We start from the raw sequence: 57,226 nt of genomic DNA, 5'->3' as shown, positions 1-57,226 counted from the left end.
CGAGGATCTGATGACGGACATCCTCGCCCTGGGCGTCCCGCGCGAAGTGCTCGTGCGGTCGCGGAAGTCGCTGGCCACGGCGGCCTGCCTCGACACCACCATGGAGCTGATCTCCTCGGCGGGCGATTCGAAGCACGCCGACGTCGAACTGCTGACCATCCTGCGGTTCTGGGGCGAGGTGCTGGTCTCGGTCGAGTACGGCGAACTCTGGCGCCGGATCGGCCCGGTGCTCGGCGACAGATCCGTCTTCTACTACCCGCACCACGTGCACGACGCGAAGTCGCGCCCGCTCGCCGCCGCGTCCCCGCTCTCGCTGACGCATTCCGACCAGCTCGGGCTGCGGCTCGTGCAGCTGATCGACTCCAGCGAGGCGCGTGAGCGGTTCAGGGAGACGGAGGAAGCGGTCGTCGCGGTCAAGACGGCTTTCTACGACCAGTTCCTGCCCGCCTCGTGAGTGGTAAGGACGGCTCCGAAGTACGTGAAGGCCTCCTTCCCTACCTTCAGGGTAGGCAAGGAGGCCTTCACGGACTTCAGTCGAGCAAGGTCACGAGTCACTCGGCAACGAGGCCGGCGAACCGGCCCAGCGTCTCCTCGCGCCCCAGCGCCTGGGTGATCGAGTGCAGGTCCGGGCTCCGGGTCGAGCCCGTGATCGCGATCCGGATGATCTGCGAAGCCTCGCGGATGGAGCCAGGGAAGCCTTCGGGGTTCTTCTTGAACTCCTTGGCGTTCTTCGCGAAGCCGTGCTTCGCGGCCACGTCGCGGATCTGCTGGAACCACTCCTGGCCGTCGTCGAGCTGCTGGTAGTTCTCGACGAAGTCCCGCGCCACGGCCTGGACGACCGCGCGGTCGACGCCGAGCGCGGTGATCCGCTCGTCGTCGGGGCTCGCGACGGCGGCGTGCAGCTGCGGGAAGAAGAAGCCGTAGACGGCGCGGAACTCGCTCCACTTCTTCAGGTCCTTGCGCGGGTTCTCGGCGCCGTCACGTTCGACGGCGAGCGCCCGGAGCGCGAGGTCCGGCTCGGCGTCCAGGACGGTCCGCAGCTCGGGGTCGAACCGCTCCGCCCAGCCCCGGACCTCCTCGAGGATCTCGGCGCCGGTCAGCGTGGCGATGTGGTCGGCCGAGATGTCGTCGAGTTTGACCAGGTCGACCAGCGGGCCGGCGACCCCGCATTCGTCGAGGTTGATCGGCTCGGCCAGCGCCTGGTCGAGCGGCAGCTCGGCGAGACGGCCGTTGGCGAGGCCGCGCAGGTAGTACAGGACGGCCTTGGTCGGGTAGCCGGACTCGATGTAGAAGTCGACGCTCGCTTCCGGGTCCTTGCGCTTCGACAGCTTGCGCTTGCTGCCGCCCTCCTGCTTCATCAGCGGCGCGATGTGCGCGTACGTGATCGGCTCGAAGCCGAGCGCGTCGAACAGCTGCTGGTGCACCGGAACCGACGAGATCCACTCGTCGCCGCGGATGACCAGGTTGACCCGCATGAGGTGATCGTCGACGGCGTGCGCGAAGTGGTAGGTCGGCAGCCGCGGGCTCTGGTCGGAGCTCTTGAGGATGACGACGTCGTTGCGGTTGGCCTCGGCCTCCAGCGGGCCGCGGATGGCGTCGGTGAACCGGGCGCGGGCGCCGGTGTCGTCCGGCGCGCGGAACCGCACGACGTACGGGTCGCCGGCGTCGAGCTTGGCCTGCACGTCGGCGGGGTCGGCGTCGCGCCAGATGGCCCACGAGCCGTAGTAGCCGGTCGGCAGCTTCGTCGCCTGCTGCCGGGCGGTGATCGCGGCGAGCTCGTCCTTCGTCGCGAAGTCGAGGTACGCGCGGCCGGAGCGGAGCAGGTGACGGACGTAGGTCAGGTAGATCTGCTCGCGCTCGGACTGCTGGTACGGGCCGTAGTCACCGCCGCGGTGGATGTCCTCGTCGGCGGCGAGGTCGAAGTAGGCGAAACCGCGCTCGAACTGCTCGATGGCGCCTTCGACCTCGCGGGAGCGGTCGGTGTCCTCGACCCGGACGAGGTAGCGGCCGCCGCTGCGGCGGGCGACGTCCTGGTCGATGGTGGCGACGTAGACCCCGCCGATGTGGACGAACCCGGTCGGCGAAGGGCCGAACCGGGTGACCAGGGCGCCCTCGGGCAGCTCGCGGGCGGGGTAACGCTGTTCCCAGTGCTCGGGCTCGGGCAGGTCGGCGGGGAAGAGGGCGTCGATGACTGCTCGGTCCAGCATGGCGGTTCAGATCTCCCGGCGTCGTGGTGCATGGCGGTTTTCGCCACCGAAGAGCCTAACCGTCCGGCCTCCGGGCCTGGTGAGGGTGGTCCCGAAGCCGGATCGAGACGTGCTTTTCCGTCGGTGCTCCCCGGTAAAATGGGCTTGCCGGACATTCGGGGAGGAAATCGGTGACCACCGATAGCTCGCTTCGTGAAGAACCCCAGCTCACCATCCGACCGAAACCCTCGGCGTTCTTTCTGCGCCGTCGCTTTCTCCGCACTTTCGGGCCCGCGCTGGCCCTGGCCGTGACCGGCCTGATCGCCCTGCTCATGAGCGGGACGATCGTGGTGCCGTTCCAGCAGACGCTCGTCCTGCGCGGCAAGATGGGCTCCAAATCGGATCTCTTCGAGGACGCGAAGATCCAGGAAATCCTGATGCGCCACCACATCCGCGTCCACGTGACCAGGGCGGGCTCGCGGGACGTCGCCACCCACGACCTCAGCCAGTACGACTTCGTGTTCATGTCGGGCGAGCCCGCCGCGAGTCTCGTCCGGCGGTCGAGGGCCGACCAATGGACGGGCAGCGCGCGGCAGCCGTTCACCAGCCCGATCGTCCTCGCCACGTATCGCCGCTACGCGGAAACGCTGGCGAGCAACAAGATCGCCACGAAACCGGAGGGCGAACAGGAACCGCTGTACTACAGGCTGGACACCGAGAAGTTCATCGAGACCCTGCGAAAAGGGCAGACCTGGGACTCGCTCGGCATCAGGCGCTTCGGCGCGGAGAACGGCAACAGGGTGCTCGCCCAGACCTCGAACATCTGCGACTCCAACTCGGGCGCGACGTACCTGATCCTGCTGGCGTTCCTGGAGAACGGCCGCCAGGTCCCGGTCGTCGACCCGCGTCCGGCCGGGGCTCCCGCGGGGCCGCCGAACCTCACGGCCGCGAAGGAATTGGCCAACCGGGTGAAACCGCTCGTGGCGGCTCAAGGCTTCCCGTCGGCGGATCTGTCGGAGTCGTACGCGAATCTGGCCGAGGGGGACAAGCCGATCGTCGTCATCTACGAGCATCAATACCTCGCCATGCAGTTGCGGGCCAAGGCGCAGAGCGGACGGCCGGACCCAGACCGGGTCCTGCTGTACCCGAAGGACGACATCCTGACGAAACCCCAGTTCCTGGCGCTGAAACCGGAAGCGGAACGGCTCGGCGAGCTGATCACCTTCGATCCGGAGCTGCAGCGCCGCGCGATGGAGCTCGGTTTCGGCGTCGCGACCCCCGCGGGCAGCACGAAAAGCACGCGGCTGTACGAGTTCCTCCGCGAACAGGGGCTGCCGGCGCCGGAGATCGCCACCGACGACAGCACCACGCCGTTGCCGGACAACCCGGTGCTGGAAGAGATGATCAAGACGGTCGGGGACTGCCCGTGAAGCGGCTCGTCGCGATCCTGTGCTGCCTGCTCCTGGTGGTCGCCGCCTGTACGAGCGGTGGGCAGAAGGTGAAGCTGCGCGTGCTGGCCAGTTCGGAGCTGGCCGATCTCGGGCCGATTCTCGACGACCTTCGCGCGGAAACGGGAATCGAACTGGAAATGGATTTCCGGGGAACGATCGACGCCGCGGCCGCCCTCACTCCGGGAAAGGCCGCGCACGATCTCGCCTGGCTTTCCACCGACCGGTATTTCCAGCTCAAACACCGGCAGTCGGGGGACAAGGGGGAACGGCCGCTCGCGACCAAGACCATGGTGTCGCCGGTCATCGTCGGGATCACCCCGGCGAAGGCGGCGGAACTGCGCCGAGGCAAACCGGACGGCAAGCTCTCATGGGCGGATCTGGCGGACGCGGCGGCCGGCGGCGGCTTCCGGTTCGCGATGGCGGATCCGGCCAAATCGACCAGCGGGCTCACTTCACTCGTCGGGGTGGCGACGGCAGCCGCGGGCACCGGCGCTGCGCTGCGCCTCCAGGACGTGAAATGCGACAAACTCCAGGGCTTCCGCACCGGGCACACGCTGACGGCGGACACTTCGGCCGCCGTGGCCGATCGGTTCGCCGAGCGCCAGGACGTGGACGCGATCATCGGGTACGAGTCCACCTTGCTCTCCCTGAACGCGAGCGGCAGGCTCAAAACCCCGTTGGAGCTGGTGTATCCGCGCGACGGCATCGTCCAGTCCGACTACCCGGTCCTGCTGCTCGACCCGGCCAAACGGGAGGCGTACGACAAGGTCGTCTCCTGGCTCAGAAGCCCGGCGACGCAGAAGAAACTGATGGAGCGGACCCTTCGCCGTCCGATCACCGGCGAGGTGGGGCTCGATCCGAGGCTGCCGGCCTCGATCGGGAACTCGCTGTACTTCCCGGACGAACAGGCCGTCGTGGACAAACTCCTCGACGACTACGCGGCGTCCGCTTCCCGCGCGCCGGGGCGCGTGATCTTCGTGCTGGACTTCTCCGGTTCGATGAAGGGGCCGCGGATCGCCGCGCTCCGCGCGACCTTCGCCGGGCTGAGCGGCGGTCCGGACGGCGGGTTCGACCGCTTCCACCGCGGCGAGCGGCTGACGGTCCTCCGGTTCGGCGGGAAGATACTGGGGGACAAGGAGTTCACCATCGACGGACCCGGTGATCTCGACGCGCTGCGGGCCTTCATCGCGGCCGACGAGTTCGACGGCAACACCGCGGTCTGGTCCGCGCTCGGCGAGGCGTACGCGAAGGCGGGTATCCATCGTGGTGCCGAGCCCGGCGGAGACGTCTCGATCGTGCTGATGACCGACGGGGAGAGCAACACCGGCCCCGGTCTCGAAGAATTCCTGCGCGCGCCAAGGGATCCGGGCGTGCACACGTACACCATCCGGTTCGGCGAGGCGAATCCCGCCGAGTTGGAGCGCGCGGCCGTGGCCACCGGTGGCCGGATGGTCGACGCGAACACGACATCGCTGCTCGACGCCTTCAAGGAGATCCGTGGCTGCCGATAATCTGTGGTGGGACGTCTGGGGGCTGTGGCTCGCGGTCTGGGTGCTGACCGTGGTCGCCTTCCTCGTCGCGATCGTCGTTTTCGTGAAGCACTGGCGCCGTGCGCGGTCCGACGGCGATCAGGGCATGATCCGGGGTATCGGCTTCTACCTGCACACGAAATCCGTGATGGGCCTCTACCAGTTGCATCGCTACAACGAGGCGCTGGAACAGGAGGTCGAGAAACGGAAAAGCCGAGGCTGGCGGTTCTGGGGTTCGGGCGGATTCGGCCCGCTGAAAGGGGAATCGGAGCGCACCGACACCGACGAGGAGTTCCGGCGGTACATCCGCAAGGCCGAACCGATCACGGTGATCGGCATCGTGACGAAGGTGCTGGAGAAGCACCACGACATCATCTACGTCGATTTGACGAAGCAGGAACTGGCCCACAACCGGGCACTGGTGAAGGAACTCGGCTGGGCCGACGGCCCCGAGAGCACCCGGCAGGTCAAAACCAGGTTGCGCGGCGTCGAGGCGTTCATCTCCGTGAAGGGCCTGTTCCGTAAACGCTCCCAGACCGACACCGAGACGGTTTTCGTGGCACCGTACGGGAATCCGGACGATCCGGAGCGGAGCAGGCGGATCCGGTTCACCTGCGTGACCAGCGATCTGCGGGACTCCGCGCCCGCCGGCGCGTTCCGGGCGCGTTGTCTCGGCAAGGTCGAGGACTGGGACCCCGAGACCGGGGAACTCGTCGTCCATCCCATCGCGATCTTCAAATAGCCGGCTGCTCCACTCGCGTCGCCCGGTTGACACGAGTGGAGCAGTCGAAAGCCACACGTCGTCCGTGGCGCTTCGCACTGTCGATGCCGGGGCCCGAACCTGCACGATTTCGGTATCCAACACCGCAGGTTCGAGGGAGATCTTCCATGAAGACCACTGTTGCCGACGATATCCGCAGCTTCTTCGCCGACTCCGCCATCGATGTCACCGTGGCCGGGCAGGCCGAGGTCGAACTCGTGATCGACCGCTTCGACAACTGGAAGAACGCGTCAAGCGGAGGCGCCTTCGGTTGCTTCACCGGTGCCTGCTGCCTCATGGCCTGAGTGATCGGCGCAGAAGCAACCGACGCCCTTCGCGATCCAGTCCCGGCCCGCCCACTCGGGGTGGCGTTCGATCATCAGCGCTTCGACCTCCGCTGCGATGGTCTCTTCGGGGAGTGCCGAATCACGCCGCTTCCAGGTCTCGTCGCGCAGCAGTTCGAGGTACTCGCGGACGTCGGTGAGGATCCGGCGTCCGGAGACGTCGCCGTGGCCAGGGACGACGAGGTCCGGTCCGGCGGCGGCCAGCCGTTCCAGCACTTCGATCCAGCGCCGTCCCGAGACATCGGTGTCGTACGGCGGGAACCACGGGAAGATCGAGAACTGACCGGTCTCGACCAGGTCCCCGGTGAACAGCACGCCCGCGTCGGGCACGGTCACCACCTGATCGCCCTTGCTGTGGGCGCGTCCGGTGGCCGCCAGGCGCACGACCCGCCCGCCGAGGTCGAGGTCGTACTCGTCGTCGTAGACCACGTCCGGGGTGACGAGGTCGACGCCGTCCAGCGCCCGCGCGACCGGGGTGCCGAGGCCGCGGAACATCTCGAGGTAGCCAGGTCCTTTGTGGACCAGATCCGCGGCTTGGGCGCTGTTGACGAGATAGGTCGCCTCGTCCGCGAAGACCTGTGCGCCGAAAGCGTGTTCGGGATGGAAATGCGTCGTGGTCAGGTACAGCCTGCGGCCGCGGGCGTGTTCGGCCACGAAGGCGAGCACCTTCTCGGCGTTGCGAGGACCGAGTCCCGTGTCGACGACGAGCACCGAATGCGAGCCGCCGATGACGCCGATGTTGGGGACGAGGTCGACGCCGAGATTCGGGATCACCACGACGTCGCGGGCGATCTCCCCGGCCTGGGCGGGCTCGACGGCGGGTTCGTGGGTGAGTGGTTCGAAGGGCATGCCCCCACTGTCGTGCCGGCTTTCGGGCGCCGTCCAAGACCGATCTCCACGCGCCGATACCTGATGGGTATCATCGCCGGTGATGGAGCTTCGTCTGCTGCGTTATTTCGTGGCCGTCGCCGAGGAACGGCACTTCGGCCGGGCCGCCGCGCGGCTGCACATGACCCAGCCGCCGCTGAGCCGGGCCATCCGGCAGCTGGAGAACGACCTGGGGGTCGTCCTGCTGCTCCGGTCGGCCGCGGGCGTCGAGCCCACGGCCGCCGGAACCACCCTGTACGCCGAGGCCCGCACCCTGCTGGACCAGGTCGAAAGCGCCCGCGCGCGGGTGATCGAGACGGCGGGCCCCGCGACGCTCACCGTCGGCACCCTGGCCGACGGCGCGGGGGAGGCGGGCATCCGCCTGGCCGCGGCGTTCCGGCGTCGGCATCCCGAAGTCTCGATCCGCTTCCGGGAGGCGGATTTCACCGATCCCACCACCGGCCTCCGCGCCGGGCTGGCCGACGTCGCGCTGACCCGCTCGCCGTTCGACGAAACCGGTCTCACCGTGCGGGTCCTGCGTTCGGATCCGGTCGGGCTGGTGCTGCGCACCGGCGACCCGCTCGCCGATCGCGCGACACTGCGGCTGGCCGATGTCGCCGGTCGGCCGTGGTTCCAGCTGCCGGAGGGCACGGATCCACGGTGGCGCGAGTACTGGAACGGGGCGACGCCCGTGGGCGAGCGGCCGTCCGGACCGGTGGTCCGCACGGTCGGCGAATGCCTGCAAGCCGTCCTGTGGAACGGATCGGCGGGTATCGCGCCGCTCGGGCACGCCCTGCCGGACGGCCTCACCTGGGTGCCGCTGGCCGACATGCCACCGAGCCCGCTGGTCGTCGCGTGGGTGACCGAACGGGAGAACCCGCTGATCCGCTCGTTCGCGCGGATCGCGGCCGACGGGGTGTGAAAGTGACGGCGAGGGGGCATTTCCCCGGCATGCCGGACTCATCTTCAGAACCCGACGAGGCGACCATCGACGCCGTCGGAAAACTGGTCTTCGCCCTCGAAACGGTCGAACAGGCGCGTGGCCACCTGTACGCCTTCCACCACCTCACCGGAACCGCCGACTTCGCGCTCGGCGAGGCCGTCGAAGCCCTCCGGAAGGCCGGGCACGCCGAGTGGGCGGAGCGGATCCAGACCGAGCTGGTCGGGCTCAACGTGCTGCCCGAGCGGTGGACGTTCCAGCTGATCGAGGAGTACGACGAGGGTTACTACGCGGCCTATCGCGACATGACGCGCGACGTGACCGGTGACCTGACCGGCGGGCGGCGGCACCTGCACGAAGAACGGATCAAGCGCCGGCGGCGGACCGAGGGACGGCCGGGACACGAGATGGGGCGGCCTTCGAGCGGCTGACTCCGCTCACAGCTTCTCCAGTGCCTCGGGCTTGTGGACCGCTTCGCCGCCGCTCTTGTCGCTGCGGACGAGGTACTGCGGTTCCTCCTCGGACGCGCGAACGGTGCGGCCGCCCGCTTCGGTGTCGGAAGTGATCTCCTTCAGGACTTCGCCTTCGGCCTGCCCGCCGTGGCTGTTCCAGCGGACCTTGTCGCCTTTGCGGAATCGCTTGCTCATCGCACTCCTTCTCGTCGTGGACGGTCCGACGCCGGCCAGACGTAGGGCAGGTCGTCGGGGACGTCCGGGAAACTCGCCCGGTAGTGCCCCGGCTCCTTGCGGACGAGCGCGGACTGATGGCTGCGGTGGAAATCCGCGTCGCCGAGCCAGGGCGGCAGCTCCTTCGCGTCGGCGAGCCGGTCCTGGGTGCGGACCTCGTCGAGTCCGGTGGCGCGGAGCAGGTCGAGCCGCAGTGTTTGGCGGCAGGTGTCCTGGCGGCCGGTCTCGCACCAGATGTCGCAGATGTCGAAGCCGTACCGGACGAGCGCCTCCTCGTAGCCGGCCCACATCGCCGCGGCCGGATGATGCCGCCAGCCGTATCCCGGCACCGTCAGCGCGCGCAGCACCTGGATGGTTTCCACCCGCTGTTTACCGAGCCTCCGCTGGTCGAGGACGGAGGCGGAGGCCCGGAAATCAGCGCACGGGAGAAACGTCTGCACACCGGCGGCTTCCCCCGTCGGCGCGGATCCAAACCGCTCAGAAGATCGACCAGCCGGTCAGGGTGGTGAACCGGTCGAGCGCCGCGACACCCGCGACGGAGTTGCCGCGCGGGTCCAGGCCGGGGCTCCAGACGCAGATCGCGCACCGGCCGGGGACGATCGCGACGATGCCGCCGCCGACCCCGCTCTTGCCAGGAAGCCCGACACGGTAGGCGAATTCGCCCGCCGCGTCGTAGGTGCCGCAGGTCAGCATCACCGCGTTGACCCGCTTGGCGGCGCTCTGTTCGAGCAGGCGGCTGCCGTCGTTGCGCACGCCGTGGCGGGCGAGGAACACCGCCGCCCGTGCGACGTCGCCACAGCTCATCGCGATCGAGCATTGGCGCATGTACTGGTCGAGGACGGCGGGCACCGGATGACGCATGTTCCGGTACGACGCCATGAAATACGCGAGGGCGCGGTTGCGGTCGGCGTGCGCGGCCTCCGACGCGGCGACCTCGGCGTCGATCCGGATGCCGCCGCGCCCGCTTTCCTCCCGGAGGAACCGGAGCAGGGTTTCCGCCGCGTCGCCGTGATGCGCCAATTCGTCGGTCACCACGAGGGCACCGGCGTTGATGAACGGATTGCGGGGGATTCCGTCCTCGTTCTCGAGCTGGACCAGCGAGTTGAACGGGTTTCCGGACGGCTCGCGGCCCACCCTTTCCCACACCCCGTCGCCATGGGAGAGCGCGAGCGCCAAGGTGAAGACCTTGGACATGCTCTGGATGGAGAACGGCACCTCCCAGTCGCCGACGCCGTGCAGCCCACCGTCCACTTCGGCCACCGCCATGCCGAACCGGCCGGGTTCGACCCTGGCCAGGGCGGGGATGTAGTCCGCGACGGAGCCGCGGCCGATCTCCGGCGCGACGTCGTCGGCGATCCGGTCCAGCAGCGCTGCGAGGTCCACGGCCGTAGCGTAGAAGCGCCCCTTCGCGCGCGACGATCGGGGTTCGCGGGTGAATTTGTCAAATCGAAAAAGGAAATTCCCGTTAAACCGGCAGAGTGACGTCCCGCACACCTTAAGTCTTCCTTAGCAATGTTGGTGACGTGCCGCACACGCTCTAGCGTCTGGCAACCATGGATTCCTCGCTGCTCACCGAAAAAGGTGAAAGCTATTCAAAAGCACTGGGCAACCGCCAAGTGCAGATGATCGCCATCGGCGGCGCGATCGGCGTCGGGCTGTTCCTCGGTGCCGGTGGCAAGCTCCACCAGGTCGGGCCGTCGCTGGTCCTGTCGTACGCGCTCTGCGGTATCGCCGCGTACTTCGTGATGCGCGCCCTCGGTGAGCTCGTGCTCCACGAGCCGTCTTCCGGCAGCTTCGTCACCTACGCCCGCAAGTTCATCGGGCCGTGGGCGGGTTTCGCCTCCGGCTGGATGTACTGGGTGAACTGGGCGATGACCGGCATCGCGGAGATCACCGCGGTGGCGATCTACGTGCACAAATGGCTGCCCGACGTGCCGCAGTGGATCACCGCGCTGGTCGCGCTCGGCGTCCTGCTGGCGGTGAACCTGCTTTCGGTGAAACTGTTCGGCGAGCTGGAATTCTGGTTCTCGGTGGTCAAGGTGCTGGCCATCGTCGTCTTCCTGGTCACCGCCCTCGGGCTGGTGCTCACCAGCGCCGACATCGGCGGCACCACCGCGGGCGTGCACAACCTGACCGCCCACAGTGGATTCTTCCCGGCCGGTGTCGGCATCGCGCTGATGACCCTGCAGGCGGTCATCTTCGCCTACTCCGCGATCGAGGTCGTCGGCATCGCGGCCGGCGAGACGAAGGACGCCCGCAAGGTGCTGCCGAAGGCGATCAACGGTGTCGTCTGGCGGATCGGCGTGTTCTACGTGGGATCCGTGCTGCTGCTGGCGATGCTCCTGCCGTGGCCGTTCTACAACGGTGGTGAGAGCCCGTTCGTCACCGTGTTCAGCCGCCTCGGGATCCCGGGGATCGGCGACGTGATGAACGCCGTCGTGCTCACCGCCGCGCTGTCGAGCTGCAACTCCGGGCTCTACTCGACCGGCCGCATCCTGCGCGCGCTCGCGGACAAGGGTGAGGCGCCGAAGTTCGTCGGCCGGATGAGCAGCCGTCACGTGCCCTACGGCGGCATCCTGTTCACATCCGGCGCTTATGTGCTGGGCGTGGTGCTCAACTACCTGGTGCCGAAGGACGCCTTCGACATCGCGATCGCCATCGCGTCGCTCGGCGTGATCACCACCTGGGCGACGCTGATCTTCTGCCAGCTGCGGCTGCGCCAGGCGGCGCTGCGCGGCGAGCTGGAACGGCCGTCCTACCGGATGCCGTGGGCGCCCTACAGCGGCTGGGCGACGCTCGGCTTCCTCGCGCTGGTGGTGGTCTTGATGGGCTTCTCCGACGGCGCCGAGAAGACCGCCTTCTACTCGATCCCGGTGCTGGTCGTGGTGCTGGCGGTCGGCTGGCGGATCGTCGGGAAACGGCAACGGCAAGAGGTGCGCTGACCGTCGTCGCCCTCGCAGTACATGAAGGCCCCCTTCCTTGCGCTAGACGCAAGGAAGGGGGCCTTCATGTACTTGGGGAAGGATGGAGGGCGAGTTTCCTCGGCTGAACCGAGTGAAGGAGGCCTTCGCGCGCCACCACTGCGACCGCTGTGGTTGGTGTCGCAGGTGGGGCACACGTGGCGATCGCGTAGTCCGTGAAGGCCTCCTTGCCTTCAGGGTAGGCAAGGAGGCCTTCACGGACCTGCCGCCATATTCAGCAGCCACCTGAGAAACCCTTGGCGCTGACACCCCGCGTTTCGTCCTCTGAATGCGCGATCGCATTCAGAGGACGAAACGCGGGCGTTCAGCTGGACGTCGGGAAGTGGAAACCGGCGGTGGAATGCGGCCACCGCGTGGTGACGACCTTCGCCCGCGTGTAGAACCGCACGCCGGCCGGGCCGTGGATCGGGCTGTCGCCGATGAGGGAGTCCTTCCACCCGCCGAAGGAGTAGTACGACATCGGCACCGGGATGGGCACGTTCACCCCGATCATCCCGACCTTCACCTCCCGCTGGAACCGCCGCGCCGCCTCGCCGCTGCCGGTGAAGACCGCGGTCCCGTTGCCGTACGGGTTCGCGTTGATCAGCGCGATCGCTTCGTCCAGTGTGGACACGCGGACGATCCCGAGCACCGGCCCGAAGATCTCGTCGCGGTAGGCGGCCATCTCCGTGGTCACATGGTCCAAAAGGGACGGTCCGACGAAGAACCCGTCCTCGTGCCCGGCGACCCGCAGCTCCCGCCCGTCGACGACCACGGTCGCGCCCTGCTCCGCCCCGCGGGCGACGGAGTCGATCACCCGCCGCCGCGCGGCCTCCGTGACCACCGGGCCCATGTCGTTGCCCGCCTCGTGGCCGGGCCCGACCTTGATCTCGGCGGCCTTGCGCTTGAGTACCTCGATCAGCCCGTCCCCGGCCGACCCCACGGCGACACCGATGGAGATCGCCATGCAACGCTGCCCGGCGGAACCGAACGCCGCCGCCGTGAGGTGGTTCGCGGCGTACTCCAGGTCCGCGTCGGGCAGGACGACGGCGTGGTTCTTGGCCCCGCCCAGCGCCTGCACGCGTTTGCCGGTGGCCGTCGCGCGTTCGTGGACGTACTTGGCGATCGGGGTCGACCCGACAAACGACACGGCGGCGATATCGGGATGCTCCAGGATCGCGTCGACCGCGACCTTGTCCCCGTTGACCACGTTGAACACGCCGTCGGGCAGCCCCGCCTCGGCATACAGTTCGGCGACCAGCCGGGACGCGGACGGGACCCGCTCGCTCGGCTTGAGGACGAACGTGTTGCCCGTCGCGATGGCGATCGGATGCATCCACAACGGCACCATGATCGGGAAGTTGAACGGCGTGATCCCGGCGACGACGCCGAGCGGCTGCCGGAAGTCGTGCACGTCCACGTCCCGCGAGACCTGGTCGGAGAAGCCGCCTTTGAGCGCGTCGGCGATCCCGCAGGCGTACTCGACGATCTCGCGGCCGCGGACGATCTCGCCGCGCGCGTCGTCGATCACCTTGCCGTGTTCGGCGGAGATGATCCTGGCGAGCTCGTCCTCGTGTTTCACCAGCAGCTCGCGGAAGGCGAACATCACCTTCGTCCGCTGTGACAGCGACGAATCGCCCCATGTCTCGAAGGCCTTGGCCGCGGCGGCCACTGCGGTGTCCACATCGGACGGTTCCGCGAGCAGCACCTCCGCCCGCGCCTGTCCCACGGCCGGGTCGTACACCGGGGCCGTGCGGGTGGAGCCCGCCGTGGTCGCGACGCCGTTGATCCAGTGGTCGATGGTCTTCACGCGTTGTCCTCCACAGGTGTTCACAGCAGTCCGACGGCCGTGTCGACGGCCTTGGCGACGTCGCCGTCGTGCGGGTACAGCAGGGACCGGCCGACCACGAGGCCCTGCACGGTCGGCAGCGCGAGCGCCCGCTGCCAGGCGGCGAACGCGGCGTCGGGGTCCTTGACCTCGCCGCCCAGCAGGACCGCGGGCAAGGTCGAGGCGGCCAGCACGCGCTCCATGTCCTTCACCACCGGGAGCTTCAGCCAGGTGTAGGCCGACGAGCGGCCGAGGGCGGAGGCGATGGTGATCGAGCGGATCACGGCGTCGGGGGAGAGGTCGTTGCGGAGACGACCGTCGACCCAGTCCGACAGGAACGGCTCGACCATCGCGATCAGCTTGCGGTCGGAGAGGTCGTTGACCGCCTTCGCGGTGTTCTCGAGGACGCTCGGCGTCGCCGGATCGGAGAGACAGATCCTGGTGAGCGTCTTGCCGCCGTCGAAACGCATCCGTTCGATCGTTTCGGCGTCGTAGCAGGCGAACCGGTCGTCGATCTCGAAACTCGATCCCGCCAGTCCGGTGCGGTTCATCGAGCCGATGACGGTCTTGCCGTCGAGCACGCCGAGTAACAGCAGATCGTCGATGATGTCCGGCGTCGCCAGCACGCCGGTGACCCCGGGCCGTTCCAGCGCCAGGCCGAGGCGGTCGAGCAGTTCGCCGCGGTCGGCCATCGCGAGCGGGTCGGAGCCGACGCCGTTCGCGCCGCGAGCCGGATGGTCCGCGGCGATGATCATCGTGCGGCCCTTGTCGTTGAACGGCGACTTCGCCCGGACCCGGGTGGCGGCCGCCACCGCGACGGCTCCCGGATCTCGCACTCGCGCAGCGACTATCCGGCGCACTGTGTCCGACACGTTCGTACCTCCCGGCTCGCGTGGTCCTTCGACCATCGCAAGCACCCGGAGACTTTGTCAAGACATATGGACATAAGGTCATAGTCGTCGAGCGCGGTAGGCTCCGCGCATGAAACCCTGGGTGCCCGGCGAGATCGTGGTGGATCCGAACGGCCCGGAACCGCTGTACTCCCAGGTCGCCCGGCAGATCGGCGCCGCCATCGAAGACGGCAGGCTGCCCAACGGTGCCCGGCTGGACAACGAGCTGGACCTGGCGGCGCGGCTGCACCTGTCGCGGCCGACCATCCGTCAGGCGATCCAGTCACTGGTCAATCAGGGCCTGCTGGTCCGCAAGCGCGGTGTCGGCACGCAGGTCGTCCGCACCAAGGTGGCCCGGCCGCTGCGGTTGAGCAGCCTCTTCGACGACCTCAGTGAGCTGGGGGACAAGCCGGAATCCGTCGTCCTCGTGAACCAGGTCGAGCCCGCGGGCGAGGAGGCGATCGAACAGCTCGAAACGCCGGGCCTGACCCACGTCCGCCGGCTGAAGCGGGTGCGCTCGATCGGAGGCGAACCGCTGGCGATCATGAACAACTACCTGCCCGACGGCCTCCTCGATCCGTCGGACGAGGAACTGCGGGACAAGGGGCTCTACCAGCTACTGCGCTCGGCGGGTGTCCGGCTGCACGCCGCCCAGCAGAACGTCGGTGCCCGGCAGGCGACCGAGGAGGACGCCGCACTACTCGACGAGCAGCCGGGCGCGGCGCTGCTCACCATGCGCCGCACCACCTACGACGAGTCCGGCAAGGTCGTGGAATACGGATGGCACGTCTACCGCGCCTCGCGCTATTCGTTCAACCTCTCACTGACCAACAACGTTTGACGGTTCGCGTTCCAGGTCGGTCTCCAACGCGTCGTAAACCGAAGGACGGAACCGGCGCAGCCAGCCGGCGAGCGCGAGCCCGGCCAGGGCGACGACCAGGAGCAGCCACGGCAGGAGCGGGACGACGCCGTTGCTCGACCCGGCGAGCGTCGGGAAGTTGACGATCGCCAACGTCACGATGAGCCCGAGGCCCACCGCGCCCAGCCCGGGCGCGATCAGCGTCTTCACGACCCGCCGGTCCCGCGTCCGGCGGAAGTAGACCAGGATCGCCACGGCCGCGAACAACTGCAGGGTGAGGATGCCGAGGGTGCCGAAGCCGGTCATGCTCGCGGTGAGGTCGGCGACCGGGTCGAGCCCGGCGAGGCGGAACGCCAACGCCACCACCGACCCGAAGAGCAACTGGACGATCGAGGCGTAGCGCGGCGCGCCGTTGCGCGGGCTGGTCTTGCCGAGCACACGCGGCAGCACGCCGACCCGGCCCAGCGCGTACAGATAGCGGGTGGCCGAATTGTGCAGTGCCAGCAGCGCCGCGAACAGACTGACCACCAGAAGCAGCAACATGACCTTCGTCAGCGGGCCGCCGAGGTACTCCTGGGCGACCGAAAGCACGAGATCCCCGCTCGACAGATGCGCGGCGGCCACGTCCTGCGCCTGTTCGGCGCCGATCGCGCTGACCACCGCCCAAGTCGTGAACGCGGCGAACACCCCGATGAACCCGATGGCGATGTAGGTCGCCCGCGGGATCGTCCGCTTGGGGTCCCTGGCCTCCTCGCCGAACAGCGCCGTCGCCTCGAAACCGATGAAAGCGTTGGCGGCGAACAACAACGCCAGCCCGCCGGCACCTTGGAACATGACGGACGGGCTGAACGCGGCGAACGAGAAGCCGTGCCGGAACAGCACGCTGAAGTCCATGATCAGCAGGATCGACACTTCGAGGATCAGCGAGGCGCCCAGCACCTTCGCGCTGACCGCGATCCCGCGACGGCTGAGCAAAAGGACCAGCGCGACCGAAAGCGCGCTCCAGAACAGCCAATCGAGTTTCAGGCCGAAGACGTCGTCGATCGCCGTGGAGGTGAAGAATCCGCTCGTCCCGATCGCTCCGGCGACGAAACAGTTGTAGCCGAGCATCGCGATGAAACCGGCGACGAGACCCGGTGTCCGGCCCAATCCCTTGACCACGAAGGCGTAAAAGCCGCCCGCGCTCGTGAGGACCCGCGACATCTGCGCGTAGCCGACCGCGAACAGCAGCAGGACGACCGTCGCCAGCAGGAACGCCGCGACCATGCCGCCGCCGTTCCCGACCGCGATGCCGATGGCCGCGATCACGATCATCCCGGTCAACGGCGCGACCGCCGCGAGCACGAGGAAGACGATGCCTGGCACGCCCAGGACGTTCTTGGCGAGCGACGTGTCGTCTCGGCTCATGCGCTGCTCCTCATCTCCGCTGGACGGCCAGTATGGGAGCGAAGGTGGGCTGGGGCTTTGCCTTTGCGTGCGCGGCGCTTGTTCGGCAGCGCCCGGTCGTGAGTGGCGAGGTCGTTCTATTGAGGGGTAAGTCGAATGTGGCGTGATCGAACCCTGCCACGCGGAATTCGGGGTGACTCGCGGGGACGACTGCGCGCCCGATTGATGTCATGATGTCCGGTCCCCGCGCGGGTCGTGAGTGGTAAAGAGGGTTAGAACGACCATTGCCACTCACGACCGGGGTTCGGGAAAGGAAGGCCATCCGTGCGGCTTGTCCAGGATCTCGATCGTCGCCTGGTCGACCAGAAAATACTGTCCGCCATCTTCACGCGGGTTCGTGTAGGCGGCGGTCGCGATCAGACGGTCGAAGTCGGCCATCACAGCGATGGGATAGCCGCCGTCGAAGATCTCACCGTGCGCCGCCGTCGCGACGGTCCCGGATTCGTACCAGGTGACGAAATACTGCGCCGGGCCGGTTTCGAAGACACGCAGTGTCGCCTCTTTCTGGCGGACACCGGCGAAATCGCCGGAAACTCCGGTCCAGATCATCGTCGTCTTGTCCGCGTAATGCTGCTCCAGCACGTTCCCCGAGCCGTAGTGGAAGTTCGCGCGCAGCCCGACGAGGTCGGTGCTGAGCCGATGGGTTCCGGTCACGGGGAAGAAGCGGACGTCGAGTTGCACGGGCTGAACCTCCGGATCGCTGGTATCCGCAGGTTTAGCAGCCCGTCGCACCTCGATCGTTGTCCGGCGAAGCGATCCTGTTGTCGATGAACGCGAGGATCAGTCGAACATGCCGGGCTGGTAGTCGCCCGCCGGCGTCCGGGCGATGACGTTGAGCCGGTTGTACGCGTTGATCGCGGCGATCAACGCGATCAGGGCGCCGATCTGCTCGTCGTCGTAGTGCTTGCGCACCTGCGCCCAGGTGTCGTCGCTGACGCCGTGGTGTGCGTCGGCGATCCGGGTGCCCTCCTCGGTGAGCGCGAGGGCCGCGCGCTCGGCCTCGGTGAACACGTTCGCCTCCCGCCAGGCGGCGACCAGGTTGAGCCGGACCGAGGTCTCACCGGCGTGCGCGGCGTCCTTGCTGTGCATGTCGGTGCAGAAGCCGCAGCCGTTGATCTGGCTGGCGCGCAGCTTCACCAGTTCCTGGGTCGCGTGCGGCAGCGAGGACTCCTCGATCGGGCGGTTCGCGGCGCCGAGACGCTTGACGTACTTGAGGACGACTTCGTTCTCGAACAGGTTGACGCGCGGTTCCATGATCTTCCCTCTCGGTCGATTGCTGCCTACATGACGAGCCGGACGGAGAGGTTGTGACAGCTTTCGGAGTGACGCCGGTCACGCAGGTCGAAGCCTCGCCCAGCACGCACATCTGAACGCATCAAATGCGTGAAAGTGCGCTAACAGAGCATTGACGTTGCACAAAACTGCACCTAACGTGACAGCTATTGCGCACAACTGGCACGGATGGGGAGTTCATGAGCGGGACCTTCATGGCGGCGGAGATCGCGAGCCAGCCCGGCCGCTGGCGGGACGCGGCGGCGCTGGCCTCGGCGAACAGTGAGCTGCTGCCGCCGCCGGGCGCGCGGGTCGCGATCGTCGGCTGCGGCACGTCGTGGTTCATCGGCCAGGCGTACGCCGTCCTTCGCGAGTCCGCCGGGCTCGGCGAGACCGACGCCTTCGCCGCGTCGGAGTTCCCGGAAGGCCGCGGTTACGACCATGTCGTGGCGCTGACCAGGTCGGGTACGACGACCGAGGTGCACGCCCTGCTGGCGAAACTGCGGGGCCGGACGCCGACCATCGCGATCACCGGGGTGCCCCGCGAGATCGAGGCCGCCGCGGACACGATCGTCGACCTGTCCGTCGTCGACGAGCGCTCGGTCGTGCAGACCCGCTTCGCCACGACGGCGCTGGCGATGCTGCGCGCGCACCTCGGCGAGGACCTGACCGCGGTCGCCGACCAGGCCGAGCGCGTGCTCGCCGAACCACTGCCCGACGAGCTCATCGGGGCCGAGCAGTTCAGCTTCCTCGGCACCGGCTGGTCCGTCGGCATCGCGAACGAGGCCGCGCTCAAGTTCCGCGAGGCGTGCCTGCTGTGGACGGAGTCGTACCCGGCGTGGGACTACCGGCACGGGCCGATCAGCATCAGCGAACCCGGCCGTGTGACCTGGATGTTCGGGCAGGCGCCGGAGGGGCTGGCCGACGACGTCGCCCGCGCGGGCGGCCTGTTCGTCGAGAGCGGCCTGGACCCGCTGGCGGACCTGGTCCGCGCGCAGCGTGTCGCCGGGGCGATCGCCGCCCGCAAGGGGCTCGACCCGGACAACCCCCGCAGCCTTACTCGCTCCGTCGTCCTGACCTGAGGCTGCCGTGATCGTCACCGTCACGCCCAACACCGCGCTGGACGTCACGTACACAGTGGACGGTCTGCGGGCCGGTGACGTGCACCGGGTTCGGGAGGTGCGGCACCGGGCGGGCGGCAAGGGCGTCAACGTCGCCCGGGTGCTGCACACGCTCGGCGCCGACGTCCGCGCGCTCTTCACGGCGGGCGGCGCGACGGGCGCCGCCGTCGTGGGCGATCTCGCGGCGGCGGGAATCCCCGCCACGGCGGTTCCGATCGGCGGCGAGACCCGGCGCACCATCACGGTTCTCGCGGACGACGGATCGGTCACGTTGTTGAACGAGCCAGGGCCCCGGCTCACCGGAAACGAGTGGCAAACGTTTGCCGAGGCCGTCCGGGCCCGTAAGCCCGACGTCCTCGTCTGCTCGGGCAGCCTTCCTCCCGGGGCCGGGGGATACGCCGGGCTGTTCGGCGACGCACCGTCCATCTTGGACACATCCGGTGAGGCGCTGCTCGCCGGGCTGGCCGGGAAACCGTCCGTCGTCAAACCGAACGCCGACGAATTGCGCGAGGTCACCGGCCTGCGGGATCCGGTGGCCGCCGCGGCCGAACTGCGCAAGGCCGGGGCGGGCGCCGTCGTCGTGTCGCTGGGTGCCGAAGGACTGCTGGCGGTGACCGGTTCCGGCACCTGGCACGCGGCACCGTCCACTGTGCTCACTGGCAACACCACCGGCGCCGGCGACGCCGTCGTCGCCGCGCTGGCACTGGGGCTGAGCCGCGCCGAATCCTGGCAGGACATCCTGCGCCGCGCCGTCGCGCTGTCCGGGGCGGCCGTGCTCGGCCCGCTCGCCGGAGACGTCGACCTCGCGCACTACCGAGCCGAACAGGGGCTGGTCGCCGTGCGCGCCCGCCCGGACTAGGAGAACAGTCATGCCTCTGGTGGGAACCGGGGAGATCGTCGGAGCCGCCGTCGCGGCCCGGCGCGGCTGCGGCGCGTTCAACGCGATCCAGCTCGAACACATCACCGCGATCATCGACGGCGCCGCCGCGGCGGAAGCGCCGGTGATCGTGCAGCTGAGCCAGAACGCCGTGAAATACCACGGCTCGCTGGCGCCGGTCGGGACAGCGGCCCTCGCCGCGGCCAGAGGGGCCGCGACACCGGTCGCGGTGCATCTCGACCACGCGGAATCGGCCGATCTGGTCCGCGAGGCGGTCGCGCTCGGCTTCGGCTCCGTCATGTTCGACGCGTCCAAACTGGACTACACCGACAACGTGCGCGCCACGCGGGAAGTCGCCGCGTACTGCCACGACCACGGAGTGTGGGTGGAGGCCGAACTCGGCGAGGTCGGTGGCAAGGACGGCGTCCACGCGCCCGGCGCGCGCACCGATCCCGACGAGGCGGCGGAGTTCGTCGCGTCCACCGGGATCGACGCGCTGGCGGTGGCGGTGGGCAGTTCGCACGCCATGCTCACCCGTGACGCCGCGCTGGACTTCGAGCTGATCGCGCGGCTGCGGGAGAAAGTGCCGGTGCCGTTGGTGCTGCACGGATCGTCCGGCGTGCCCGACGATGGGCTGGCCGAGGCCGTACGAGCCGGGATGACGAAGATCAATATCGCCACCCAGCTCAACAAGGTGTTCACCGCGGCCGCGGCGGAGGACTGGCGCGCGCATCCTGAGCGGGTCGACCCGCGGAAATACCTCGGTGCCGGGCGTGCCGCGGTCGCCGTCGAGGTGCGGCGACTGCTGGGAGTGCTCAAGCTTGATCATGTTGAACCGGTCAAGGTGACGATTGAGCAGAGTTTGCGCGATTGAGTGTTGACATGTGCGTGAAACCTCACAAAACTGCGCAAGAACAAGCAGAACTTGTGTGATCTTCGATCCAGGTGGTGGCGGATGCGGGTAGGCAGGCTCACGGCATTGACGGCAGGGGCGGCGCTCCTGCTCGCGGGATGCGGCGGCGGGGACACGGCGGCCGGTGGCACCGGCGAGAACGCGCTCCCAGGCGTCGATCAGTTCCTCAACGCGCCCTGTCCGGAGGCGGGGGTGAAACCCGCGACGGACAAGGAATTCACGTACTGGTCCATGTGGACGGCCGACGAGCCGCAGGGCAAGGTCCTCCAGAAGGCCTTCAAATGCTTCCAGGAGAAGACCGGCGTCAAGGTCGACGTGCAGTGGCTGGGCCGCAAGGCCTACACCCAGAACCTGGTGCCCGCGCTGAACACCGACGCCGTGCCGGACCTGTTCGACCAGGACGTCAGCAAGGTCGGCGCGGCGGTCATGACGCCGGGCGGCACGCAGAGCGTCGACGACGTGTTCGCGATGAAGGTCGGCGAGGGCGACAAGACCGTGAAGGACGTGCTTTCGCCCAGCTCGTACGACTTCCTGCAGAACAAGGACCGCGAGGGCCACAACTTCATGGTCCCGTACACGATCCAGTCGAGCGCCTGGTGGTTCAACAAGGACACCGCGGGCGACATCCAGCAGCCGAAGACGATGGACGAGCTGATCGGCCTGTTCGACAAGGCGAAGTCCGACGGCAAGGCCGCGATCAGCCTCGACGGCGACATCCCGTTCTACAACATGTACTTCTACACCCAGCTCGCCGAGCGCTACGTCGGCGCGGGCGGGCTGTACAAGGCCGCGACCGACAAGACCGGTCAGGCGTGGAAGACCGACCCCGGTTTCCTCAAAGCCGCCACCGAAACCGCGAAGCTGCCCAAGTACTTCATCGACGGCTGGGACGCGGCGAAGTTCCCGCAGGTGCAGCAGCGCTGGGCCGACGGCGACTCCCGGTTCCTCTACGTCGGCAGCTGGGCGCCGAGCGAGACCCGCGAGTACCTGGACAAGCAGGGCGCCGGAGCGAAGATCAACTACGGCTCCTTCCAGTTCCCGATGCCCGAAGGCGCCACGCACGACACCGTCGAGCAGATGTCGATCGGTTTCTCGGTGACCAAGAAGGCCAAGCACGCCGAAGCGGCCAAGGCGTTCATCGCCTACTTCCTCAACAAGGACCTGCTCGCCGGGATCCCCGTGGTGGCCGACAACCTCGTGCCGCGGGCGGACCTCGCCGTGCCGGACGACCTGAAGCAGGTCAAGGCCGCGCTGGACGACCCGAAGAAGGAGCACGTCCTGCAGTACGACGGGATCGACGGTATCGCCGGCGGCAAGTGGCAGACCGACGTCTTCGACCCCGCCGACATCGCGCTGTTGAAGGGCCAGATCACCCCGCAGCAGTTCGTCGACCAGCTCGCCGCCAAGGGTGCCGAATTCTGGAAGAACCAGGGCTGATGGCGACAGTCACGACTCCGGCGAAACCGCCGGCGCGGGCCGTGAAGGCCGGGGCGCACCTGAGTCGCAAGAAACGGCTGTTCTGGCCGTTCGCCGCGCCGGCGCTGGTGCTGTACCTGGCCTTCCTGGTCCTGCCGACGATCGCGACCGTCGTGCTGAGCTTCACCAGCTGGGCCGGGGCGGGGGACACGCCGGAACCCAACGGCGTCACCAACTACACGCAGATGTGGGCGAGTGACTCGTTCCAGTACGCCTTCCGCAACACGCTGATCTACGTGTTCCTCGGCGGCATCGGCACGTTCGCGCTGGCCTTCCTGTTCACCATGGTGCTGCGGGACATGAAGGGCGGCAAGATCGTCCGCGCCATCCTGTTCTTCCCGAACATCGTGGCGCCGGTGGCGCTCGGCATGTTCCTCGGCTTCGTCTTCAAGTACCAGCCGGGGAAACAGGGACTGGCGAACTACGTGCTGGAAAGCCTCGGCGCGGACGCGGCGAAGTTCCTCGCACCGTCCAATGTGACCGGTGTGGTGACGGCTTCACTGATCTGGGCCAGCTCGGGTTTCTACATCACCATCCTGATGGCCGCGGTCGACCGCATCCCGCCGTACCTCTACGAGGACGCGGAGCTGGGCGGCGCGTCGCCGTGGCAGAAGTTCAAGAACATCACGCTGCCGATGACCTGGGACGTCGTAGGTGTCGCGGGGGTGCTGTGGACGATCAACGCGCTCAAGATCTTCGAGCTGGTGTTCGTGCTGGCCGGTCCGGGCACCTACGCCCCGCCCAACGAGGCGTGGACGCTCGGGATCTACGTGTTCGACCGGACCTTCGGCTCGAACGGCACCCCGGACTTCGGTGCCGCCTGTGCCTGCGCGGTGGCGATGATCGTGCTGGTGTCCGTGCTCGTCGTCCTGCTCCGCCGGCTGATGCGCCGTGACGCGATCCAGTTCTGAGGGAGATCCCATGTCCGTCACCGACGTCGAGGCGCCCGCGCGGCGAGCGGCGAAACCGGTGCGCAAGCCGCCACGCAAACCACGTCCGGCGCCCGGCTCCAAACGGTTCAGCCCGTTGCGCGTCCTGGGTTCCACGATCGTGTGGCTGTTCACCGCAGGCAACATCCTGGTGCTGTACTGGCTGCTCACGGCGTCGTTCAAGACACCGGTGGAGATCTTCACCAAGCCGTTCGACCTGCCGTATCAGTGGTTCAAGGTCGGCAAGCCGTTCCGGAACTTCATCTACGCCTGGAACAACGCCGGTTTCGGCGAGGCCGTGCTGACCACCGTGGTCCTGGTCGGGTTGGCGACGGTCGTCACGGTCGCCGTTTCGGCGCCCTGCGCGTACGCCCTGACCAGGCTCGGCGTCCGCGGCGCCGGGCCGATGACGAACGTCGTCGCGATCGGCATGGGCGTGCCGTTCCAGACCGTGATCATCCCGCTGTTCGTGGTGCTCAGCAAAGTGCACCTGGACAACGAATACGGTCTGTTCGTGCTGTACGTGGCGTTGTCGATCCCGTTCACGGTCTTCCTGATGACCGGGTTCTTCCGGTCGCTGCCGGACGAACTGGAGGAGGCGGCCGCGCTGGACGGCGCGTCGCCGATGCGCACGTTCTTCTCGGTCATGCTGCCGCTCACCCGGGGCGGCATGATCACCGCGCTGACGCTGAACGCCATCGGGCTGTGGAACGAGACGCTGCTGGCGATCGTGTTCCTCAAGGACCAGGCGCATTTCACGCTGTCGCGTGCGCTCTTCACCTTCTACGGGGCGGCGAGCTACCAGTCGGAGTACGGCGGCCTGATCGCCGGTGTGGCGATCGTCGTGCTCCCGATGCTCGTGCTCTACCTCGTGCTCGCCCGCCGGATCATCACCGGCCTGACCCTCGGCGCCGGAAAGTAGGACCTGATGGCCACCGTGACCTTCTCCGACACCACCCGGTTCTACGCCGGGGTGGACCGTCCCGCGGTCGACGGCCTCGACCTCGAGGTCGCCGACGGCGAGTTCCTGGTGCTGGTCGGCCCGTCCGGCTGCGGGAAGTCGACCACGCTGCGGATGCTCGCCGGGCTGGAAGGCGTCGACGACGGCTCCATCCACATCGGCGACCGCGACGTCACCGAACTGCCGCCGAAGGACCGGGACATCGCCATGGTGTTCCAGAACTACGCGCTCTACCCGCATATGACGGTGGGGGAGAACATCGGCTTCCACCTGAAGCTGGCCAAGATGCCCAAGGCCGAACGCGACCGCAAGGTGCGCGAGGCCGCGGCCGTGCTCGACCTGACCGAGTACCTGGACCGCAAACCCGCGAAACTGTCCGGCGGTCAGCGGCAGCGGGTCGCGATGGGGCGGGCGATCGTGCGCGAGCCCAGTGTGTTCCTGATGGACGAGCCACTGTCCAACTTGGACGCCAAACTCCGCGTGCAGACCCGCACCCAGATCGCGTCACTGCAGCGGCGGCTGGGCATCACCACGCTCTACGTCACGCACGACCAGGTCGAGGCGATGACCATGGGAGACCGGGTCGCCGTACTGAAGGACGGGATCCTTCAGCAATGCGACACACCGGTCGGGTTGTTCGCCAAGCCGGTCAACGTGTTCGTCGCCGGGTTCATCGGCTCGCCCGCGATGAACCTGCTGGAGACCACTGTGGACAGTGATGGGGCCGTCGCCGGTGGGACGCGGCTTCCGCTGACCCCGGCGCAACGTTCGGCACTGACCGGGCCCGGTATCGTCGTCGGCGTCCGGCCCGAGGGCTGGACGATCGGCGACGGCGGTTTCGAGGCCATCGTCGAGGTCGTCGAAGAGCTGGGCAGCGACCAGTACCTCTACTGCCGTGACGGCGATCGTGTGCTGACCGTCCGCACCCCGGGTATGGCCCCGTGGCAGCGCGGCGAGCCGATCTCCCTGACCCCGCAACCGGGTGCGGTGCACCTGTTCGACGCCGCGACCGGTGACAGGCTCCCGGACGCATGACCAGCCTGTATCGCACCGGGCTGGTGCTCCCGGCCGCCGAACTGGGGCCGGAGAACCCGTTGCCCCCGCTCCGGAAACCGGAGGCGGTGGCGAAGGTGTCCAATGTGGACGAGCTGCCGCCGGACCTGGCGGAGAACATCGGCTACGGCCGCCTGGACACCACGCTGCCGTGCCTGCTGCAGGACGGTTACTCCCGCGAGCGCACCGACCGTGAACTTCCGGCGGTGGTGCTGGAGAACGACAAACTCCGCGCCACCGTGCTGCCGTCGCTGGGTGGACGGCTGTACTCACTGGTCCACAAGCCGTCCGGACGCGAGCTGCTCTACCGCAACCCGGTGTTCCAGCCCGCGAACCTCGCCCTGCGGGACGCGTGGTTCGCCGGCGGTGTCGAGTGGAACCTCGGCAGCACCGGGCATACGACGCTGACCTGCGAGCCGATGTTCGCCGCGGAGATCGAGGGCCCGGACGGCACGCCGGTGCTGCGTTTGTGGGAGTGGGAACGCACCCGCGACCTGCCGTACCAGGTCGACTTCTGGCTGCCGGAAGGGGCGGAGCAGCTGCTCGTGGCGGTGCGGGTGCGCAACCCGCATCCCTACGACGTCCCCGTGTACTGGTGGTCGAACATCGCGGTGCCGCAGAACGAGGGCACGAGGGTGCTGGCGCCCGCGACGCAGGCCTGGCATTACGGCTATTCGGGACGGCTCGATCTGGTCGACGTGCCCGGCGAGCTGACGTATCCGGCGCGGGCGGAGGCCGCGGCGGACTACTTCTTCGAGGTGACCGGGCGACCGTGGGTCGCGGCCGTCGAAGCCGACGGGACCGGGCTCGCTCAGCTGTCCACCAGCCGGTTGCGCGGCCGGAAGCTGTTCCTGTGGGGCGAATCCACCGGCGGACGTCGCTGGCAGGAGTGGCTGGCGCCGGACGCCGGTGGCTATCTGGAGATCCAGGCCGGGCTGGCCCGCACCCAGCTGGAGCACCTGCGCTTGCCGCCGGGGGAGAGCTGGGACTGGCTGGAGGCCTATGGCCCGGTCGCCGCCGATCCGGCCGCGGTGCACGGTGACGACTGGACGGCGGCTCGTGAAGCCGTCGCCGCCGGTCTGCCGTCCGCGGAGACCATGGACGAGCGCCACGACGCGTGGCGGAAGATCGCCGACGTCACCCCGGAATCCTTCCTGGCCACCGGTTCCGGCTGGGGCGCGCTGGAGAACCGGCGTGCGCCCATGTGCCTGCCCGGCACGCCGTTCCCGGACGAATCGCTGGGGCCGGACCAGGAGCCGTGGCTCGCGTTGCTCGACGGGACGCCGCCGGACGGCGATCCGCTCGCCGTCCCTCCGGCGACACTGGTGAACCGCTACTGGGCGGATCTCATGGAGTACGCCCCGAAGAACTGGCTGACCTGGTATCACCGCGGCGTCGCGCACTGGGCGGCCGGACGGCAGTCGGACGCGGTCCGCGCCTGGCGCGAGTCCGTGTCGGCGGCCGAGAACCCTTGGGCGCTGCGGAATCTCGCGATCGCCACGGCCGGGCACGAGGCCGCCTGGCTGTACCGGCGGGCGGTCGCCCTCGCGCCGTCACTGCGTCCCCTGGTCGTCGAGGCCATCGCGGCGCAGCTCGCCGCGGGGCTCCCGGACGAAGCGAGTGCGCTGCTGGACGGGCTGCCCGTGGAAGGGCGGATCGCCCTCCTGACCGCTCGGACCCGGCTCGCGCTCGGCGACACCGCCGGGGCCAAGGCCGTGTACGACAGCGGTTTCGAGGTCGCGAACATCAGGGAAGGGGAAACGTCTTTGTCCGACACCTGGGCGGCGGTTTCCGACGAACCGCTGCCGGAACAGCACGACTTCCGGATGAAGTGACCGGCCGGGCCACTCGACCGGCGTGCCGCTCGCGGCGGACAACCGCGATGCAGCATACTGCTCGAAACAGTGGCCAACAGCGCACCGGTATGCGCGATAGGCCGCAGCGAGCTAGGAGTGGCGCCGATGGCCCGGCACGAACGGCTGAGCACCCTGCTGGACCTGTTGGGGCAGCGGGAGAAGATCGACGTCGAGGACGTGGCCGAGGAGCTGAACGTCTCCGCCGCCACGATCCGGCGCGACCTCGATCACCTGGCGGAGCAGCAGTTGCTCACCCGCACCCGAGGTGGCGCGGTGGCCAACGACCTCGCCTACGACCTGCCGTTGCGCTACAAGACCGCGCGGCACGTGCCCGAGAAGCAGCGGATCAGTGTCGCCGCGGCGGCGCTGGTCGCGCAGGGCATGGTGGTCGGCCTCAACGGCGGGACGACGACGGCCGGTGTCGCGCGCTCGCTGGCCACCCGGTCCGATCTGGCCGGACGCGGTGATTCGCCGGGGCTGACGGTGGTCACCAACGCGCTGAACATCGCGCACGAACTCGCGGTCCGGCCACATGTGAAGATCGTGGTCACCGGTGGTGTCGCGCGTCCGCAGTCGTTCGAGCTCAGCGGTCCGCTGGCCACGCGCGTGCTCAGCGAACTGACGATCGACCTGCTGTTCCTCGGGGTCGACGCGTTCGATGCCGACGCCGGCGCCTTCGCCCACCACGAGGGCGAGGCGAGTATCAACCGGCTGATGGTCGAACGGGCGGAACGCGTCGTCGCGGTCGCCGACGGTTCGAAGCTGGGCCGCCGCGCGTTCGCGCGGATCTGCGCGACGCCGCAGGTGCACGCGCTGGTGACCGATTCGAATGCGGACCCGAAGGTGCTGCGGGCGTTCGAGGCCGCCGGGGTCGAGGTCCAGGCGGTCTGACCGCTCCGGTCCCGAGTGTCATGAAAGGGTCGTTCAGGACATCTTTTGTCCTGAACGACCCTTTCATGACATCCGGGGCACGCACACCTGTTGCCGCATAAGGATCTTGCCCCGACCCGACGAAAGTCGGCAGCACCGCTTCGGCGGATGACTTTGCGCGAACCGTGCGCTATACAGAGACCCTATTGCGTATTCATGCGCGAAAGGTGTCTCGAATGAGCAGAGTTGCGCAATCCCTGAGTTGTTTGGCCGCAGTGGCCCTTCTCGGGCTTTCCCCGGTCGCCGCCCACGCCGACCCGGCCGGGGCGGCGTCCGGGAAGCTGGGCGATTTGACCGGGATCTCGGCCGAAGGTCCCACCGTCACGCTGAAATCGGGAAGTGCCGCGGTACGCGTCGGCTTCCCGGCCGAAGGCGCCGTCCGGGTCTGGCTGGCGCCGGACGGCACGTTCACCGATCCCGCCGGGAGCAAGATCGTGCTGCCGCGCACCGGTGCCCCGGTGACGCCCAAGACGGCCGACAAGGGGGACTACTGGGCGGTTTCCACGGCCAAGGCGACATTGCGGGCGTACAAGCATCCGCTGCGGCTCGCGTTGTACGACGGCGCGGACCGCAAGCGGCTCTGGGAGGAGTCGGCGCCGCTGTCCTGGACCGACAAACAGACCACGCAGACCCTGGCGCGGACGGCGACCGAGCAGTTCGTCGGCGGCGGCGAGCAGAACGGCCGTTTCAGTCACCGCGACCAGACGATCCGGATCTTCGCCGACTACAACTGGAACGACGGCGGAGCCCCGAATTCGCAGCCGTTCTATGCCTCCACGGCGGGATACGGCGTGCTGCGCAACACCTTCGCGCAAGGCACCTACGCCTTCACCGAGCCGGTGCGCACCACGCACGACGAACGCCGCTTCGACGCGACATACGTCGTCGGTGACGGGCTCAAGGACGTCATCACCGGCTACACCGATCTGGTCGGGAAGCCTTTCCTGCCACCGCTCTACGGGCTCGAACACGGTGACGCCGACTGCTATCTGCACAACGCCAACCGCGGCGAACGCCACACGCTGGACGCGGTGAAGATCGCGGAGGGCTACACCGAGCACGGCATGCCCAACGGCTGGATGCTCGTCAACGACGGCTACGGCTGCGGCTACGAAAACCTCCAGCAGACGGGCGAAGGCCTGCGCAAGAACAACATGCAGCTCGGTCTGTGGACCGAGAACGGCGTGCCGAACCAGGTCGAAGAGGTCAAGGCCGGGGTGCGGGTCCGCAAACTCGACGTCGCGTGGGTTGGCCCGGGCTACCAGTTCGCGCTGGACGCCTGCGACACCGCGCACAAGGGCATCGAGGACAACAGCGACGCGCGCGGCTTCGTCTGGACACCGGTCAGCTGGGCCGGTGCGCAGCGCTGCGGCGTGCTATGGAGCGGTGACCAGGCCGGTTCCTACGACTACATCAAGTGGCAGATCCCGACCTACGCCGGCGCCACGACGTCGGGGATCGCGTACAACACCGGCGACATCGACGGCATCTTCGGCGGCAGCCCGCAGACCTACGTCCGCGACCTGCAGTGGAAGGCATTCCTGCCGGTCTCGATGACGATGGACGGCTGGGCCGCGTCGGACAAGCAGCCGTGGCGGTACGGCGAGCCGTACACCTCGATCAACCGCAAGTACCTGCTGCTCAAAGAGCGGCTGCTGCCCTACACCTACAGCCATTCGGTGGAGGCGCACGAATCCGGCGTCGGCCAGGTCCGCCCGCTGGCGCTCGAATACCCCGACGACCCGAACGTGTGGGGCGAGAAGGCGAAGTACGAGTTCCTGTCCGGCAAGGATTTCCTCGTCGCGCCGGTGTACGAGAACTCCACCGTCCGCAATGGCATCTACCTGCCGAAGGGCACCTGGGTCGACTACTGGAGCGGCAAGACCTACACCGGTCCGACCACTGTGGACGGTTACGACGCGCCGCTCGACACACTGCCGTTGTTCGTCCGCGCCGGTGCCGTGGTGCCGATGTGGGCCGAGGGCACGAAGTCGTGGCAGACGCGGGACAAGGGCGTGCTCGATCTCGACGTCTACCCGCAGGGCAAGGGTTCGTTCACGCTCACCGAGGACGACGGCGTGACCAGGGCGTACAAGAACGGCGACCAGGCGAAGCAGACCTTCACCGTGGACGCGCCGACGTCGGGGCTCGGCACGGTGACGGTCGGGATCGGGGCCAGTTCCGGTTCCTACGCCGGCAAACCTGCGGCGCGGAACTACCAGCTGACCGTCCACACGGGAAGCAAGCCCGCGACCGTACTGGCCGGGAACTCCGTCCTGCGGCAGTACGGCAGCAAGGCCGAACTGGACGCGGCGCCGTCGGGCTGGTGGTTCGATCCGGCCACCGGTGGGGTCGCGCGGGTCAAGACCGGCAAGATCGGCGCCGGTGACCGTCAGGACGTCCGGTTGTTCGGCACGAGCGCGGTCGGCGGGATCTTCCCCGAGGACCGCAACGGCTCGGTCACCCTGTCCGTCCCGGCGGTCGCCGGTCCCGGACAGACCGCGACGGGCACGCTGAGCTTCACCAACGGGACGCCGCTGCCGGTCCGGGACGTCACGTTCTCGTTGCCCGCCAATGGTTTCCGTGCCGAGGTGCCCACCGGCCCGCGACTGGTGATGCCCGGCGCGACCGTGCGTGTCCCGGTGAAGGTGACGCCGGACGCGGGCATCAAACCGGACGACTACCAGCTCACCGCGTCGGCGTCGTACAAGGCGCGGCTCGGGGAGAACCGGGTCATCGACTCGGTGACGGTCACCGTCCCGCATGGTTCGCTGGCCGCGGCCTACGGCAACGTCGGCGTGACCGACGCGGCCCACGTCGCGGTGGGGGACATCGACGGCGGCGGCAGCAGTTTCCGGGCGGAGGGCCTCGCCGAGGCGGGGCTCAAACCGGGCGCGGGCTTCTCGGCGCTCGGTGCGCAGCTGACGTGGCCGCAGACCGGTTCGGGACAGAAGGACAACGTCCTCGCGTCCGGCCAGACCATCGCGGTGCGCGGTACCGGGGCGAAACTCGTGCTGACCGGAACCGGTACCGGCACGGCGAAGGGCACTGTCGTCGTCCGCTATGCCGACGGCAGTACCAGCCAGGCCGAACTCGGCTTCCCCAACTGGTGCTGTGCCGATCCCGCCCAGTACGGCGCGACGACGGTGGCGACGGTGATGGGCAAGAACACCCGCACCGGGGCCGCGTATCCGACCACGCCGTACCGGGTGTTCGCGAACTCCGTCCCGCTGACCGCGGGCAAGGAGGTCGTCGCGGTGACCTTGCCGTCGAACAGCGCGATGCACGTCTTCGCGGCGGGCATCGGCTGAGTCCTCGTGAGTGGTGAGGACGTTGGAACCGTCCTCACCGCTCGCGAGTCAGGCGGCCACGGGAGTCCACAAAGCGTCGATGGCGCGCTCCGCCTCGGCCTGGCTCTCGTCGGCCAGCGGGATGAGGTCCGCCATCGCCGGGTTGACCTTCGCCATGGTCAGCTCGGCGGTGACGAACCTCGGCTCGAGGCCGGTCAGCGAAAGACCGTGGGGGATCCAGGACTGCGCGTGGTCCCAGCCCTCGCGGGGCGTGCCCGCGCCGTATCCGCCGCCGCGCGCGGCGAGGACGATGAAATCGCGTCCGCCCAGGAGGCCCTCCCTGGTCTCCATGTCGATCGACAGCCCGGGCGCGATCAGGTGGTCCACCCAGGCCTTGACCGTGCTCGGCGGGCCGAAGTTGTACAGCGGCAGGCCCAGCACGATCGTGTCGGCCGCCTTGACCTCGTCGACGAGCTCCTTGATGAGCCGCCAGGCCGCGGCCTGCTCCGGGGTGTGCTGCTCCGGCGGCACCGTCCTGGCGACGTTGGTGACCGCGTCCAGATGCGGCAGCGGGTCGGCGCCCAGGTCGCGATAGGTGACGGTGCCCTCCGGATGCGCCGCACGCCAGGCCGCGGCCGCCCGTGCGGTGAGGCGACGGCTGGTCGAGTGCTCGCCCGTGATGCTGGAGTCGATGTGCAGCAGGTTCGTCATACGTACTATCTTGCATAGATAGTTTGTGTAACGCAAACCATTGATGCTGTGGTGGTCATCATGTGGGAACGTACACTTGACGAGTGTCCGAACTCCCGGTCGTGAACCAGCCCCCGCATCGCTGCGGCGCGCTGCTCGACCACGTCACCCGCCGCATCCGGCTGCGCAGCGAGTCCGTCCTGGCCCCGCTCGGCCTGCGCCCCCGGCATCTCGTCGCGCTGACCGTGCTGCGCGACCTCGGCGGCTGTTCGCAGCAGGACCTCGCGAAGACGCTGGAGATGGACGGCACGAACGTCGTCGGGCTGCTGAACGACCTCGAATCCGCGAATCTCGTCGAACGCAGGCGCTCACCGGAGGACCGGCGGCGGCATATCGTCGAACTCACCGACGTCGGTGCCAAGCAGCTCGTCAAGGCCGAGTTCGCCCTCGCCGGAGTCGAGGACGAGGTGCTCGGCGCGCTCGACAACGGCCAGCGCGAAACGCTGTACAACCTGCTGTACCAGGCGGCGGGTCACGCCGAGGCCGCCGCCTGCGTCGAATCCGTGCACATCGACGACTGCTAGCCGAACAGGTCGTGAAGCTGCTCCGTGGCTTCAGCGCCGTACATGACGCTTCCGACGGGAACCTCGCTCCCCACGGCCTCGATCACGCGTGCCGTCCAAACAGGACCGAACGCACCGCACAGCTCGATCAGCTGCGCCCCTTCGCCGACCAGTCGCCGGGCCGCGGCGACGACCTGGTCCACGCGGCCGACCCCGATCAGCACCGTCAGGCATTCCCCACTGTCCACACGGGACACATCCCGGGCTGGGTCGCAGCCGTCGGCCAGATACACGAAACCCCACTGTCGCATGACGATTCTCCTTCGTTCTCGAACACCGTGAGGTAATCGCGAACCGACGGGCGCCGTCCACGAGGCGGATCCGAACGGCCGTCCGGTGTCACCGAACAGAAGAGGTCGGGCGGACGGCGCGGAAATCCGTTGTGGGCGCCGTCATACCAGCGCCGCGATCCGCTCCGAAGATTCGTGCGCCGGATCCCATACGAGCGCGTGCCGGACGGCAGGCGCTTCCCGCAGCGGCAGCCGTCGCAGACCTTCGGCCGGTTCTTCCTCGGGGCGCAAGGCGACGACGTCGCCGCCGTACCGCAGTTCGGCGACGAACAGCGACCGCCGGGGCGGCCCGGAACGTACGCGAGCCGGCCGCCAGCCCGCCGCCGCGCAGTCCGCGAGCAGCGCGTCGTGATACCCCGGGGCCCGGTCCCGTTCGTACAGAAGGAGGTCCAGCCCGGCCAGGTCCTCCCAGTCGACGGAGTCCAGCCGAGCCAACGGGTGGGTGTCCGCGACCAGCACCCCGAGCGGCCGCTCGCTCACGACGGCGACCCGCAGGCCGTCCACGTCTTCCGGAAGGGCGAGCAGCCCGGCGTCGAGCGCTCCGCGGCGGAGGTGTTCGAGCTGCCGTGCCGCGGAGAGGTCGTCGATCTCCGCGGCCTCCGCGTACAGGGCGGAAAGCACGGCCGCCGGCGCGCCCGGCGTCACGCCGATGCGGAGCGGCCGGCCCACGGTGTCGCGGACGGCCCGCGCGCCGAGGTCGGCCTCCTCCAGCATCCGCCGGGCGTGGGGGAGCAGCGCCAGCGCGGCGGCGGTGGGCGTCATCCCCGCCTGGGTGCGGACGAACAGTGTCGCGTCCAGTTCTCGTTCCAACGCGATGATCTGCTGGCTGAGCGACGACGCCCGGATGCCGAGGCGCTCCGCCGCGCGGGTCAGATGCCCTTCCTCCACCACGGCACACAGATATCGAAGACGTCGTAACCCCACAGCCGCACATTAGCCCCGGACCGGGCAGAATCTACGGAGTGAGTGAATGGCGCAACACCACGCACGACTGGACCGGTTCCGTGGATCTCGACCATCTGGCGCGCATCCGCCGGAACCCTGGGGAGTTCGCTCCTGGTGTCGGGCATACCGTTGTCACCGTCCATCCCGACGGCTCGATCTCCGTGGCGGACGACGGGCGGGGCACCGACACCCGCGCCGACGGCCACGGCGACTTCGTGAAGAAGCCGGTCATGTCGACCAAGGATCTGCGTTTCTTCGATTCCCCTGAGGCGCAACGGCTCTCCGACGGTCGTCCGCGCCGCAGTGTCCCGGTCACCGACCTTTCGCCGATCCCCGACGACGGTACGACCGGCACGACGGTGCGTTTCCTGCCAGGGGAGGAGATCGGCCCCGTGCGGCTGCCGGAGGTCGGCGAGTGGCCTTACCTGAGTGTGGAGGTGGTCCGATGAGAAAGCGCCTGACGGTGGCGGCTTCGCTCCTGGTCCTGCTTGCCGGGTGCTCCGCCGAGCAGGAGCAGCCGCCCGCCAAACCCGTCTACGACCTCCCCGCGCGGGAGGTCCGCCCGGACGAGACCGCGCTGCACCTGCCGCCCGCGCGCAACGGGGAGACCGAGTTCTCCCTCATCGGGCTGGCCGCCGGGTTGCCCAGTCTCACCGGCAGCCACGCCGAATTCGAAGCGAAGGGGCAGTTCGTCCGGCTCCGGCTGGTGGTCACGGGCAGGGGCCTGTCCGGTATCCTCTTCGACACCCGGCGCCAGCAGCTGGTCACCGATTCCGGTGCGGTGATCGCGGTCGACAACCAGGCGATGACGATCAAACGGCAGCCGGACAAGTTCGAGCTGGGACGCGGTGTGCGGGTCGAGTTCGACCTCTACTTCGACCTTCCCAAGGAAGCGAAACCCGTGCTGCTGCGGGCTTTCGGCGGTCCGACGCTGACCGACATGAAGAACCTCACGGGCACCGAAATCAAGCTGGCATGAGAAGGGCCCCGCCGCGGAAGCGACGGGGCCCTTCTCGAAAAGGCGTCAGACGCCCAGGTCGCCACCGAGATAGGCGGCCCGCACCTGCGGGTCGTCCAGCAGCTCGGCACCGCGGGCGCTCTTGACCACTTCACCGGTCTCCAGCACGTACGCGCGGTCGGAGAGCTTCAGCGCCTGCTGCGCGTTCTGCTCCACCAGCAGGACCGTGGTCCCGCGCTTGTTGATCTCGCGGATGATGTCGAAGATCTGCGCGATCAGCATCGGCGCCAGGCCCATGGACGGCTCGTCGAGCAGCAGCACCTTGGGCTTGGTCATCAGCGCGCGGCCGATGGCGATCATCTGCTGCTCGCCACCGGACATCGTGCCGCCGAACTGGGTCTTGCGCTCGTTCAGCCGCGGGAACAGCTCGTAGACCTCGTCGAGGTCGGCCTTCAGGTCGTCCTTGCGGGTGTAGGCACCCATCAGGAGGTTCTCCTGCACCGTCATACCGGGGAACACACCCCGGCCTTCCGGTGACTGGCCGATCCCGAGCTCGACCCGCTTGTGGCCGGGCGTCTTCGAGATGTCCTGTCCGTCGAAGAGGATCCGGCCGCTGGTCAGCGGACGCAGGCCCGAGATCGTCTTCAGCGTCGTGGTCTTGCCGGCGCCGTTGGCCCCGATGAGCGAAACGATCTCGCCCTCGCCGACCTCGATGCTCATTCCCTTGAGCGCGGCGATCTTCCCGTAGTGGACGTTGATGTCCTGAACCTCAAGAAGCATCTTCCGCCACCCCCAGGTAAGCCTCGATCACCTTCTGGTTGTTCTGCACCTCGTGGGGGAGCCCTTCTGCGATCTTCTGGCCGAAGTCGAGCACGGCCAGCCGGTCGGCGATCTGCATGACCAGGCCCATGTCGTGCTCGATGAGCAGCACGGTGCGGCCGTCGTCGCGGATCTTGCGGATCAGTTGCTGCAGCGAGTTCTTCTCCGCCGGGTTCATGCCGGCGGCGGGCTCGTCGAGCAGCAGCAGCTTCGGGTCGGTCGCGAGCGCACGCGCGATCTCCAGCCGGCGCTGGTCGCCGTAGGAGAGGTTCTTCGCGGTGTTGTGCTCGACCCGGCCGATGCCGACGAAGTCCAGCAGTTCCCTCGCCAGCTCGCGGCCCCGCTTTTCCTCCTTGCGGTGGATGGGCAGGCCCAGCGTCGCCGAGATCGCGCCGGTCTTGTGGTGCGAGTCCGCACCGACCATGACGTTCTCGAGCGCCGACATGTTGTGGAACAGCCGGATGTTCTGGAACGTGCGGGCGATCCCGGCCTGGTTGACCTTGAACCGCTTCATCCCGTCGATCCGGGTGTCGCCGAAACGCACCTGGCCTTCGGTCGGCCGGTAGACGCCGGTGATCACGTTGAAGACCGTGGTCTTGCCCGCGCCGTTCGGGCCGATCAGGGCGAAGATCTCACCCTGGTTGATGGTGAGGTTGACTTCCTTCAACGCCGTGACACCGCCGAAGCGCATCGTCACGTTGTCGAATTCGAGCAGCGCGCTCATTTCGTCACCTCCGCCGAAGCCTCGGAATCCGGACCCGCGACTTCGGCGCCCATGGCACCCATCCCGCCCGTTCCTTCTCGTAGTTCCGCCTTGCGCTGCCGCGACGGCAGCAGCCCCTCCGGCCGCAGCGCCATCATCAGCACCAGCACGCCACCGAAGATCAGGATGCGGTACTCGGACAGGAACCGGAACCGCTCCGGGAGCCAGGCGACCAGGAAGGCACCGAGCATGACGCCGGGCAGATTGCCCGCGCCGCCGAGCACCACGGCCGCGAGGATGGTCGCGGACAGGATGAACGGGAAGTTGTTCGGCTCGATGAAGACGGCCTTGCTGGCGTAGACCACACCGGCCATACCGCCGAGCATGGCGCCGATGGCGAACGCCAGCAGCTTGAACTTGAACGTCGGGACACCCATCAGCTCGGCGGCGTCCTCGTCCTCGCGGATGGCCGCCCACGCCCGCCCGACCCGGCTCTTGTGCAGCCGCACCGAGAAGATGATCGCGATCACGATCGCCGCGAGGATCAGGTAGTAGTACGGCGCCGGGTCGAGCAGGAACTCGGTCCCGAAGATGGGCTCCGGGTGCGGGATGTTGGTGATACCGCGGGCGCCGCCGATGGCGTCGGTGTTGGTCGCGGTGATCCGGACGATCTCACCGAAGCCGAGGGTCACGATGGCCAGATAGTCACCGCGCAACCGGAGCGTCGGAGCACCGAGGATCACCCCTGACATCGCCGCCAGGAAGATGCCGAGCACGAGCGTGCCCCAGAACCCCCAGCCGTGCAGGGTGCCCATCACGGCGAGCGTGTACGCGCCGATCGCGAAGAACGCGACGAACCCGAGGTCCAGCATGCCCGCGTGGCCGACCACGATGTTCAGGCCGATCGCCAGCAGGATGTACACCCCGACCGGGAAGATCAGGACCGTGGTCCAGTCCGATTCCGGCGACATGAACGACCCGATCGCGGGCGCGGGCAGGATCAGCGCGCCGATGATCAGGGCGATGTACACGCCATAGCGTTGCCAATGCGGAGCGCGTGCCCACCAATCCCGCATACCGTCCACGGGGTGGAAGCCGGCGCGCGTCGGCTTTCCGTTCTCTGGGGACTTTTCAGCCACTTCTTCGTTGCCCTTCATGCGCGTGCCCGCTGCAGCGATTCACCGAGGATGCCGGTGGGACGGAACATCAGGACGAGCACCAGTACCACGAAGGCGGTGACGTCCTTCCAAGCCGAACCGAAGAAGATGGAACTCCAGTTCTCCACCAAACCGAGCACGATGCCACCCAGCAGGGCGCCGCGCAGGTTGCCGATACCTCCCAGCACGGCCGCGGTGAACGCCTTGATGCCGAGGAGGAACCCGATGCGGTAGTCGGTGTTCTCGTACTCCATCACGTACAGCGCGGCGGCGACACCGGCCATCGCGCCGCCGAGCAGGAAGGTGAGGCGCACGATCTTGTCGATGCTGACGCCCATCAGCACGGCGGCTTCGGGATCCTGCGCGGTGGCGCGGATACCTCGGCCGATGCGGGTACGGCTGACCAGCTGGTCGAGGACGACCATCATGATCACGGCACCGACGACGACGAACACGTGGTCCGTGCGCACGACGCCGTTGCCGATGTGGAACAGCGGTTCGTGCGGGATGAACCGTGGCGCGTTCTGTTGCACACGACCGGATTTGTCGGTGATCCATTCGATGATCTCCAGACCGAACAGCTCCTGGAGGAACAGCGAGGCGCCGATGGCGGAGATCAGGGCGGCGAGCCGGGTCGCGCCTTTCTTGCGGAGCGGCCGGTAGGCCACTTGCTCCAGCAGGACCGCCGCGCCGCCGGACACGGCGGCCGAAGCGATGATGATCAGCAGCAGTACCGCGATCATCCCGAACACGCCGAGCGTGATCGGGGCGGTGCCGCCCGCGATGGTGATCAGGACGAACAGGGACGTGACCGTCCCGATCATGAAGATCTCGGAATGTGCGAAGTTGATGAGCCGGAGCACGCCGTAGACCATTGTGTAGCCGAGGGCGATGAGGGCGTAGATGCTTCCGGCGACCAGTCCGCCGATGGTGCTACCGAGGAACTGGGCTTGCAGATCTTGAAGCATGACGTGGATGCCTTACGGGACGGGGCGAGGATTTCTTTCGCCACATTTGCGGGAAGCGGGGGTGCTGTGCCCGCACAGCGCCCCCGCTTCCGTTAGGTGTTCCTATCTGCTCCGTCAGCCGTTGAGCTTGGCTTCGGTCGAGACGCCGAGGTTCTTCAGGACGCCACCGGTGACCTGGTAGATGTTGATCGCGTCCGTCGACGGTTCGCCGTTCTCCTTGAACTTGATCTGCTTGGAGGCACCCTTGAAGTCGATCGTCTTCAGGGCTTCGTTGATCTTCTCCGAGGTGTTGGCGCCGGACTTGACCGCGTTGATGATGGCGGTCGCGGCGTCGTAACCCTCGCTCGAGTAGATCGCCGGGTCCACGTTGAACGCGGCCTTGTACTTGGTGCTGAACTCGTCGGTGGAGCCGGCGTCCGGGATGTTGCACGGGCAGCCGACGACGGCCTTCTCGGCGGCCGCGGCACCGGCACCGCTGATCAGCTGGGCGTCGAGCGAACCGTCACCGGTCGCGAAGGTGGCGGTCACCTGGCTGTCACGCAGCTGCTTGAGCAGACGGCCACCCTGGGCGTAGTAGCCACCGAAGAGGATGATGTCCGGGTTCGCGGCCTTGACCTTCTGGACGGTCGAGGAGTAGTCCGACGCGTCCTTGGCGAACTTGTCGCGCTCGGTCGGGACGTTCTTCTCCTTCAAGGTCTTCTCGAAGTTGTCGGCCAGGCCGACGCTGTATTCCTGGTCGTCCGAGATGATGTAGGCCTTCTTGGGCGACTTCGCCGTGACGAGGAAGTTGGCGATCGCCGGTCCCTGGCTGGCGTCGCTCGCGACGACGCGGTGCCAGTACTTCCATCCGTTCGAGGAGAGGCCCGCGTTGGTGGCCGAGGGCGAGACACTCGGGATCTTGTTCTGCTCCAGCTGACCGCCGATGGCCTTCGACTCACCGGAGAACGCCGGGCCGATCAGGGCGGTGATCTTGTCCTGGCCGACGGCCGTCGCGATCAGCGACGTCGCCTGCTCGGGCTTGCCCTGGCTGTCGTATTCCTTGAGCTCCAGCTTGATCGCCGGGTTCGTCTTGTTGTACTCGTCGATAGCGAGCTTGGCGCCGTTGCGGGGCGGGATCACGATCCCGGAGTTCTCACCGGTGAGGTCACCCATGAACCCGATCTTCAGCGTGCTGCTGTCACCGCTGCCGGACGAGCTGCTGCCGCCTGCACAGCCCGCCAGCGCCAGCGACGCAGCCGCCGCGACGGCGAAAACCCGTCCAAAACGCACTCCTGACACCGACTACCTCCCATGACCAACCAGCCGCCGGTAGGCGTTGCCCCCGACACAGGGGCTAGGTTAGGGCAGGAAGATATCCCCCTACGCCATGATCTGCCCAGACGCCCATCACTCTGTGTCCACATCGTGACGGTCGAAACCAGAACGAATTGCACGAAAAGGCGAATGTTGCCGGTTGGCGAGTCTTCGCTGGTCACGCTGGGGATTCACCGCTACCACGTCGATCATGCTCGTGGGTAATGATCCTGTTTCGGCCGCGTATCTTGCGCTTTTTCAGCTCCTTCGAGGGCGGCCGTTCGTCGTAGCAATGCTGCCCCAAAGGGCGTCAACGGTGCCCCCTCTTCCTTCGGTGCCATGACAACCGATGGTTGTCGTCGCGGTCCGAACGGCTGTTGGATCTCGCCCCTGACCTCGGGATTGACTGTTCCCATGACGACGAGTACCGAAGCGATCGAAGGCGTGGCGGCAGGAGTTCCGTTCGTGGCGTTGCCGCCGTCGGACGGTGGCCGTCCGGCGCCACTGGTGCTGACCTGGCATCTGCTGGGCGCGCCGTTCAGCGAGGCGGCCATGGCGGCGGCACTGCCGATGCGGGACCTGCACGCGTGGCGGGTGCACCTGGGGTTGCCGCTGACCGGGAAACGGTTCCCCGAAGGCGGTTTCGAGGGCTTCTTCCGGCTGGCGAGCGAGGACAACGTGCTCAACGTCGTCGAACCGCTCACCAGGCAGGTCGAGGCGGAGTTCCCGGCGGCGGTGGCGGAACTGCGCTCCCGCTTGTCCATTGAGGACGGTCCGGTGGGGCTGGTCGGCGGTTCGCAGGGCGGCGGGGTCGCGCTGCAGATGCTGACCCACCCCGAGATCGACGTGGCGGCCGCCGCGCTGGTGAACCCGGTGACCCAGCTGGCGCCGGTGATCGCGGCGAACGAGCGGGTCTACGACGTGACTTATCCCTGGTCGGACCGATCCCGCGCGGTCGCGAACGAGTACGACTACGTGCGGCGGGCGGACGAACTGACCGCGCCGATCCTGCTCGTCATCGGAGAGGAGGACGACGTCTCGATCACCGAACCGGCCGAAGCCCTGCACAAGGCGCTGGGGGAGCGGCGATCCGAGCTCGTCACGATCCCGGGGATGGCGCACGAATTCGCCGAGGCCCCCGGCCTCGAACCCGCTCCGCAGACCGAACACGCGAAGCTGGTCGACGCCGAGCTCACGCGCTGGTTCGCCCGGCACCTAGCTGTCTGAGGTCGTCGTCCGGCAGCCACGATCGGTCCGGATCGTAGGCGCACCAACCTTCTTCGTGGCTGGTCCGGCCCGCGAGCGCCAGCAGGCGCCGCAGGGCCGGGCCTTCGCCGCGGCGCCACACCACCGACCACGGGAACAGCGGCGACGGCTCGAACGGCAGGACCCGCAGATTCAGGTCGGACGCGAGGTCCATGTCCGCGCCGGCGAGAGTGACCCGCTGCTTTCCGTAGCGTGTCTGTTCCAGTGTGTGCCGGAGGTCGTAGCTGACCCCGGAGTCGTCGATCGGGACGTCGAATTCTTTGCATAGCCGTTGCAAATAAGAAAGCCATTCGACCGGGCCGCCCAATTGCGGAATCCAGATGCCCTCGTGCCGGAGATCGGACAATTTCAGGACATCGTTGTGCGCGAGCGGGTGTTCCGGCGCGAGAAGGGCGACCAGCGGTTCGAGCCGGACGAGCCGGTGTTCGAGTTCGGCGGGCACTTCCCGGCCGAGGTCCGCGACGCGGCCGAACGCGAGGTCGATCTCGCCGCGGACCAGCGGGTCGAGGGCGTTGGCCAGCCCGCGTCCGGCGACGCGCTCGACCGCCAGCGCCGGATCCCGCTGGGCGATGCGCCGCAACATGTACATGGGGGAGAGGCGCGGATCGATGACGTCGAGGCGGGGCGGGCGGTCCTGCAGGCCCATCGCGGCGACGGCGGCGTCGGCCGCGCGGGTCAGCTCGCGCGCGTGCGGGAGGAAACGGTCGCCGTCGGCGGTCAGCTCGACGGATCTGTTGGTGCGCCGGAAGAGCTGGACCGACAGGGCGTCCTCGAGCTTCCGGACCCGCTTCGACAGCGCTTGCTGGGTGAGGAACAGGGATTCTGCCGCGCGACCGAAATGGCCGTGGTCGGCGGTCGCGACGAACGCGCGCACCTGGGCAGTGTCGAGATCCACGTCGTTCAAAGTACGTGAAGGCCCCCTTACCTACCCTCAAGGTAGTGAAGGGGGCCTTCACGTACTTCCGGCGGCCACCCGCGGCGGTCGCCTATGTCATGAAAGGGCCGTTCAGGACGAAAAACGTCCTGAACGGCCCTTTCATGACACTTCGGGACGGCTCAGGCGCCCGGCGGCCGCTCCCGCACCACACAGGTCAGCCGCGCCGTGCACGACCGGCGCCCCTGGTCGTCGGTCAGCACGATCTCGGCGGTCACGGTCCCGCGTCCGACGTGCACCGGCGTCGCGACACCGGTCACCCGCCCGGACCGGACCGCCCGGTGGTGCGTGCACGAAAGCTCCAGCCCCATCGTCGCCTTGTCGGTGCCGGCGTTGAGCGCGCAGACCATCGAACCGAGCGCTTCCGCGACGACGGCGTTCGCGCCGCCGTGGAGGAGGCCATAGGGCTGGAGGTTGCCCTCTACCGGGATGCTGCCCACGACGCGTTCGGGACCGAATTCGCTGATCTCGAGCCCGAGCTTGTCGTTGAGCTGCTGTCCGGCGAAGGCCGGGTCGATCCCGGCGAAGGTTTCGAGGGCTTGTTCGGTCACGCAGAGCTCCTTAAACATTCGTGAACCCGCGACCACGATCGCGTCGCCAGGGCGCACGTTATCGAGTTTTTCTCACGTCCTGCCCAAGGGCGCCCTGCCGCCCCGATCGCGGGGCCTCCGGCCAGGCGGGTTCCTGCGCCAAGGGGGTCTGAGCAGCTCCGCCGACAGGCCGCAACAGACACGACAGGTAGGACTGTCAGACCCTCACCCTAGACTCGCTCCCGTGAGCCCGAGTGAGAACACGACCGTTGCCAACGCCACACCCGCCACCGCACAGGCCGAGCGGCCCAAACTGCTGCTGATCGACGGCCATTCGATGGCGTATCGCGCCTTCTTCGCGCTGCCCGCGGAGAACTTCAAGACGAAGACCGGGCAGACGACGAACGCCGTCTTCGGGTTCACCTCGATGCTCATCAACCTGCTGCGCGACGAGGCGCCGACCCATCTGGCGGTGGCGTTCGACCTCTCCCGCAAGACGTTCCGGTCGGAGACGTTCGCGGAGTACAAGGCCAACCGCAGCAGCACCCCGGACGAGTTCAAGGGCCAGGTCGGGCTGGTCGAGGACGTGCTCAAGGTCCTCGGCATCCCGGCGCTGACCAAGGAGAACTACGAAGCCGACGACATCATCGCCACGCTCACGACACAGGCGACCGCCGAAGGTTTCGACGTCCTCATCTGTACGGGCGACCGTGACGCGCTCCAGCTGGTGACCGACCAGGTCACCGTGCTGTACCCGAAGCGCGGCGTGTCGGAGATGACCCGGTTCACCCCGGAGGCGGTCGAGGAGAAGTACGGCCTCACGCCGGCGCAGTACCCGGACTTCGCCGCGCTGCGTGGCGACCCCTCGGACAACCTGCCCAGCATCCCCGGGGTGGGGGAGAAGACGGCCGCGAAGTGGATCCGGCAGTTCGGCTCCTTCAACGAGCTGATCGACCGGGTCGACGAGGTCAAGGGCAAGGTCGGCGACGCGCTGCGCGAGCACCTCGGCGCGGTCATGCTGAACCGCCAGCTCACCGAGCTGATCCGCGACGTCGAGCTGGAGCTCGGCCCGACGATGCTCGAACTGCGCCCGTGGGACCGCGAGGCCGTGCACGCGCTGTTCGACGAGCTCGAGTTCCGCGTCCTGCGAGACCGGCTCTTCGCCACTCTGCAGAGCGCCGAACCCGAGGCCGAGGAAGGTTTCGAGGTCAGCGGCTCCAAGCTCGCGCCGGGCGCCCTCACGGAATGGCTGTCCGCGCACACCGGCACGGACAAGCCGGTCGGCCTGGCGTTCCGCACCACCGGTGCCTCGGTCCGCTCGGACCTGAAGGCCATCACCTTCGCGGCCGCGGACGGCGAAGGCGCGTACGTCGACGTCACCGCGATGGACGCCGAGGACGACAAGGCGCTCACGGCCTGGCTCGCCGACGAGAAGATCCAGAAGATCGGCCACGAGCTCAAGGTCCCCCTGCACGCCGTCAAGGCACGCGGCTGGACGTTCGCCGGGCTCGTCATGGACACCGCGCTCGCGGCGTACCTGGTCCGCCCCGGCCAGCGCACCTTCGAACTCGACGACCTCGCCCTGCGGTACCTGCACCGTGAGCTGCGGTCCGAGGCCGACACCGGGGACGGGCAGCTTTCGCTGCTCGACGGTGGCGCCGAGGACATGGAGCAGAAGGAGATCCAGGCCGAGCTGGTCAAGGCCCGCGCGGTCTTCGAGCTCGCCGGCGCGCTGACCAAGGAACTCGAAGAACTGGGTGGCGCGCAGCTGCTCGCCGAGCTCGAACTGCCGCTGCTGCAGGTGATCACCGGGCTGGAAGCGGCGGGTATCGCGGTCGACATCGAGCACTTGACTGACCTGGAAGCGCATTACCTCAGCCGGGTGACGCAGGCCGCGGAGGAGGCGTACGCGGTCATCGGCAAGCAGGTCAACCTCGGCTCGCCGAAGCAGCTGCAGGTCATCCTGTTCGACGAGCTCGGCATGCCGAAGACCAAGCGCACCAAGACCGGCTACACCACCGACGCCGAGGCGCTGCAGAGCCTCTTCGAGAAGACCGAGCACCCGTTCCTGCAGCATCTGCTGGAGCACCGGGACGCGACCCGCCTGCGCACCACGGTCGAGGGCCTGATCAAGTCGGTCGCCGACGACGGCCGCATCCACACCACGCTGCTGCAGACGATCGCCGCCACCGGACGGCTCTCGTCGGTCGACCCGAACCTCCAGAACATCCCGATCCGCACCGAAGAAGGCCGCCGCATCCGCGACGCGTTCGTCGTCGGCGACGGGTACGCCGAGCTGATGACGGCGGACTACAGCCAGATCGAAATGCGGATCATGGCGCACCTTTCGCAGGACGAGGGCCTGATCCAGGCCTTCAACAGCGGCGAGGATCTGCACACTTTCGTGGCGTCGCGCGCGTTCTCGCTGCCGCCGGAGGAGATCACGCCGGAGCTGCGGTTCCGGGTCAAGGCGATGTCGTACGGCCTGGCGTACGGGCTTTCGGCGTACGGCCTTTCGCAGCAATTGCGGATCTCCACCGAAGAAGCCAAAGAGCAGATGGAGGCGTACTTCTCCCGTTTCGGCGGCGTGCGCGATTACCTCCATTCGGTCGTGGGTGACGCGGCGAAGGTCGGCTACACCGAGACGATCTTCGGCCGCCGCCGTTATCTGCCGGACCTCAACAGCGACAACCGGCAGCGCCGGGAAATGGCCGAACGGATGGCGCTCAACGCGCCCATCCAGGGCAGCGCGGCCGACATCATCAAGGTCGCCATGCTCAACGTGCACAAGGCGCTGACCGAGGCGAAATTGAAGAGCCGCGTGCTGCTGCAGGTCCACGACGAGCTCGTCCTCGAGGTCGCCGACGGCGAACGCGAGCAGCTGGAAGCGTTGGTGCGCCAGGGAATGGGTTCGGCGTACGAGCTGGCCGTCCCGCTCGAGGTCTCCGTCGGATACGGGCGGTCCTGGAACGACGCCGCGCATTAGCATTACGCCTCGTGAGTGGTAATGACGGTTCCGACCGTCATTACCACTCACGATCGGTAGGGTCTTTCGCGTGACTTCCGAGCGCAGACGCTGGCGGGTGCGGCTGCGCGATCGTCGTGGGCGGATCCTGGGCGCCGGGACCATGCTCGACTGCGAACACCTCCTCACCTGCGCTCACGTGATCGAAGGCCTCGACGGTGTCACGGTGGATTTCGTGGCGCTTCCCGGTGTGGAGTCCGGAATCGCCACGATCGTCGCGCAGGCGGCGCCCATCGGGGACGACGGCGGGGACATCGCGTTGCTCCGGTTGCGTGAACCCGAGGAACAGATCTCCGGCGCCCCGCTTCACCGGACAGCCCTCGAAGACGGCCAGCGCGTCCGGGCGTACGGCTTCCCCTGCGGTTCGGACGGCATGTGGTCGCTGGCCACCGTCGTCGGCGACGGCGGGCACGGCCTCGAACGCGTCCAGTTGCACCGCGATCCCGACGCCGAGCCGATCACCCACGGCTTCAGCGGTTCGGCGGTGATCGCCGACAAGACCGGCCACGTCGTCGGCATGGTCGCGACCCGGTACGCGACCGAGGCCGCCCGCGTCTCCTGGATGATCCCGGTCGAGACCATGCTCGGATACCTGCCGGAACTGCGCAGCTGGGCCGAAGGCAGCCCCGCGATCGACCCGGGTTTCGTGCAGTATCCGGAGCCGCCCGCGCTCGATCCTCGGTTCGCGCGCGAATTCGCCCGCTGGCTCGGCGGGCACGGCCGGGCCGACGTCCGGGTGATCATCATGGGGAAGGACGATTCCGCCGTCGCGGCCTCCTTGCGGCGCGCCGTCGTGCTCGCCGACCGGGAACGCGGCGCCGGCCGGACCGCGACGGGACCGACGGTGCCGCCGGTGGGCAGTGTCGCGCTCGCCGTGGACGCGATCGGCAAGACCGCCGACGAAGTGCGCCGCCGTATCTCCGACCGGCTCGACGTCGCCGCGGATTCGCCGGCCGGCCGTCAGGGTTCCGGGCGCACCGTGGTCGTCTACGGGGTCGACGAAGCCGCCGAACCCGACGAACTCGTCGGTGAGGTGCTCGTGCCGCTGGCCCAGCGCGCGCACGAACTCGGGCTGCGGCTCGCGCTGGCGTTCCGCGAGGCGACCTCACCGGGGGTGAGCGTGGTCCGGTCGAGCACGGACGTGCTGCCCGCGGACGAGGACGACATCGAGGGCCGGCTCGCCCTCCTGGAAACCCGGTTGGGTGAACTCGCCAAGCTGGAGAAGGACAATGCGAGCGACGCGCCCCGCTTCTCCGCCGCCCCGCACGTTCATCCGAAGGAGCGGCGGCTGCGCGGCGCGTTGACACAACTGCGTTCGGCGGAGCGCGACGGTGACACGGAGTGGGTGAAACGGCAGCTTCCGGTCTGTGAGCGTGCGGTGGCCAAGACCGTCGACCGTGCTCGCGACCTGCGCCGCCTCCTCGACGAAAACCTCGCCCGGCGCGCGGAACTGCGTGCCCGGCTCGACGCGTACGGGGAGATGGCCCGTAACGGCGGGCTCGTCGAGGACGTCGAACTGGATGCCGCCTACGCCCCCGCCTGGCGGATGCTCTTCGAAGGACCGTGCGACCTGGCGGCCGCGGCGGCCGCCGTCGAGCGGTACGCGGACACCGTACGGAAACGGATCGACGGATGACGGCCTGCGGACAGGACGGCTGCCCGGGTGTGCTCGGCAAGACCGGCTTCTGCAAGATCTGCGGATTGCCGCCCGGCACTCCGGAGGAGCCACGGGAGAAACCCACCCTGGTGATCCCCGGCCCCGGTGAGCTGCCGACCAGGATCACCAGCACGGTGGTCACGCGCGCCCAGCGGATCGCGGGTCACGCCGGCGCGGACGATCGGGTCCCGCTGCCGGTCGTCGAACTCCCGGAGGTCGCGGGCCGCCTGCTCACCGAGCCGCATGTCCCGGAGGAGGAACGGTTCTGCGGCAAGCACGGATGCACGTCCACCCCGGTCGGCCGCTCGGTCGGTGGCGGACCCGCGCCCGCCGAGGGGTTCTGCCCGGTGTGCCGGACGCCGTTCTCCTTCTCGCCCAAGCTCGCGGCGGGCGACGTGGTCGACGGCCGCTACCACGTGCTTGGCTGTGTCGCCCGTGGCGGGCTCGGGTTCGTCTATCTGGCAACGGATTCCGGGCTCGGCGACCGGTACGTCGCGCTCAAGGGCCTGATCAACACGAACAACACCGCCGCCGTCCGGATCGCGGAGACCGAGAGCCAGGTGCTCACCGCGCTGGACCACCCGAACATCGTCCGGATCCTCGACGTCGTGGAGCACGACGACTTCCGCTACATCGTGATGGAGTTCGTCGACGGCCTTTCCCTGCGGGAGGTCAAGAACCGCGGCCGGGCCGGGCTGGACTCCAGCGAGGGACGGCTGCTGGTCGAGCACGTCGTGGCGTACGGGCGCGAGATCCTGACCGCGCTCGACTACCTGCACGGCGAAGGCCTGCTGTACTGCGACATGAAGCCGGACAACGTGATCCACGGCGAGAAGCGGATCAAGCTCATCGATTTCGGCGCCATCCGCAAGATCGACGACGACGAAAGCCCGATCGTCGGCACCGAGCACTACCAGGTGACCCCGCGGGAACGGGCGACCCACGGTCTCACCGTCCGGTCCGACATCCACACCGTCGGTGTGACCTTGCGGGAACTCTTCCAGGCCAGCGACGGCTGGTCGGTCACCACCGACGCGCGCGGCGTCCGGTTCGGCATCGAGTCGTTCCTCCGCGTCCTCGACCGGGCGACCGCGCCGTTCGAACAGCGATTCGCGACCGCGCGCGAAATGCTGGTCCAGCTCGACGGCGTCCTCGGTGAGATCCTTTCCTTGCGGGACAAGCAGTCCCGGCCCGGCGCGTCGACGTTGTTCGCCGAAGGGGCGGTGCTGCTCGACGCCGGGCTCGGTCAGGCGCCGCCGCTTGAGCACTGGACGCGCGGCACACCCGTCTCGCTCGGCGCGCGGCCGTCTGCCGACGAGATCGCCCTCGGGCTGCCGGTGCCGCGTGAGGATCCGGACGACCCCCAGGCGAACTTCCTCCGTGCCGTCCGCGCGCCCGACGCGGCGCGTCTGCTGAAGAAACTCGACAAGGTGCCCGGTTCGCCGGAGGTCGGCTTCCGCCGGTGCCGGGCGCAGCTGGAACTCGGGGCGGTCATCGAGGGCACGCTGGCGGTGGCGGAGGCCGAACGGCTGCTGGGGGAGCGCGCCGCCCACGACTGGCGGGTGGCGTGGCATCGAGGTCTGCTCGCGCTCGGCGAGGGCGATTTCGCCGCGGCCAAGGAGAAGTTCACCGCCGTGTACCGCGACATCCCCGGCGAGGAGCCGCCGAAACTCGCACTGGGGCTCTGCGAGGAGCACCTCAACGGCGCGGCCGCCGCCGAGCGGTATTACGACGCCCTGTGGGTGCGGGACCGGGCGCAGGTCAGTGCGGCGTTCGGGCTCGCGCGGGTCCGCCTGTCACGAGGCAACCGTGCGGCCGCCGTCGGGATTCTCGACCAGGTCCCGGAATTCTCGCGCTACGACGAGGCGGCGCGGATCGCCGGGGTGCGGGTGCTGTCCGCGCCGATGCCGGAGACGGGTGACCTCCCGTCATCCGCGGAACTCGACGACGCGGTCGTCCGGCTGACCGCGTTGGACCTCGACGGCGACGCACTCGACCGGCTCGTGACGGCGGTGCGGGAAACCGGGCTGGCGGGGGTGCTGCTCGGGCAGGACGGGATCACCGACGGCGAGATCCTGCGCGCGGACGAGACGGGTGCCCGCACCGTGCTGGACAGGTCGTACCGGCGGCTCGCCCATCACGCGCCCTCGCCGGAAGCGCACGACGTGCTGATCGATCTCGCGAACTCGGTGAGACCGGTGACGTTGGTGTGAAAGGGGAGAGATGAGCGGGGAGCCGGGTCTGGGCCTCGAAGTGCACCAGAACAAGTTCCTGGCCGAGGGGGACCGGGCGATGACCGCGATCGTCCGGGTCGTCTCCCGCGGCGGTGAAGCGTCCGCCGCCAGGACGGCCGCCGAGGTCCTGATGATCGACTGCTCCAGTTCGATGCGCTTTCCCAGCACCAAGATCGGCGAGGCCCGGCGCGCGGCCGCGGCGGCCATCGACGTCCTCCCCGACGGCGTGCGGTTCGCCGTCATCCAAGGAACCGACCGCGCGAAGATGATCTACCCGGCCGAGGACGGCCTGGTGACCGCTTCCGACCGGACCAGGGCGGAGGCGCGTGCCGCCGTCGAGCATCTCGCGGCCGTCGGCGGTACCGCGATGGGTGCCTGGCTGGCCAAGGCACGCGACCTCTTCGACGGCGTGCCCGACGCCGTCCGCCACGCCATCCTCCTCACCGACGGTCGCAACGATTCCCAGACCAGGGCCGATCTGATGACCGTGCTGAACAGCTGCGAAGGCCGCTTCGTCTGCGACGCCAGGGGGATCGGCGACGGCTGGGAGCCCGCGGAACTCACCCAGATCGGCCGGGTCCTGCGCGGGAACGTCGATTCCGTCGTCGAGGACGACAAGCTCGCCGACGATTTCCGGCAGCTGGTCGAGAGCGCGATGACGAAGGTGCTGCCCGAGGTCCGGCTGCGGATCGGCACCATGCCGTTCAGCAGGCTGCGGTCGATCAAGCAGGTGTTCCCCGACGAGTACGACCTCACCGACCGGTGCCGGGAGGTCGGCGTCCGCGAGCAGGAGTTGTCGCTCGGTTCGTTCGCGAGCGACGAGACACGGGACTACCAGCTGATCCTGGATCTCGACCCGGACCTCGAACCCAGCCACGGACAGGACCGCCAGCTGGCGTGGACGGAACTCGTCCCGGTGCCGGGAGCCACGGTCGAGGAGGACGCGCTGGCCATCGCGGGGCGGTGGACACGCGATCCGATCCCGCCGACCCTGATTCACCCGATGGTCTCGAAGTACGCCGCGCAGGCCGATCTCGGCGAGGCGCTGACCGCGGGCGGCGACGCCTACGCGGCAGGCGACCAGGCCGGAGCCGAACGGGACTGGGGGCGCGCGGTCGCCCTGGCCACCGCAGCGGGTGACGAAGAAACCCTCAGCCGTCTCTCCGGGGTCGTGGAGATCGTCGACGCGGAGAAAGGCGTGGTGCGGTTGCGCCCCGACGCGACCCGCAGCCACGCGTTGCACGTCGTCATCCCGTCGAGGGTTTCGGAAATCGCCCTTCCGCAGGAAGATCGGCCGATGCCCGACGGAACACCGGTCGCCTGCCCGGCCTGCCCCGCGCTCTCACCCGTCGGGGCGAACTTCTGCGTCGGCTGTGGAAGACCGTTCGGCGAGGTCGTTTCGTGACGGCCACCCGGGTACGGCTGGTCCGGCTCCGCACCGCGTTGCTGGCGCTCACCCTCGCGGTACTGGTCGTCTCGCTGTGGGCGTTCCAGAACGTCCAGAACACGGCGGAGACCGTCCGCGACCGCACCGCCCAGGCGGTGCTCGAAGTGACCGCCGCACGGGCCGCGCTGGTGGCCGCCGACGCCGCCGCGATCGCGAGTTTCGCCTCCGGTGAGGCGAAACTCGCCGGGCCGGGGCAGGAGTACGCGAACCAGTTGGCGCTGGCCAGCCAGAGCCTCGCGCGGGTCGCGGAGTTCAACCAGGCGGGTGAAGCGGGCGGCAACGCGCTGCAGGTGATCGAAAGCCAGGTCGCGGCCTACTCGGGCTCCATCGGACAGGCCGACGTGCACTTCCGCCAGCCGGACGCCGCCGTGCTGGGCGCGGTCGATCTCTGGCACGCCTCGCGGCTGCTGCACGCGTCGGGCGGGGTCCTGGAAGAACTGGAAGTGTTGCAGGGCAGGCAACGTGAGGCGCTGGACCGGCAGCTGTCGGACACCGGGATGAGCCTCGCGATGCTCCCGCTGTGGCTGCTGCCGGTGCTGGCGTTGCTGGTGCTGCTGGTCTTCACCCAGCTGTACCTGCGGAAGCGTTTCCGGCGCGTGGCGAACCTCCCGCTGCTCGCGGCGACCGTGCTGATCGCCGCCATCGGCGTCGCCCTGGTGCTCACCCTGATCAGCCGCGACCGGCTGGAGTCGGTCGGGGAGCGGCTCGACGGGGTCGCCGTCGCGCGGTCTCAGCAGATCAAGGCGGCCGACGACGCCGGTCAGCGGCAGCTCGCCGACCTGCTGACCGGGTACTGCGACGAGGGGCAGGGATGCGGGGTGACCGTCGACGAATTCCGCGTGCGGGCACGGCAGTCCACGACGGTGGCGACGGACAACACCCGGGTGGCCACGGCGGGCGCGAAGGCGGTGGCGGCCGACGCCTCCGCCGCGGCCGAATCCGGCGGACGGGAGTTCCTGATCCCGGCGGGCACCCTGCTCGCGGGCGGGCTCGTCCTGCTCGGGCTGCACGCCCGGATCGACGAATACCGGTATCGCCCGTGAAGCGCCTGATCGCCGTGCTGACGGCGCTGTCACTGGTCGCGGGCGGCTGTTCGGCGTCGGCGGAGGACGAACCGGTCGTCGTCCTCGCGTCCTGGACCGGCGGCGAGGAGACGGCCTTCCGTCAGGTGCTGGACGCGTTCAAGGCCGACACCGGGATCGGTTACCTCTACGAAGGCACCCGGGCGGTCGACCAGGTGCTCGCTTCGGACGTCCAGCGCGGTACGCCGCCGGACGTGGCCGTCCTGCCCAACGCCGGAGTGCTGGCGAAATACCGGAAGTCGGGTGACCTGCTGCCGCTCGACGACGACCTTTCCGCCGCCGTGACGCGGTCTTTCAGCTCGCAGTGGGTCACCCTGCAGAAAATCGGCACAGAGAAGCTGTACGCGGTCGCGGTGAAGGCCGATCTCAAGAGCCTGATCTGGTACGACCCGGCGCGGATGACCGGGATCCGCCCGACGACGTTCGCCGCGCTCCGCGAATACTCCGCCGGAGTGACGGCGGCCGGCGGCACGCCCTGGTGTGTCGGGATGGGGGCCCCGCCCACCTCGGGCTGGCCGGGAACCGACTGGATCGAAGACATCCTGCTGCATTCGGCGGGGCCGGAGAAGTACCGGCAGTGGGCGTCCGGCGGGCTGCCGTGGACCTCACCCGAGGTCAAACAGGCTTGGCTGGACTGGGGTTCCGTGCTCGAACCCACCGCGATCCGCGGCGGTACCGCGGCCGCGCTGCTGACCGATTTCGGCGACGCGGGCAAGGCCATGTTCACCGACCCGCCGGGCTGCGCGCTCGAACACCAGGCGTCGTTCATCATGAGCCGCTACCAGAACTTCAAACGCCCCGACGGGACCTTTCCCAAGCCGGGCACCGATTTCGACTTCCTCTCCTTCCCCGGCCGCGACGTGTCCGAGGTCGCGGCCGACCTCGCCGGGATGTTCCAGGACACCCCGCAGGCGCGCAAGCTGATGGAGTTCCTCGCTTCGGAGAAGGCACAGCGGATCTGGCCGTCGATCCCGCGCGCGAACGCCTTTTCCGCCAATCGGAAGCTCGGTCTCGACGTCTATCCGGATCAGGTGAGCCGGAGGGTCGCGGACACGATCACTTCGGCGTCCGCGCTGTGCTTCGACGCCTCGGACCTGATGCCCGCGACGATGACCGGCGCGTTCCACCGGGCCGTCCTGGAATACCTGAGCAACCGGGACCGGCTGGACATCCTGCTGAAACAACTCGACGACGTCCGAGAAAACATCCAGCAGGGCGAATGGTTCGAAATCCCCTGTGGACAGTGAGGAGTATCGGTGAACGACCTGGCACGATTCCCGCTCGAAGGCGGTGGTTCGGTGATCGTCGAGATCGACCCGGTCCCCGGCACCGCCCGGGTCTCCCGGCGGGACGACCTGATCGAGGACACCAAGGGGTCCTTCGAAGCGGCACTCGCGAACGTCAAGGACGCGGCCGCGGCGGCACTGGACGCCTTCCGGTCGATGACCAGGGGACCGGACGAGGTCGAACTCAAGTTCGGCGTCAAGCTGACCGCGCAAGCGGGCGCCGTCATCGCGAAAACGGGGCTGGAGGGGAACTTCGAGGTCAAGCTGAAGTGGGTCCGGGAGACGGAAGACGCGTGATCGGAGCCGAAACTCGCGTGATCGGAGCCGGAACACGCTCCGTCACGCGAGATCCGCCTTCAATCACGCGTGATCCGTCCCCGATCACGCGAAATCCGGGTTCAAGCACGCGAGACCCGGACTAGCGCCCGAGGCCCCGGATCAGCACCATCACCGATTCCCGCACGTCGGCCCTGGTCCGTTTCGGCTGGAACACCTGCCAGTCGAGCGCGACCACCAGCATCGTGCCGAACAACCCCGCCGCGGCGGTCTGGATCTGGACGCCGTCGGGCAGCCGCCCGGCGGCGTCCAGCCGGTGGAGTTGTTCGCGCACGATCGAAATGATCTCCTCGCGCAGCAGCGTCAGCGTTTCGTGCCAGGTGCCGGGCGTACGCCACATCTCGCTCACCAGGATCTGCGAGAAACCGGGGTATTCGGCGATGAACTCCAGCGCACCGTCCACTTGCGACTCGATGACGTCCATCGGGTCGCCGTCGCCGGTCGCCGCGCGCAGGCGCTCCGCGAGCACGCCGACGCCGTAGCGCAGCAGTGCGTCGACAAGACCGTCCTTGCTGCCGAAGTTGTAGTAGACGGTGCCTTTCGCGACCTTCGCCTCGGCCGCGATGTCGTCCACCGTCAGCCCCACGAGGCCACGGCTGGCGGACAACCGCAGCGTCGCTTCGAACAGCTTCTGCTTCGTCGCCTCACCCCGGGGACTCACAACGCCAGCTCGGGTTTCAGCGCCGAAACCGTCCAGGTGCGCCGTTTCCGCGCCGCCAGTGTCGAGACCAGGATCCCGCCGACGAGATACGCGACAAGGACACCGATGTCACCGAGGATCTCCATCGAGGCGCCACTGTAGAGCAGGTGCCGGAACCCGTCGATCGCGTAACCCATCGGCAGCACGATGTGCAACGGGTACAACGCGTCCGGGATCGTCTGCCACGGGAACGTGCCGCCCGCGCTCACCAGCTGGAGCACCAGCAGCACCAGGCCGAGGAACTTCCCGACGGCGCCGAAGAACGCGTTGAGCGCGTGCACCACCGACGTGAAGGTCAGCGACACCAGCACCGCGAACCCGATCGCGCCGAGCGGATGCGCGACGTCGATGCCGACCAGCCAGGTCACCGCGCCGAACAGCACGATCACCTGCGCGATCCCGAGCAGCGCCGAGGACAGCCAGCCGCCGAGCGCGACCTTGAACGGTGACGCGCCGGCGGTCAGCGCGCGGGTCGAAAGCGGGCGCAGCAACAGGAACAGCACGAACGCGCCGATCCAGGTCGCGAGCGAGATGAAGAACGGGGCGAGACCCGCGCCGTAGGTCCCGGCCGAGGCGACACCGGAGGAGTTGACCGCCACCGGGTCCGCGATGGTGTTGGCGGTCGCCGCCCGGGTGGGGTCGTCCGGGTTCGGGATCTCCTTCAGCCCGGCCGCGAGCCCGTCGCGCAGTTGCACCGCGCCGTCGGCGAGCTGGTTCGTGCCGTTGACCGCGGTCTTCTCGCCGTCGTTCAGCTTCGCGGCGCCGTCGCGGATCTGCGCCGACGCGTCGGCCGCCTGCGCGATGCCGCTGGTGAGCTGCGGGGTGGCCGAGGCCAGCTGGTGCGCGCCGTCGGACACCTGCCGGGCGCCGGACGCGAGCTGGATCAGCTGGCTGTTCGCGCCCTGGATCTTCGTGTTCGCCTGGTCGACCGGCGACCGGAGGGTGTCGAGGCGGCTCAGGATCTCCTGCACCTTCGCCTCGGGGACTTCGGCGGCACGCAGATCCTGCGCGAGCTGGGTGCGGTAACCGTCGAGTTTGGTCTGGATGTCGCCGGAAGCCGTCGCCGCGAGCGAGGCGGCGTCGGCGACCTTCTGGTTCCCGTCGGCGACCTGACCGGCGCCGTCGGCGAGCTTCTGGGTCTGCGCGGGGAGCTGGGCGGTACTGGACTTCAGGGTGCCGAGGCCGGTCGCCAGCTGGGAGCTGCCCGACGCGAGCTGGTTGGCGCCGTCGGCCAGCTGCTGCTGCCCGGTCTTGAGCTTGCCGGCGCCGTCGGCGAGCTGCGAAGCACCCGTCGAGGCCTCCTGGATCTTGCCGTAGATCGTGGAGAAGCCGACCAGGAACTTGTCCGCCGCCTCGCTGCCGACCTTCTCCGCGATCGTCTTGCGGACCTGCTCGGCGACCTGTTTCGCGATGGTGCCGGACAGATAGTTGTTCGCGTCGTTGGTGGTCAGCGTGATCGTCGCCTGCTGGGGCTGGAAGTTGCCCGAGGACAGCAGCGCGGTGGAGAAGTCGCGCGGGATGCCGATCGCGAACGAGTACTTGTCGTCGCGGACGCCCTTCGCGGCCTCGTCCTGGGACACCTCGTGCCACTGGAACGTGCCGGATTTGACCAGTTCGTCGGTGACCTCACGGCCGACGTTGCGTTCCACGCCGGCCGAGTCCTTCGCGCCGGTGTCGGAGGTGAAGACGGCTGCGGGCAGCTTGTCCAGGCGCGAGTACGGGTCGTAGTTCGCGTAGAGGTAGAAGGACGCGTAGAGCAGCGGCACCAGGACGAGCGCGGCCATGGCGAGCTTCGGCAGGGTGCCACTGCTCAGCCGGCGCAGCTCGTTGGCGGCGATCCGGACGGGATTCATTCCTGGTCTCCTGAAGTCTCTTCGATCTCAGCGGTTTCGACCGGCGCGCAGCGCACGGGGTCGGGCTGCTCGAGGGCGCCGCAGCGCGCGGGCTTCTCCGGCAGGGCCGAAACCGGGGTGGTGGCGGTCAGCACGATGACGGCGAGGCCGCGCTCGGCGTGCTCGCGGGCGAGCCGCGCCCAGCTGTCGACGTCGCTGGTGTGCCGGTCCGGGGTGTCGAGCACGAGGACGCCGACGCCCTCACGGCTCGCGGCGAGCGCGGTGAGCAGCCGGGTGCGCGTCACGGGTTCGATGTTCTCGAAGCGGGTGGTGGCGAAGGCGGCGGCGTCGTGCTCGGCCAGCCAGCTCGCGACGGCGGCCTTGTTCGCCGGGCGCTTCGCGAGTTCGAGTTCCTCCCCGACGACGACCTGCAGCGACAACGCGCCATCCGGCTCGCTCACCCCGGGGGAGTCGACGATCGCCACGACCTTGTGCGGATCCCCGCCCTCGACGGTCACCGTCCCGGTGGCGGGCTTCAGCCTGCCTGCCAGCGCCAGCCCGAAGGCGGTGACGCCGACCCCTGGCTCGCCGTGCACTATCGCCAGCTCACCACCCGAAACGGTGAGCGAAGTGGGCGACAGCAACGTGCCGTGGGGTCCGGTCACGGACACCCTGTCGGCTTGAACCCGCACGAAGAACTCCCAGGTCGGTGACTCGCGGAACTTTTAAACTGACTGGTCAGTTCAAAAGTTAGCCCTGACCTGGGAGGTGCACAACCTTGGGGGGCTCACGTCACACACAAGAGTGACGAAACCTCCGCAAACCGGACGACTAACGCAGGGCCGAAGCCGGATGGACCTCCCAGGACGTCCACAGTGGACGATAACCCTGCCGGTGCCAGAACACCGAGGAGAGCGGGTTGGTCGGGTTGTAGTAGAGGTAGGTGCCGTCCGCGCCGTCGGCGGCGAACTCCTTGTGCACCACCGACATCAGTGTGCGGCCGAGCCCGCTTCCGCGCAGGCCGGGC

General features: G+C 68.5%; 54 protein-coding genes (2 of these 54 cut by a window edge). 30 read left to right on the top strand and 24 right to left on the bottom strand.

Annotated features, from left to right (window positions below; all coding sequences use genetic code 11):
- Window positions 1-454, top strand: the 3' portion of a protein-coding gene (locus DMC64_RS21350; RefSeq protein ID WP_125734963.1) for a hypothetical protein. The gene continues 260 nt to the left of window position 1, outside the view; 454 of the gene's 714 nt are visible here — the last part of the coding sequence; the start codon falls outside the window, past its left edge; the stop codon is at window positions 452-454.
- A 97-nt stretch (window positions 455-551) separates the two neighbouring features.
- Here the strand turns inward: DMC64_RS21350 and DMC64_RS21345 are convergent, their stop codons facing one another.
- Complete coding sequence (locus tag DMC64_RS21345; RefSeq protein WP_125734962.1) at window positions 552-2,207, bottom strand: glutamate--tRNA ligase; 1,656 nt, start codon at window positions 2,205-2,207, stop codon at window positions 552-554.
- Between the two features lie 170 nt (window positions 2,208-2,377).
- Between DMC64_RS21345 and DMC64_RS21340 the strand changes: the two genes are divergently transcribed.
- From DMC64_RS21340 to DMC64_RS42985, 4 genes are all read left to right on the top strand, one after another.
- A complete protein-coding gene (locus DMC64_RS21340; RefSeq protein WP_125734961.1) occupies window positions 2,378-3,616 on the top strand; it encodes a hypothetical protein in 1,239 nt (412 codons plus the stop codon).
- Window positions 3,613-5,148, top strand: coding sequence for a substrate-binding domain-containing protein (locus DMC64_RS21335; protein ID WP_125734960.1), 1,536 nt, complete (start codon window positions 3,613-3,615; stop codon window positions 5,146-5,148). Before DMC64_RS21340 ends, DMC64_RS21335 begins: the two co-directional genes overlap by 4 nt.
- Complete coding sequence (locus DMC64_RS21330) at window positions 5,135-5,908, top strand: hypothetical protein (RefSeq protein ID WP_125734959.1); 774 nt, start codon at window positions 5,135-5,137, stop codon at window positions 5,906-5,908. Before DMC64_RS21335 ends, DMC64_RS21330 begins: the two co-directional genes overlap by 14 nt.
- 146 nt (window positions 5,909-6,054) lie before the next feature.
- Window positions 6,055-6,231, top strand: a complete 177-nt coding sequence (locus DMC64_RS42985) for a hypothetical protein (RefSeq protein ID WP_199755049.1) — start codon at window positions 6,055-6,057, stop codon at window positions 6,229-6,231.
- On the opposite strand, the gene DMC64_RS21325 is transcribed toward DMC64_RS42985, so the two are convergent.
- Complete coding sequence (locus tag DMC64_RS21325; RefSeq protein ID WP_125734958.1) at window positions 6,178-7,119, bottom strand: MBL fold metallo-hydrolase; 942 nt, start codon at window positions 7,117-7,119, stop codon at window positions 6,178-6,180. The two genes, DMC64_RS42985 and DMC64_RS21325, sit on opposite strands and share 54 nt — an antisense overlap.
- Before the next feature lie 82 nt (window positions 7,120-7,201).
- On the opposite strand from DMC64_RS21325, the gene DMC64_RS21320 reads away from it, so the two are divergent.
- Window positions 7,202-8,059 carry a LysR substrate-binding domain-containing protein gene (locus DMC64_RS21320; protein ID WP_125734957.1) on the top strand — a complete coding sequence of 286 codons (858 nt, stop codon included), beginning with the start codon at window positions 7,202-7,204 and terminating at the stop codon, window positions 8,057-8,059.
- 29 nt (window positions 8,060-8,088) lie between these two features.
- The gene (locus DMC64_RS21315) at window positions 8,089-8,508 is read left to right on the top strand and encodes a hypothetical protein (protein ID WP_125735115.1); all 420 of its coding nucleotides are present in this window, start codon (window positions 8,089-8,091) and stop codon (window positions 8,506-8,508) included.
- A 6-nt stretch (window positions 8,509-8,514) separates the two neighbouring features.
- On the opposite strand, the gene DMC64_RS21310 is transcribed toward DMC64_RS21315, so the two are convergent.
- Genes DMC64_RS21310 through DMC64_RS21300 form a run of 3 tightly spaced genes read right to left on the bottom strand, consistent with a single transcriptional unit; the run spans window position 8,515 to window position 10,146 of the window.
- The gene (locus DMC64_RS21310; RefSeq protein WP_125734956.1) at window positions 8,515-8,724 is read right to left on the bottom strand and encodes a DUF2945 domain-containing protein; all 210 of its coding nucleotides are present in this window, start codon (window positions 8,722-8,724) and stop codon (window positions 8,515-8,517) included.
- Window positions 8,721-9,203: an MSMEG_6728 family protein gene (locus DMC64_RS21305; RefSeq protein ID WP_125734955.1), complete on the bottom strand. Its 483-nt coding sequence runs from the start codon at window positions 9,201-9,203 to the stop codon at window positions 8,721-8,723. The genes DMC64_RS21310 and DMC64_RS21305 overlap by 4 nt, the downstream gene beginning before the upstream one ends.
- A 37-nt stretch (window positions 9,204-9,240) precedes the next feature.
- The gene (locus tag DMC64_RS21300) at window positions 9,241-10,146 is read right to left on the bottom strand and encodes a glutaminase (RefSeq protein ID WP_125734954.1); all 906 of its coding nucleotides are present in this window, start codon (window positions 10,144-10,146) and stop codon (window positions 9,241-9,243) included.
- A 170-nt stretch (window positions 10,147-10,316) separates the two neighbouring features.
- Between DMC64_RS21300 and DMC64_RS21295 the strand changes: the two genes are divergently transcribed.
- The gene (locus tag DMC64_RS21295) at window positions 10,317-11,705 is read left to right on the top strand and encodes an amino acid permease (RefSeq protein WP_125734953.1); all 1,389 of its coding nucleotides are present in this window, start codon (window positions 10,317-10,319) and stop codon (window positions 11,703-11,705) included.
- Between the two features lie 343 nt (window positions 11,706-12,048).
- Here DMC64_RS21295 and DMC64_RS21290 read toward each other — a convergent pair whose 3' ends face one another.
- Together DMC64_RS21290 and DMC64_RS21285 are read right to left on the bottom strand one after the other, a co-directional pair.
- Complete coding sequence (locus DMC64_RS21290; protein ID WP_125734952.1) at window positions 12,049-13,533, bottom strand: CoA-acylating methylmalonate-semialdehyde dehydrogenase; 1,485 nt, start codon at window positions 13,531-13,533, stop codon at window positions 12,049-12,051.
- Window positions 13,534-13,553: 20 nt separating this feature from the next.
- Entirely contained in the window at window positions 13,554-14,423 is an 870-nt protein-coding gene (locus DMC64_RS21285; RefSeq protein WP_125734951.1) for an aldolase, read from the bottom strand.
- A gap of 109 nt (window positions 14,424-14,532) precedes the next feature.
- Here DMC64_RS21285 and DMC64_RS21280 point away from each other — a divergent pair, with 109 nt between their 5' ends.
- Window positions 14,533-15,282 (top strand): GntR family transcriptional regulator, encoded by a 750-nt coding sequence (locus tag DMC64_RS21280; protein ID WP_125734950.1) that lies wholly within the window; start codon window positions 14,533-14,535, stop codon window positions 15,280-15,282.
- Here the strand turns inward: DMC64_RS21280 and DMC64_RS21275 are convergent.
- The 3 genes from DMC64_RS21275 to DMC64_RS21265 form a co-directional block, all read right to left on the bottom strand.
- Window positions 15,262-16,707 (bottom strand): APC family permease, encoded by a 1,446-nt coding sequence (locus DMC64_RS21275; protein ID WP_038511232.1) that lies wholly within the window; start codon window positions 16,705-16,707, stop codon window positions 15,262-15,264. The two genes, DMC64_RS21280 and DMC64_RS21275, sit on opposite strands and share 21 nt — an antisense overlap.
- Window positions 16,708-16,977: 270 nt before the next feature.
- Window positions 16,978-17,427, bottom strand: a complete 450-nt coding sequence (locus DMC64_RS21270) for a MoaF C-terminal domain-containing protein (RefSeq protein ID WP_125734949.1) — start codon at window positions 17,425-17,427, stop codon at window positions 16,978-16,980.
- A 99-nt stretch (window positions 17,428-17,526) separates the two neighbouring features.
- Window positions 17,527-18,000: a carboxymuconolactone decarboxylase family protein gene (locus tag DMC64_RS21265; protein ID WP_125734948.1), complete on the bottom strand. Its 474-nt coding sequence runs from the start codon at window positions 17,998-18,000 to the stop codon at window positions 17,527-17,529.
- 218 nt (window positions 18,001-18,218) lie between these two features.
- On the opposite strand from DMC64_RS21265, the gene DMC64_RS21260 reads away from it, so the two are divergent.
- From DMC64_RS21260 to DMC64_RS21215, 10 genes are all read left to right on the top strand, one after another.
- Entirely contained in the window at window positions 18,219-19,100 is an 882-nt protein-coding gene (locus tag DMC64_RS21260) for an SIS domain-containing protein (protein WP_125734947.1), read from the top strand.
- A 7-nt stretch (window positions 19,101-19,107) separates the two neighbouring features.
- The gene (locus DMC64_RS21255) at window positions 19,108-19,998 is read left to right on the top strand and encodes a 1-phosphofructokinase family hexose kinase (protein WP_125734946.1); all 891 of its coding nucleotides are present in this window, start codon (window positions 19,108-19,110) and stop codon (window positions 19,996-19,998) included.
- A 10-nt stretch (window positions 19,999-20,008) separates the two neighbouring features.
- Window positions 20,009-20,890: a class II fructose-bisphosphate aldolase gene (locus DMC64_RS21250; RefSeq protein WP_125734944.1), complete on the top strand. Its 882-nt coding sequence runs from the start codon at window positions 20,009-20,011 to the stop codon at window positions 20,888-20,890.
- Between the two features lie 81 nt (window positions 20,891-20,971).
- Window positions 20,972-22,366, top strand: coding sequence for an ABC transporter substrate-binding protein (locus tag DMC64_RS21245; RefSeq protein WP_125734942.1), 1,395 nt, complete (start codon window positions 20,972-20,974; stop codon window positions 22,364-22,366).
- Window positions 22,366-23,316, top strand: coding sequence for a carbohydrate ABC transporter permease (locus tag DMC64_RS21240; RefSeq protein ID WP_037345437.1), 951 nt, complete (start codon window positions 22,366-22,368; stop codon window positions 23,314-23,316). Before DMC64_RS21245 ends, DMC64_RS21240 begins: the two co-directional genes overlap by 1 nt.
- 10 nt (window positions 23,317-23,326) lie before the next feature.
- The gene (locus DMC64_RS21235; protein WP_038511254.1) at window positions 23,327-24,256 is read left to right on the top strand and encodes a carbohydrate ABC transporter permease; all 930 of its coding nucleotides are present in this window, start codon (window positions 23,327-23,329) and stop codon (window positions 24,254-24,256) included.
- Window positions 24,257-24,262: 6 nt separating this feature from the next.
- The gene (locus DMC64_RS21230; RefSeq protein ID WP_016335507.1) at window positions 24,263-25,330 is read left to right on the top strand and encodes an ABC transporter ATP-binding protein; all 1,068 of its coding nucleotides are present in this window, start codon (window positions 24,263-24,265) and stop codon (window positions 25,328-25,330) included.
- The gene (locus DMC64_RS21225; protein WP_125734940.1) at window positions 25,327-27,183 is read left to right on the top strand and encodes a DUF5107 domain-containing protein; all 1,857 of its coding nucleotides are present in this window, start codon (window positions 25,327-25,329) and stop codon (window positions 27,181-27,183) included. The genes DMC64_RS21230 and DMC64_RS21225 overlap by 4 nt, the downstream gene beginning before the upstream one ends.
- A 126-nt stretch (window positions 27,184-27,309) precedes the next feature.
- Window positions 27,310-28,095 (top strand): DeoR/GlpR family DNA-binding transcription regulator, encoded by a 786-nt coding sequence (locus tag DMC64_RS21220; RefSeq protein WP_016335505.1) that lies wholly within the window; start codon window positions 27,310-27,312, stop codon window positions 28,093-28,095.
- Between the two features lie 215 nt (window positions 28,096-28,310).
- Window positions 28,311-31,445: a TIM-barrel domain-containing protein gene (locus DMC64_RS21215; RefSeq protein ID WP_233629751.1), complete on the top strand. Its 3,135-nt coding sequence runs from the start codon at window positions 28,311-28,313 to the stop codon at window positions 31,443-31,445.
- A 48-nt stretch (window positions 31,446-31,493) separates the two neighbouring features.
- Here the strand turns inward: DMC64_RS21215 and DMC64_RS21210 are convergent, their stop codons facing one another.
- Window positions 31,494-32,135: an FMN-dependent NADH-azoreductase gene (locus DMC64_RS21210; protein WP_125734939.1), complete on the bottom strand. Its 642-nt coding sequence runs from the start codon at window positions 32,133-32,135 to the stop codon at window positions 31,494-31,496.
- An 83-nt stretch (window positions 32,136-32,218) separates the two neighbouring features.
- On the opposite strand from DMC64_RS21210, the gene DMC64_RS21205 reads away from it, so the two are divergent.
- Complete coding sequence (locus tag DMC64_RS21205) at window positions 32,219-32,698, top strand: MarR family winged helix-turn-helix transcriptional regulator (RefSeq protein WP_125734937.1); 480 nt, start codon at window positions 32,219-32,221, stop codon at window positions 32,696-32,698.
- Here the strand turns inward: DMC64_RS21205 and DMC64_RS21200 are convergent.
- On the bottom strand, window positions 32,695-32,988 hold the full coding sequence (locus DMC64_RS21200; RefSeq protein ID WP_125734935.1) for a DUF6506 family protein: 294 nt from the start codon (window positions 32,986-32,988) through the stop codon (window positions 32,695-32,697). The genes DMC64_RS21205 and DMC64_RS21200 overlap by 4 nt on opposite strands.
- Before the next feature lie 141 nt (window positions 32,989-33,129).
- Window positions 33,130-33,918, bottom strand: coding sequence for a LysR family transcriptional regulator (locus DMC64_RS21195; RefSeq protein ID WP_233629750.1), 789 nt, complete (start codon window positions 33,916-33,918; stop codon window positions 33,130-33,132).
- A gap of 71 nt (window positions 33,919-33,989) precedes the next feature.
- On the opposite strand from DMC64_RS21195, the gene DMC64_RS21190 reads away from it, so the two are divergent.
- Together DMC64_RS21190 and DMC64_RS21185 are read left to right on the top strand one after the other, a co-directional pair.
- The gene (locus DMC64_RS21190; RefSeq protein WP_233629749.1) at window positions 33,990-34,421 is read left to right on the top strand and encodes an ATP-binding protein; all 432 of its coding nucleotides are present in this window, start codon (window positions 33,990-33,992) and stop codon (window positions 34,419-34,421) included.
- Entirely contained in the window at window positions 34,418-34,951 is a 534-nt protein-coding gene (locus DMC64_RS21185; RefSeq protein WP_125734930.1) for a hypothetical protein, read from the top strand. The genes DMC64_RS21190 and DMC64_RS21185 overlap by 4 nt, the downstream gene beginning before the upstream one ends.
- A gap of 45 nt (window positions 34,952-34,996) precedes the next feature.
- Here the strand turns inward: DMC64_RS21185 and DMC64_RS21180 are convergent, their stop codons facing one another.
- From DMC64_RS21180 to DMC64_RS21160, 5 genes are all read right to left on the bottom strand, one after another.
- Entirely contained in the window at window positions 34,997-35,710 is a 714-nt protein-coding gene (locus DMC64_RS21180; RefSeq protein WP_125734928.1) for an ABC transporter ATP-binding protein, read from the bottom strand.
- Window positions 35,700-36,473 carry an ABC transporter ATP-binding protein gene (locus DMC64_RS21175; protein ID WP_125734927.1) on the bottom strand — a complete coding sequence of 258 codons (774 nt, stop codon included), beginning with the start codon at window positions 36,471-36,473 and terminating at the stop codon, window positions 35,700-35,702. The genes DMC64_RS21180 and DMC64_RS21175 overlap by 11 nt, the downstream gene beginning before the upstream one ends.
- Complete coding sequence (locus DMC64_RS21170; protein ID WP_125734925.1) at window positions 36,470-37,609, bottom strand: branched-chain amino acid ABC transporter permease; 1,140 nt, start codon at window positions 37,607-37,609, stop codon at window positions 36,470-36,472. Before DMC64_RS21170 ends, DMC64_RS21175 begins: the two co-directional genes overlap by 4 nt.
- Entirely contained in the window at window positions 37,606-38,577 is a 972-nt protein-coding gene (locus tag DMC64_RS21165; protein WP_037345462.1) for a branched-chain amino acid ABC transporter permease, read from the bottom strand. Before DMC64_RS21165 ends, DMC64_RS21170 begins: the two co-directional genes overlap by 4 nt.
- A gap of 114 nt (window positions 38,578-38,691) precedes the next feature.
- Window positions 38,692-39,846: a branched-chain amino acid ABC transporter substrate-binding protein gene (locus DMC64_RS21160; protein WP_037345464.1), complete on the bottom strand. Its 1,155-nt coding sequence runs from the start codon at window positions 39,844-39,846 to the stop codon at window positions 38,692-38,694.
- A 438-nt stretch (window positions 39,847-40,284) separates the two neighbouring features.
- On the opposite strand from DMC64_RS21160, the gene DMC64_RS21155 reads away from it, so the two are divergent.
- Window positions 40,285-41,097: an alpha/beta fold hydrolase gene (locus tag DMC64_RS21155; protein ID WP_125734924.1), complete on the top strand. Its 813-nt coding sequence runs from the start codon at window positions 40,285-40,287 to the stop codon at window positions 41,095-41,097.
- On the opposite strand, the gene DMC64_RS21150 is transcribed toward DMC64_RS21155, so the two are convergent.
- On the bottom strand, window positions 41,063-42,031 hold the full coding sequence (locus DMC64_RS21150) for a LysR family transcriptional regulator (RefSeq protein ID WP_125734923.1): 969 nt from the start codon (window positions 42,029-42,031) through the stop codon (window positions 41,063-41,065). The genes DMC64_RS21155 and DMC64_RS21150 overlap by 35 nt on opposite strands.
- 161 nt (window positions 42,032-42,192) lie before the next feature.
- Window positions 42,193-42,621 carry a PaaI family thioesterase gene (locus tag DMC64_RS21145; protein ID WP_037345470.1) on the bottom strand — a complete coding sequence of 143 codons (429 nt, stop codon included), beginning with the start codon at window positions 42,619-42,621 and terminating at the stop codon, window positions 42,193-42,195.
- 223 nt (window positions 42,622-42,844) lie between these two features.
- On the opposite strand from DMC64_RS21145, the gene polA reads away from it, so the two are divergent.
- From polA to DMC64_RS21110, 7 genes are all read left to right on the top strand, one after another.
- A complete protein-coding gene (gene polA / locus DMC64_RS21140; protein WP_125734922.1) occupies window positions 42,845-45,586 on the top strand; it encodes a DNA polymerase I in 2,742 nt (913 codons plus the stop codon).
- A 70-nt stretch (window positions 45,587-45,656) separates the two neighbouring features.
- The gene (locus DMC64_RS21135) at window positions 45,657-47,261 is read left to right on the top strand and encodes a serine protease (RefSeq protein WP_233629747.1); all 1,605 of its coding nucleotides are present in this window, start codon (window positions 45,657-45,659) and stop codon (window positions 47,259-47,261) included.
- Window positions 47,258-49,495, top strand: a complete 2,238-nt coding sequence (locus tag DMC64_RS21130; protein ID WP_125734921.1) for a serine/threonine-protein kinase — start codon at window positions 47,258-47,260, stop codon at window positions 49,493-49,495. The genes DMC64_RS21135 and DMC64_RS21130 overlap by 4 nt, the downstream gene beginning before the upstream one ends.
- A gap of 10 nt (window positions 49,496-49,505) precedes the next feature.
- Window positions 49,506-50,921 carry a VWA domain-containing protein gene (locus DMC64_RS21125; RefSeq protein ID WP_125734920.1) on the top strand — a complete coding sequence of 472 codons (1,416 nt, stop codon included), beginning with the start codon at window positions 49,506-49,508 and terminating at the stop codon, window positions 50,919-50,921.
- Window positions 50,918-52,006, top strand: a complete 1,089-nt coding sequence (locus DMC64_RS21120) for a hypothetical protein (protein ID WP_125734919.1) — start codon at window positions 50,918-50,920, stop codon at window positions 52,004-52,006. The genes DMC64_RS21125 and DMC64_RS21120 overlap by 4 nt, the downstream gene beginning before the upstream one ends.
- Window positions 52,003-53,292 (top strand): ABC transporter substrate-binding protein, encoded by a 1,290-nt coding sequence (locus DMC64_RS21115; protein WP_125734918.1) that lies wholly within the window; start codon window positions 52,003-52,005, stop codon window positions 53,290-53,292. The genes DMC64_RS21120 and DMC64_RS21115 overlap by 4 nt, the downstream gene beginning before the upstream one ends.
- Window positions 53,293-53,301: 9 nt before the next feature.
- Complete coding sequence (locus DMC64_RS21110) at window positions 53,302-53,628, top strand: CU044_2847 family protein (RefSeq protein ID WP_125734917.1); 327 nt, start codon at window positions 53,302-53,304, stop codon at window positions 53,626-53,628.
- A gap of 121 nt (window positions 53,629-53,749) precedes the next feature.
- Here the strand turns inward: DMC64_RS21110 and DMC64_RS21105 are convergent, their stop codons facing one another.
- The 4 genes from DMC64_RS21105 to DMC64_RS21090 form a co-directional block, all read right to left on the bottom strand.
- On the bottom strand, window positions 53,750-54,328 hold the full coding sequence (locus DMC64_RS21105) for a TetR/AcrR family transcriptional regulator (protein WP_125734916.1): 579 nt from the start codon (window positions 54,326-54,328) through the stop codon (window positions 53,750-53,752).
- A complete protein-coding gene (locus tag DMC64_RS21100) occupies window positions 54,325-56,220 on the bottom strand; it encodes a YhgE/Pip domain-containing protein (protein WP_037345487.1) in 1,896 nt (631 codons plus the stop codon). The genes DMC64_RS21105 and DMC64_RS21100 overlap by 4 nt, the downstream gene beginning before the upstream one ends.
- On the bottom strand, window positions 56,217-56,891 hold the full coding sequence (locus DMC64_RS21095) for an ABC transporter ATP-binding protein (RefSeq protein ID WP_037345489.1): 675 nt from the start codon (window positions 56,889-56,891) through the stop codon (window positions 56,217-56,219). The genes DMC64_RS21100 and DMC64_RS21095 overlap by 4 nt, the downstream gene beginning before the upstream one ends.
- A 139-nt stretch (window positions 56,892-57,030) precedes the next feature.
- Window positions 57,031-57,226, bottom strand: partial view of a GNAT family N-acetyltransferase gene (locus DMC64_RS21090; RefSeq protein WP_125735112.1) — the 3' portion only. The gene runs 734 nt beyond the window's last position; the window shows 196 of its 930 coding nt (coding positions 735-930); its start codon lies beyond the right edge, outside the window; it ends in the stop codon at window positions 57,031-57,033.

The organism is Amycolatopsis sp. WAC 04197 (assembly GCF_003947475.1).
GTDB lineage: Bacteria > Actinomycetota > Actinomycetes > Mycobacteriales > Pseudonocardiaceae > Amycolatopsis > Amycolatopsis japonica.
Note: the sequence above shows the minus strand (reverse complement) of the source record. Positions and strands in the feature narration are given on the sequence as shown.

Bases quoted from the DNA above. Each gene is read 5' to 3' on its own strand.
- DMC64_RS21245 (WP_125734942.1), top strand. From the start codon at position 20,972: ATGCGGGTAGGCAGGCTCACGGCATTGACGGCAGGGGCGGCGCTCCTG.
- DMC64_RS21235 (WP_038511254.1), top strand. From the start codon at position 23,327: ATGTCCGTCACCGACGTCGAGGCGCCCGCGCGGCGAGCGGCGAAACCG.
- DMC64_RS21155 (WP_125734924.1), top strand. From the start codon at position 40,285: ATGACGACGAGTACCGAAGCGATCGAAGGCGTGGCGGCAGGAGTTCCG.
- DMC64_RS21180 (WP_125734928.1), bottom strand. From the start codon at position 35,710: ATGCTTCTTGAGGTTCAGGACATCAACGTCCACTACGGGAAGATCGCC.
- DMC64_RS21210 (WP_125734939.1), bottom strand. From the start codon at position 32,135: ATGACGAACCTGCTGCACATCGACTCCAGCATCACGGGCGAGCACTCG.
- DMC64_RS21275 (WP_038511232.1), bottom strand. From the start codon at position 16,707: ATGAGCCGAGACGACACGTCGCTCGCCAAGAACGTCCTGGGCGTGCCA.
- DMC64_RS21170 (WP_125734925.1), bottom strand. From the start codon at position 37,609: ATGAAGGGCAACGAAGAAGTGGCTGAAAAGTCCCCAGAGAACGGAAAG.
- DMC64_RS21220 (WP_016335505.1), top strand. From the start codon at position 27,310: ATGGCCCGGCACGAACGGCTGAGCACCCTGCTGGACCTGTTGGGGCAG.
- DMC64_RS21320 (WP_125734957.1), top strand. From the start codon at position 7,202: ATGGAGCTTCGTCTGCTGCGTTATTTCGTGGCCGTCGCCGAGGAACGG.
- DMC64_RS21295 (WP_125734953.1), top strand. From the start codon at position 10,317: ATGGATTCCTCGCTGCTCACCGAAAAAGGTGAAAGCTATTCAAAAGCA.
- DMC64_RS21100 (WP_037345487.1), bottom strand. From the start codon at position 56,220: ATGAATCCCGTCCGGATCGCCGCCAACGAGCTGCGCCGGCTGAGCAGT.
- DMC64_RS21125 (WP_125734920.1), top strand. From the start codon at position 49,506: ATGAGCGGGGAGCCGGGTCTGGGCCTCGAAGTGCACCAGAACAAGTTC.
- DMC64_RS21250 (WP_125734944.1), top strand. From the start codon at position 20,009: ATGCCTCTGGTGGGAACCGGGGAGATCGTCGGAGCCGCCGTCGCGGCC.
- DMC64_RS21185 (WP_125734930.1), top strand. From the start codon at position 34,418: ATGAGAAAGCGCCTGACGGTGGCGGCTTCGCTCCTGGTCCTGCTTGCC.
- DMC64_RS21310 (WP_125734956.1), bottom strand. From the start codon at position 8,724: ATGAGCAAGCGATTCCGCAAAGGCGACAAGGTCCGCTGGAACAGCCAC.
- DMC64_RS21260 (WP_125734947.1), top strand. From the start codon at position 18,219: ATGAGCGGGACCTTCATGGCGGCGGAGATCGCGAGCCAGCCCGGCCGC.
- DMC64_RS21215 (WP_233629751.1), top strand. From the start codon at position 28,311: ATGAGCAGAGTTGCGCAATCCCTGAGTTGTTTGGCCGCAGTGGCCCTT.
- DMC64_RS21280 (WP_125734950.1), top strand. From the start codon at position 14,533: ATGAAACCCTGGGTGCCCGGCGAGATCGTGGTGGATCCGAACGGCCCG.
- DMC64_RS21165 (WP_037345462.1), bottom strand. From the start codon at position 38,577: ATGCTTCAAGATCTGCAAGCCCAGTTCCTCGGTAGCACCATCGGCGGA.
- DMC64_RS21200 (WP_125734935.1), bottom strand. From the start codon at position 32,988: ATGCGACAGTGGGGTTTCGTGTATCTGGCCGACGGCTGCGACCCAGCC.
- DMC64_RS21325 (WP_125734958.1), bottom strand. From the start codon at position 7,119: ATGCCCTTCGAACCACTCACCCACGAACCCGCCGTCGAGCCCGCCCAG.
- DMC64_RS21315 (WP_125735115.1), top strand. From the start codon at position 8,089: ATGCCGGACTCATCTTCAGAACCCGACGAGGCGACCATCGACGCCGTC.
- DMC64_RS21130 (WP_125734921.1), top strand. From the start codon at position 47,258: ATGACGGCCTGCGGACAGGACGGCTGCCCGGGTGTGCTCGGCAAGACC.
- DMC64_RS21175 (WP_125734927.1), bottom strand. From the start codon at position 36,473: ATGAGCGCGCTGCTCGAATTCGACAACGTGACGATGCGCTTCGGCGGT.
- DMC64_RS21225 (WP_125734940.1), top strand. From the start codon at position 25,327: ATGACCAGCCTGTATCGCACCGGGCTGGTGCTCCCGGCCGCCGAACTG.
- DMC64_RS21230 (WP_016335507.1), top strand. From the start codon at position 24,263: ATGGCCACCGTGACCTTCTCCGACACCACCCGGTTCTACGCCGGGGTG.
- DMC64_RS21240 (WP_037345437.1), top strand. From the start codon at position 22,366: ATGGCGACAGTCACGACTCCGGCGAAACCGCCGGCGCGGGCCGTGAAG.
- DMC64_RS42985 (WP_199755049.1), top strand. From the start codon at position 6,055: ATGAAGACCACTGTTGCCGACGATATCCGCAGCTTCTTCGCCGACTCC.
- DMC64_RS21345 (WP_125734962.1), bottom strand. From the start codon at position 2,207: ATGCTGGACCGAGCAGTCATCGACGCCCTCTTCCCCGCCGACCTGCCC.
- DMC64_RS21265 (WP_125734948.1), bottom strand. From the start codon at position 18,000: ATGGAACCGCGCGTCAACCTGTTCGAGAACGAAGTCGTCCTCAAGTAC.